Source organism: Methanobrevibacter sp., from assembly GCF_017539065.1.
Classification (GTDB): domain Archaea; phylum Methanobacteriota; class Methanobacteria; order Methanobacteriales; family Methanobacteriaceae; genus Methanocatella.
Genome location: NZ_JAFYHP010000027.1, coordinates 57,672 through 98,120, shown reverse-complemented (window position 1 = coordinate 98,120; position 40,449 = coordinate 57,672). Strand labels below are relative to the sequence as shown.

51 protein-coding genes are annotated in these 40,449 nt (G+C 33.8%); 39 read left to right on the top strand and 12 right to left on the bottom strand.

What is annotated here, in order from left to right:
- Window positions 1-965: 965 nt before the first annotated feature.
- The 8 genes from IKS50_RS09140 to IKS50_RS07545 all read right to left on the bottom strand — a co-directional run bounded on the left by IKS50_RS09140 (window position 966) and on the right by IKS50_RS07545 (window position 9,843).
- Window positions 966-1,022, bottom strand: a complete 57-nt coding sequence (locus IKS50_RS09140; RefSeq protein WP_366664951.1) for a lipoprotein — start codon at window positions 1,020-1,022, stop codon at window positions 966-968.
- A gap of 515 nt (window positions 1,023-1,537) precedes the next feature.
- Window positions 1,538-3,403, bottom strand: coding sequence for a Glu-tRNA(Gln) amidotransferase subunit GatE (gene gatE, locus IKS50_RS07575; protein WP_292847848.1), 1,866 nt, complete (start codon window positions 3,401-3,403; stop codon window positions 1,538-1,540).
- 10 nt (window positions 3,404-3,413) lie between these two features.
- Complete coding sequence (gatD, locus tag IKS50_RS07570; protein WP_292847845.1) at window positions 3,414-4,724, bottom strand: Glu-tRNA(Gln) amidotransferase subunit GatD; 1,311 nt, start codon at window positions 4,722-4,724, stop codon at window positions 3,414-3,416.
- 9 nt (window positions 4,725-4,733) lie between these two features.
- Window positions 4,734-6,179, bottom strand: a complete 1,446-nt coding sequence (locus IKS50_RS07565; RefSeq protein ID WP_292847842.1) for a 2-oxoacid:acceptor oxidoreductase family protein — start codon at window positions 6,177-6,179, stop codon at window positions 4,734-4,736.
- 12 nt (window positions 6,180-6,191) lie between these two features.
- A complete protein-coding gene (locus IKS50_RS07560) occupies window positions 6,192-7,307 on the bottom strand; it encodes a 3-methyl-2-oxobutanoate dehydrogenase subunit VorB (RefSeq protein WP_292847839.1) in 1,116 nt (371 codons plus the stop codon).
- On the bottom strand, window positions 7,308-7,592 hold the full coding sequence (locus IKS50_RS07555; RefSeq protein ID WP_292847836.1) for a 4Fe-4S dicluster domain-containing protein: 285 nt from the start codon (window positions 7,590-7,592) through the stop codon (window positions 7,308-7,310). It abuts the gene before it with no gap.
- A 12-nt stretch (window positions 7,593-7,604) separates the two neighbouring features.
- Window positions 7,605-9,272: an AMP-binding protein gene (locus tag IKS50_RS07550; RefSeq protein WP_292847833.1), complete on the bottom strand. Its 1,668-nt coding sequence runs from the start codon at window positions 9,270-9,272 to the stop codon at window positions 7,605-7,607.
- Window positions 9,273-9,291: 19 nt separating this feature from the next.
- Window positions 9,292-9,843, bottom strand: coding sequence for a helix-turn-helix domain-containing protein (locus IKS50_RS07545; RefSeq protein ID WP_292847830.1), 552 nt, complete (start codon window positions 9,841-9,843; stop codon window positions 9,292-9,294).
- 224 nt (window positions 9,844-10,067) lie between these two features.
- Between IKS50_RS07545 and IKS50_RS07540 the strand changes: the two genes are divergently transcribed.
- Entirely contained in the window at window positions 10,068-10,439 is a 372-nt protein-coding gene (locus IKS50_RS07540; RefSeq protein WP_292847827.1) for a hypothetical protein, read from the top strand.
- A gap of 14 nt (window positions 10,440-10,453) precedes the next feature.
- On the opposite strand, the gene IKS50_RS07535 is transcribed toward IKS50_RS07540, so the two are convergent.
- The gene (locus IKS50_RS07535) at window positions 10,454-11,263 is read right to left on the bottom strand and encodes a CPBP family intramembrane glutamic endopeptidase (RefSeq protein ID WP_292847825.1); all 810 of its coding nucleotides are present in this window, start codon (window positions 11,261-11,263) and stop codon (window positions 10,454-10,456) included.
- Window positions 11,264-11,274: 11 nt separating this feature from the next.
- On the bottom strand, window positions 11,275-12,207 hold the full coding sequence (locus IKS50_RS07530; RefSeq protein WP_292847823.1) for an NAD-dependent epimerase/dehydratase family protein: 933 nt from the start codon (window positions 12,205-12,207) through the stop codon (window positions 11,275-11,277).
- Between the two features lie 113 nt (window positions 12,208-12,320).
- Between IKS50_RS07530 and IKS50_RS07525 the strand changes: the two genes are divergently transcribed.
- The 34 genes from IKS50_RS07525 (at window position 12,321) to IKS50_RS07360 (ending at window position 36,283) form a co-directional block, all read left to right on the top strand.
- Window positions 12,321-12,710, top strand: coding sequence for an energy-converting hydrogenase A subunit A EhaA (locus IKS50_RS07525; protein ID WP_292847821.1), 390 nt, complete (start codon window positions 12,321-12,323; stop codon window positions 12,708-12,710).
- Entirely contained in the window at window positions 12,703-13,200 is a 498-nt protein-coding gene (locus IKS50_RS07520; RefSeq protein WP_292847818.1) for a hypothetical protein, read from the top strand. The genes IKS50_RS07525 and IKS50_RS07520 overlap by 8 nt, the downstream gene beginning before the upstream one ends.
- A gap of 4 nt (window positions 13,201-13,204) precedes the next feature.
- On the top strand, window positions 13,205-13,453 hold the full coding sequence (locus IKS50_RS07515; RefSeq protein ID WP_292847815.1) for a DUF2109 domain-containing protein: 249 nt from the start codon (window positions 13,205-13,207) through the stop codon (window positions 13,451-13,453).
- Between the two features lie 6 nt (window positions 13,454-13,459).
- A complete protein-coding gene (locus tag IKS50_RS07510; RefSeq protein WP_292847812.1) occupies window positions 13,460-13,729 on the top strand; it encodes an EhaD family protein in 270 nt (89 codons plus the stop codon).
- Complete coding sequence (locus tag IKS50_RS07505) at window positions 13,722-13,982, top strand: DUF2107 family protein (protein WP_292847810.1); 261 nt, start codon at window positions 13,722-13,724, stop codon at window positions 13,980-13,982. The genes IKS50_RS07510 and IKS50_RS07505 overlap by 8 nt, the downstream gene beginning before the upstream one ends.
- Window positions 13,979-14,572 carry an EhaF family protein gene (locus IKS50_RS07500; RefSeq protein WP_292847807.1) on the top strand — a complete coding sequence of 198 codons (594 nt, stop codon included), beginning with the start codon at window positions 13,979-13,981 and terminating at the stop codon, window positions 14,570-14,572. The genes IKS50_RS07505 and IKS50_RS07500 overlap by 4 nt, the downstream gene beginning before the upstream one ends.
- Window positions 14,572-15,255 (top strand): EhaG family protein, encoded by a 684-nt coding sequence (locus IKS50_RS07495; protein WP_292847804.1) that lies wholly within the window; start codon window positions 14,572-14,574, stop codon window positions 15,253-15,255. The genes IKS50_RS07500 and IKS50_RS07495 overlap by 1 nt, the downstream gene beginning before the upstream one ends.
- An 8-nt stretch (window positions 15,256-15,263) precedes the next feature.
- Window positions 15,264-15,935, top strand: coding sequence for a hypothetical protein (locus tag IKS50_RS07490; protein WP_292847801.1), 672 nt, complete (start codon window positions 15,264-15,266; stop codon window positions 15,933-15,935).
- Window positions 15,936-15,942: 7 nt separating this feature from the next.
- Window positions 15,943-16,158 (top strand): DUF788 domain-containing protein, encoded by a 216-nt coding sequence (locus IKS50_RS07485; protein WP_292847798.1) that lies wholly within the window; start codon window positions 15,943-15,945, stop codon window positions 16,156-16,158.
- Between the two features lie 9 nt (window positions 16,159-16,167).
- Entirely contained in the window at window positions 16,168-17,040 is an 873-nt protein-coding gene (locus IKS50_RS07480) for a respiratory chain complex I subunit 1 family protein (protein ID WP_292847795.1), read from the top strand.
- The gene (locus IKS50_RS07475; protein WP_292847792.1) at window positions 17,037-17,291 is read left to right on the top strand and encodes a hypothetical protein; all 255 of its coding nucleotides are present in this window, start codon (window positions 17,037-17,039) and stop codon (window positions 17,289-17,291) included. Before IKS50_RS07480 ends, IKS50_RS07475 begins: the two co-directional genes overlap by 4 nt.
- Before the next feature lie 9 nt (window positions 17,292-17,300).
- Window positions 17,301-17,603, top strand: a complete 303-nt coding sequence (locus IKS50_RS07470) for an energy-converting hydrogenase subunit EhaL family protein (protein WP_292847789.1) — start codon at window positions 17,301-17,303, stop codon at window positions 17,601-17,603.
- 10 nt (window positions 17,604-17,613) lie between these two features.
- Window positions 17,614-18,006, top strand: coding sequence for a DUF1959 family protein (locus IKS50_RS07465; protein WP_292847786.1), 393 nt, complete (start codon window positions 17,614-17,616; stop codon window positions 18,004-18,006).
- A 34-nt stretch (window positions 18,007-18,040) separates the two neighbouring features.
- Complete coding sequence (locus IKS50_RS07460; protein ID WP_292792156.1) at window positions 18,041-18,490, top strand: NADH-quinone oxidoreductase subunit B family protein; 450 nt, start codon at window positions 18,041-18,043, stop codon at window positions 18,488-18,490.
- The gene (locus IKS50_RS07455; RefSeq protein WP_292847783.1) at window positions 18,487-19,611 is read left to right on the top strand and encodes a nickel-dependent hydrogenase large subunit; all 1,125 of its coding nucleotides are present in this window, start codon (window positions 18,487-18,489) and stop codon (window positions 19,609-19,611) included. Before IKS50_RS07460 ends, IKS50_RS07455 begins: the two co-directional genes overlap by 4 nt.
- Window position 19,612: 1 nt before the next feature.
- Window positions 19,613-20,641: a 4Fe-4S binding protein gene (locus IKS50_RS07450; protein ID WP_292847780.1), complete on the top strand. Its 1,029-nt coding sequence runs from the start codon at window positions 19,613-19,615 to the stop codon at window positions 20,639-20,641.
- Window positions 20,638-22,008, top strand: coding sequence for a 4Fe-4S binding protein (locus tag IKS50_RS07445; RefSeq protein ID WP_366664949.1), 1,371 nt, complete (start codon window positions 20,638-20,640; stop codon window positions 22,006-22,008). Before IKS50_RS07450 ends, IKS50_RS07445 begins: the two co-directional genes overlap by 4 nt.
- Window positions 22,009-22,011: 3 nt before the next feature.
- The gene (locus tag IKS50_RS07440) at window positions 22,012-23,055 is read left to right on the top strand and encodes a hypothetical protein (RefSeq protein WP_292847774.1); all 1,044 of its coding nucleotides are present in this window, start codon (window positions 22,012-22,014) and stop codon (window positions 23,053-23,055) included.
- Window positions 23,056-23,063: 8 nt separating this feature from the next.
- Window positions 23,064-23,954: a formylmethanofuran--tetrahydromethanopterin N-formyltransferase gene (locus IKS50_RS07435; protein ID WP_292847771.1), complete on the top strand. Its 891-nt coding sequence runs from the start codon at window positions 23,064-23,066 to the stop codon at window positions 23,952-23,954.
- Between the two features lie 9 nt (window positions 23,955-23,963).
- Window positions 23,964-24,896, top strand: a complete 933-nt coding sequence (locus IKS50_RS07430) for a carbohydrate kinase family protein (RefSeq protein WP_292847768.1) — start codon at window positions 23,964-23,966, stop codon at window positions 24,894-24,896.
- A gap of 51 nt (window positions 24,897-24,947) precedes the next feature.
- Window positions 24,948-25,778 (top strand): 4Fe-4S binding protein, encoded by an 831-nt coding sequence (locus IKS50_RS07425; RefSeq protein WP_292847765.1) that lies wholly within the window; start codon window positions 24,948-24,950, stop codon window positions 25,776-25,778.
- 15 nt (window positions 25,779-25,793) lie between these two features.
- Window positions 25,794-26,429: an HPP family protein gene (locus IKS50_RS07420; RefSeq protein WP_292847762.1), complete on the top strand. Its 636-nt coding sequence runs from the start codon at window positions 25,794-25,796 to the stop codon at window positions 26,427-26,429.
- Between the two features lie 15 nt (window positions 26,430-26,444).
- A complete protein-coding gene (locus IKS50_RS07415; RefSeq protein ID WP_292847759.1) occupies window positions 26,445-27,440 on the top strand; it encodes an NAD-dependent epimerase/dehydratase family protein in 996 nt (331 codons plus the stop codon).
- A gap of 65 nt (window positions 27,441-27,505) precedes the next feature.
- Window positions 27,506-29,323, top strand: a complete 1,818-nt coding sequence (locus IKS50_RS07410) for a cysteine peptidase family C39 domain-containing protein (RefSeq protein WP_292847756.1) — start codon at window positions 27,506-27,508, stop codon at window positions 29,321-29,323.
- A 102-nt stretch (window positions 29,324-29,425) separates the two neighbouring features.
- Entirely contained in the window at window positions 29,426-30,067 is a 642-nt protein-coding gene (locus IKS50_RS07405) for a queuosine precursor transporter (RefSeq protein ID WP_292847753.1), read from the top strand.
- Window positions 30,068-30,304: 237 nt separating this feature from the next.
- The gene (locus tag IKS50_RS07400) at window positions 30,305-31,594 is read left to right on the top strand and encodes a uracil-xanthine permease family protein (protein WP_292847750.1); all 1,290 of its coding nucleotides are present in this window, start codon (window positions 30,305-30,307) and stop codon (window positions 31,592-31,594) included.
- Entirely contained in the window at window positions 31,587-32,213 is a 627-nt protein-coding gene (gene upp, locus IKS50_RS07395; RefSeq protein WP_292847746.1) for a uracil phosphoribosyltransferase, read from the top strand. The genes IKS50_RS07400 and upp overlap by 8 nt, the downstream gene beginning before the upstream one ends.
- 40 nt (window positions 32,214-32,253) lie before the next feature.
- Window positions 32,254-32,679 carry an EamA family transporter gene (locus IKS50_RS07390; RefSeq protein ID WP_292847743.1) on the top strand — a complete coding sequence of 142 codons (426 nt, stop codon included), beginning with the start codon at window positions 32,254-32,256 and terminating at the stop codon, window positions 32,677-32,679.
- Between the two features lie 256 nt (window positions 32,680-32,935).
- Entirely contained in the window at window positions 32,936-34,054 is a 1,119-nt protein-coding gene (locus IKS50_RS07385) for a tocopherol cyclase family protein (protein ID WP_292847740.1), read from the top strand.
- Entirely contained in the window at window positions 34,054-34,752 is a 699-nt protein-coding gene (locus IKS50_RS07380) for a diacylglycerol/polyprenol kinase family protein (RefSeq protein ID WP_292847737.1), read from the top strand. Before IKS50_RS07385 ends, IKS50_RS07380 begins: the two co-directional genes overlap by 1 nt.
- 128 nt (window positions 34,753-34,880) lie before the next feature.
- Window positions 34,881-35,132, top strand: a complete 252-nt coding sequence (locus tag IKS50_RS07375) for a 2TM domain-containing protein (RefSeq protein WP_292847734.1) — start codon at window positions 34,881-34,883, stop codon at window positions 35,130-35,132.
- Window positions 35,133-35,408, top strand: a complete 276-nt coding sequence (locus tag IKS50_RS07370) for a 2TM domain-containing protein (RefSeq protein ID WP_292847731.1) — start codon at window positions 35,133-35,135, stop codon at window positions 35,406-35,408. It begins immediately after the preceding gene.
- A gap of 3 nt (window positions 35,409-35,411) precedes the next feature.
- Window positions 35,412-35,852 carry a LytTR family DNA-binding domain-containing protein gene (locus IKS50_RS07365; protein ID WP_292847728.1) on the top strand — a complete coding sequence of 147 codons (441 nt, stop codon included), beginning with the start codon at window positions 35,412-35,414 and terminating at the stop codon, window positions 35,850-35,852.
- Window positions 35,853-35,860: 8 nt separating this feature from the next.
- Window positions 35,861-36,283, top strand: a complete 423-nt coding sequence (locus IKS50_RS07360) for a DUF3021 domain-containing protein (protein ID WP_292847725.1) — start codon at window positions 35,861-35,863, stop codon at window positions 36,281-36,283.
- Between the two features lie 9 nt (window positions 36,284-36,292).
- Here the strand turns inward: IKS50_RS07360 and IKS50_RS07355 are convergent, their stop codons facing one another.
- The gene (locus IKS50_RS07355; RefSeq protein ID WP_292847722.1) at window positions 36,293-36,691 is read right to left on the bottom strand and encodes a DUF3795 domain-containing protein; all 399 of its coding nucleotides are present in this window, start codon (window positions 36,689-36,691) and stop codon (window positions 36,293-36,295) included.
- A gap of 40 nt (window positions 36,692-36,731) precedes the next feature.
- On the opposite strand from IKS50_RS07355, the gene IKS50_RS07350 reads away from it, so the two are divergent.
- The 4 genes from IKS50_RS07350 (at window position 36,732) to IKS50_RS07335 (ending at window position 39,484) form a co-directional block, all read left to right on the top strand.
- Window positions 36,732-37,922 carry a glycosyltransferase gene (locus IKS50_RS07350; RefSeq protein ID WP_292847719.1) on the top strand — a complete coding sequence of 397 codons (1,191 nt, stop codon included), beginning with the start codon at window positions 36,732-36,734 and terminating at the stop codon, window positions 37,920-37,922.
- 160 nt (window positions 37,923-38,082) lie between these two features.
- Complete coding sequence (locus IKS50_RS07345; RefSeq protein ID WP_292847716.1) at window positions 38,083-38,640, top strand: 50S ribosomal protein L15e; 558 nt, start codon at window positions 38,083-38,085, stop codon at window positions 38,638-38,640.
- A gap of 31 nt (window positions 38,641-38,671) precedes the next feature.
- Complete coding sequence (locus IKS50_RS07340; RefSeq protein WP_292847713.1) at window positions 38,672-39,094, top strand: RNA-binding protein; 423 nt, start codon at window positions 38,672-38,674, stop codon at window positions 39,092-39,094.
- The gene (locus tag IKS50_RS07335) at window positions 39,095-39,484 is read left to right on the top strand and encodes a hypothetical protein (protein WP_292847710.1); all 390 of its coding nucleotides are present in this window, start codon (window positions 39,095-39,097) and stop codon (window positions 39,482-39,484) included.
- Window positions 39,485-39,552: 68 nt separating this feature from the next.
- Here the strand turns inward: IKS50_RS07335 and IKS50_RS07330 are convergent, their stop codons facing one another.
- Window positions 39,553-40,092, bottom strand: a complete 540-nt coding sequence (locus IKS50_RS07330; protein ID WP_292847707.1) for a zinc ribbon domain-containing protein — start codon at window positions 40,090-40,092, stop codon at window positions 39,553-39,555.
- Between the last annotated feature and the right edge of the window lie 357 nt (window positions 40,093-40,449).

Here is a 40,449-nt window from a genome sequence, read left to right as displayed (position 1 = left end):
CTTGTTGCTGGCGAGCTTAAGTCTGTTGAGTTTGAGTTGGCCGCTAGTGATGTTGCTTATGGTATTAATGTGACTTATGAGTGTAAAGAGAATTACACTGGTGCTTATAATGATACTGTTAGTGTTAAGGTGTCTAAGGGAGTTCCTGTTATTAATGTGTCTGGCTCTGATGTTACTTATCCTGATAAGGTTGTTGTTAATGTTGTTGCTAGTGTTAGTGGGGTTTATGTTGTAAGTGTTGGTGGTAAGTCTGTTCCTGTTAGTCTTGTTGCTGGCGAGCTTAATTCTGTTGAGTTTGAGTTGGCCACTAATGAGGCAGGTTATGGTATTAATGTGACTTATGAGGGTAATGAGAATTATACTGCCGCTTACAATGATGCTGTCACTGTTAAGGTTAAAAAAGGTACCATTAAATTAACTGCACCTAAAGTAACTACAACTTACAAAGTCAACAAAAACCTGGTAATTACATTGAAGGATAGCAAAGGCAAGGCATTAAGTGGTGTTAAAGTGACCGTGAAATTGAAAGGCACCAAAACCTACACTACAGATAAGAACGGTCAGATTAAAATTAATGTAGCCAATTTGGTTCCTAAAACCTATACTGCAAAAGTTACATTTGAAGGAAACGCCAATTACGTCAAATCATTTGCTGATGTCAAAGTGACTGTCAAAAAGGCCAAACCAAAAATAATTGCCAAAAAGAAAACCTACAAAGCAAAAGTAAAAACCAAAAAGTTCAAAATAACACTAAAGGACAACAAGGGAAAACCAATCAAAAAGGCAAAAGTAAGACTCATTGTCAAAAAAATAAAGAAAAACGCCAAAAAGAAAACAGCAGAATCCAAAAAGAAATACAAGAAAAACATAGCAAAAACAAACAAAAAAGGAAAAGCAACCTTTAAAGTACAAAGAAACAAAAAAGGCAAATACCAAGCCACAGTCAAGTTCTATGGAAACAAGTATTATACTAAAGCTGTCAAAAAAGTTAAAATTAAAATGAAGTAGATGATTTTTTTCATCTACTATTTTTTCTATTTTTCACAACCGAAATAAGTGCACGTTTAATTGAAAACAGCTCCAACAATTAGGCACTATTCTTAATTTAAAATTATTTTTCTTAATGGACATTTCATTTTAATCATATTTCAAAATCAGGCAGATGTGATGCTTCGAGTTCCTATACTTGGCAATCAAAAAGTGAAGTTTTGTCATTGTTAATGTTAAAAAATAATTAAAAAAGAGAGATTAGGTGTTTAAGGTGTGATTTAAACACCGCCTTTTTTTAAGGAAAATTATATATTGGCAGATTTTCTATTTTCCTAACGACTTGTATCAAACTAGAAAAATTGTGAAAAATCTAATTTAACACATTTTTTGGAGAGTATTATTAGGTGACTAATAATGTAGAGCCTTTAGGTTTACCTAAATTTTAGCTCTATAAATTACTTGAGCATTATAATATATAAGGGTTTCTATTTTTTAGGTTTACCTAAAATTTAAAAAAAGAGTATTTTGGAAACTCAAATGAGCTTCCTTAAATTAATTTTTGAATTTCTTCGCGAACAATTTTGTTGACAAGTCCACCATCGGCTTTTCCTTTAAGCTGCTTCATGCACATTCCCATTAAAGGACCCATGGCTCCCATTTGGCGTTCTTTAACCATGCCTTCATTTTGAGCCACGATGTCTGAGATGATGTTATGGACATCCTCTTCGCTCATCATGGTCAGATTGCTTTTCTCTGCAATTTCAGCTATGTCAGCATCAGGTGTTTTGATTGTTTCAACCGCCAATTTGCGCACGCTGTCTTTTGCGATTTTGCCGTCAGCCAGTAATGTGAATATTCCTTTGAAGTGATCAAGTGTCAACACGTTGGTGTCATAGCCTTCCCTTTTGATTTCACGCAAATCGTATGCAAGTAGTGAAGCGACAGGAGTTGCATCCACATCAACACTTGCCAAAATGTCTTCAAACATGTCGGCTTCTTGCCTTTTGACAAGTTGTGTTGCCAAATCTTCACTCAATTTATATTCTTCAATTATTCTGGCCTGTTTCACGTCAGGCAGTTCAGGCAAATCATTGGCAATCGGTTCAATTCTGTCAGGTGTGATTTTGAATAATGGAATATCGGTTTCAAGATACATCCTGTTTGCAGTAGGAAGTGGCCTCATATATTCGGTATTTCCATCATCAAGCGCCTTACGAGTCTCTTCAACAACACCGTCAAGACCTAGTTCAGCCCTTCTTTTGACCTCTTCTAAAGCGGATACCGCAATGTCCTCATCGTGAGCCACAATGATGAACGCATCTTCCTCGCCAATGTTCAGGAAGTCATTTACCCTGTCAACCTCTTCCTGGGTAATTCCATAAGCAGGCAATTCATCAGAGTGGAAAATGCCTGATACGCCACGTTTTTTGGCATAACTTGCAATCTCAGTACCGAACCTTCTTCCAGGCTGAACTTCACGGCCAATCAAACCGTCATAACCTTTAAGAACAACCGCTTTGATGGTTTCGGCAGACTTTAAGATTTTGGATTCAGTATCTTCAAACAATTCATCTAAAGTATGGATTTCATCCAATACTTCGGCGTTTCTGCTTTGAAGTTCCTTTTTGATGTCAATCAAAACTAATTGCCTTTCAACTTCACGGTTTACGATTTCACCCATCAAATCCAAGTCCTGCACACCCTTGATTTCGACACGTGCACCTTCAGCGATGGAAATGTTCAGGTCCTGTCTGATTGTTCCAAGACCCCTTTTGACATTTGTGCTTCTTAGAATCTGACCGAGCATGTATGCAACTTCCCTTACCTGATCGGGATGATGCATTGAAGGGTCTGTTGTAATTTCAGCCAAAGGAATACCCAAACGGTCCAATCTGAATTCGGTAAATCCGTCTTTGGTTTCAACTCTTCTTGCGGCGTCTTCTTCAAGTCCGAGACTTTCGATTACCACTTTGCCGTAAGGGGTTTCAAGGTAACCGTCGGTTGCAACCATACCTGTTCGTTGGAATCCTCCTGTGTTACTTCCGTCAATGACCTGTTTACGCATTGTATGGAATTCATCAACAATATGCATATTCATCAAACATGCAATGGTGATGCATATGTCAAGAGCTTCCTCATTTAAGCTGTGAGGAGGTTCGTCATCGTTTTCAACAAGGCAGGTATGTTTTTCAAAGTTTTCATATTTGAAATTGAGGCCCCTTAAGGATTCCTGCAAAGCAGCCCTGTCGATTTCACCAAGCTCGGATTGTGTAGGCCTTAACTTTCTTTGAATGAGTTCATCAAAATCATCGTCAACGAGTTCTGTTTTACAAGGACAGAATAGCTTATGCTCACTGTTCAATTGCTGGTGAATTTCAAGTCCCATTTTTAATCCTAATTTTTCGTAATCCATATCTAACCACCTAATTTAAAAAGTCCTTAATTGAGGATTTTTCACCAAATTCGCCTGCAATATTGGTTTGCATAATCTCTTTTACTTCATTGTAGTCATCACTTTGACCCAATGCCCAACATAACTTAACATATGTTGTCTCAGGAGTCATGTCTAATCCGGATATTACTCCGGCATCAAGAATATTGCGTCCTGTAGAGTAAACGTTCATGTTGACTCTTCCATAAAGGCACTGTGAAGTCATAACTACTGGAATATTCTCGTCTTGCGCTCTTTTAAATGAGTCAATTAAGTCATTAGGGACATGTCCAAGCCCTGTTCCTTCAATAACAAGGCCTTTATATCCTTTATCAATATGATATTCAACAAAGTCTTTTGAAATGCCAGGGAAACTTTTAATAAATCCTACTTTTTCTTCCACCGCATTATTTAATTCTAACTCGTTATCTCCACGTTTGACATAATCATATTCGGGATTAATGTCAATTGTTTTATTCTGGATTTTAGCTATTGGCTGAGCATTGATGCTTCTAAAAGTATCTCTTCTTGAAGTATGCATTTTTCTAACCTTTGTACCTTTGTGCAAGTAAGTATATTCGTCATTTAAACTTCCATGCATACAAACGCACACTTCCGCAATGTCTGACTTTGCGGCAATAACAGAATCGATTAGATTAATGTTGGCATCACTTGAAGGCCTGTCTGAACTCCTTTGAGCTCCAGTAATAATGATTGGAACTGGTGTTTTTAACATGAAACTTAATGCAGATGAGGTGTAATGCATTGTATCAGTACCATGGGCTATTACAACACCATCAGCACCATTTGAAATATCATTGGCAACTTCTTCTGCAGCTTTAACCCAGTATTCGGGTTTCATATCTTCACTCAAAATATTATATAATGCTTTAACATTGTAGTTGGCATAATCTAATAATTCGGGATTGGCCTTAACAAGATCTGATGCGGTAAATTTAGGATGCACTGCGCCAGTTCTGTAATCAATTACGGAAGATACAGTACCTCCAGTTGACACAATGGATATATTCTGTTTAGATGGGTCATGTGGTATTTCAGTTTCATCATAACCTATTCTTGGTTTGTCTCCTTTTTCGATAAGCTCAGCAGTAGTATTCTCAATAGCTACTCCGATATTATAACCACTGGATAATTTTAAAACCAAATATCCATCCTCAGCATCTTCAGGACGATCAAGTAAAATACCTGTATAAGAGATATCTTCTTTATGTACTTTAATGGTATCTCCTATACTTAAATCGTAGTTTTCTATATATTTTTCACTATTTTCTTTATATGTCATCAAATCACACTATGAATTGTTTTTAATCCATTCTGCGCCTGCTTTTAAAACATCAATATTTACATCAATGACTTTTGGTTTGGATGCAAACATTTCACGAATTGCATTTTCATAAGATTCAGCTTTTAAAACATCACTTAATTCAGTTAATGCACCTAAAAGTGCTGTGTTTGCAGTTCTTGCATTTCCGTGTTCTTCTGCAATATCAACACAAGGCATTGCAATAACTTTAATGTCTCTATCAGTTTCAAATTCACCGATATGCGCATCATAAAGTATAACTCCACCTTCTTTTAAGTCTTGTGAGAATTGTGCAAGGGAAGGTTTATTTAAAGCAATAAGAATGTCAATATCATCTACTACAGGGGTTCCAATGGTTTCATTGGATATTACAACTGAACAATTGGATTTTCCTCCCCTTTGTTCAGGTCCATAGCTCGGATACCATGAAACATGTTTTCCTTCAGCACAGGCTGCTTGAGCTATTGTAAGGCCTGCACTTAAAACTCCTTGGCCTCCAAATCCGGAAACTTTAATGCTTAATGGTTCGATGTCTTCATCAACATAACCTGAATCATCATTTCTATTGACATTAAATATTTTATCTAATGATTCAGTTGAAAAGTCACTGGCGGGCCTTTCAACAGGTTCTTTGTTGTACAGATTATTTCTGAAGTTTTTGACTGGGAATTCTTTTTCCATTTGTTCTTCAATAAATTTCTGAGCACTGACAACATCTTGTTTTAAGTTAGTAGGACAAGGTGATAATACCTCTACAAAGGAGTATCCTTTTCCTTCTTTCTGAACGGTTAATGCTTGTTTAATTGCATATTTTGCAAGTCTGATTTTTAATGGGTTTGCAAGAGATACCCTTTCAATGAATACCGGAGCCTTTAAAGTATTAATTAACTCACACATATGTGTAGGGTGTCCGGCGTAATTAGGATCTCTTCCGGTTTGACAGGTGACTGTCTTTTCACCAATTAATGTAGTTGGAGCCATTTGTCCTCCGGTCATTCCATAAACGGTATTGTTCACGAAAAACACAGCAATTTTTTCTCCACGGTTTGCAGCTTGCAAGGTCTCATTCAAACCGATGGATGCTAAATCTCCGTCTCCTTGATAACTCATTACAATTGCATTATCTTCAGCTCTTGAAATACCAGTAGCTACTGCTGGTGCTCTTCCGTGTGCAGTTTGGAAGTTTCCACAGTTAAAGTAGAAATATGCATATACGGAACATCCGACTGGGGAAATCATAACACAACGTTCTTGGATTCCAAGCTCATCCATACACTCAGCAATTAGTTTATGTAAAATTCCATGTCCACAACCAGCACAGTAGTGAGTAGATTGAATATTAGTTCCTTTTCTCGGATACTCTTCTAAAAGGGATTGTGGATTTCTACGTACTTGTAATTCATAATCTTTATCATTAAATTCTTGTTCACTCATTTTTCCACATCCTCAGTCTATAATATTAGGACTAGCTTTCTCCTCACTTCTTTTTGATAAATCTATATCTTCACCTTCAAAGCCGGCTATTTCATAAATTTTTGCAAGAATTTGTTTCAATTCAATTAAATTTCCACCCATCCTATTGACAAGGTGTGTATCTTCTTTTCTAAGTGCCGCAAACTGGACATCTGCTAATAATTGGCCGTTACTCATTTCAACTGATATGAAACTAACTCCCTTGTCGGATAATTCTTTTATCCTATCAACTGGGAAAGGATTTAATGTAATTGGTCTTAATAATCCAACTTTCAATCCGTTTTCTCGGCTTTTGTCAACTGCAGACCTTGCGATACGGCTGCTGATTCCGAATGATACCAAAACAATTTCTGCATCTTCAACTTGGTATTCTTCATAAATTACTTCTTCAGCATCGATTTTTGCATATTTTTCCTGAAGTTTGAAGTTGAAATCTTCCAAATCATTAAAATCATTAAAAATTGAAGTAATGAGGTTTTCCATAGTTTCCTTATTTCCTTTCACTGCCCAATCCTTATCATTTTTTGGTTCAATAGCTTTTTCAGGGAATACTAATGGTTCTGCCATTTGGCCTAAGGTACCATCGGCTAAAACTACAACTGGATTTCTCCATTTGTCTGCAAGTTCAAATGCTTTCATTGTTAAATCACACATTTCCTGAACGCTGTTTGGAGCTAAAACTATATTTTTATAGTTTCCATGCCCTCCTCCTTTAACGACTTGATTGTAATCTCCTTGTTCAGGTCCGATATTTCCAAGTCCTGGGCCGGCTCTCATAATGTCAACGATAACTGCAGGCAATTCTGCACCAGCGAGGAAGGTAAATCCTTCTTGCATTAAACTGATTCCAGGTCCGGATGATGAGGTCATTACTCTGTGCCCGGTACCTGATGCACCATAAACCATATTAATTGATGCTTCTTCACTTTCAGCTTGAACAAAGTTTCTTCCAACCATTGGGAAGTATTTTGATGCTTCGTGTAAAATTTCACTTGCAGGAGTAATTGGGTATCCAAAGAAACAATCACAGCCCGCATACATTGCACCAATGACAACTGCAGTATTTCCTTTTACCATTTGATTACTCATTTATTTTCCCCCTTGACTAGCTACTTTTGCCTTAATCATTTTTGCAACGTTATCATTTTTAATATTTTTTAATTGATGTACTTCTAGTGCTAACGGTTCAGGACATGTAAAGTAACAATCTTTACATCCAGTACAGCCATTACCACTGTAAATAGCAAATTGGTAACCAGCGTTATTCATTTCATCACTAAGAACAATTGCATTTTGAGGACATCCGACAATGCATCTTTGACATCCTTTGCAAATTTCCTTATTTATAACTGGATAAGATATTTCTTCTGTCATTATATCATCTAATTAATTTTTATTATCTTTTTCTCTAATTTCAACTCTTCTTATTTTACCGCTGATGGTTTCCGGAAGTTCATCTACATATTCAACCATTCTTGGGTATTTATAAGGAGCTGTAACTCTTTTAACATGATTTTGAATGTCTTTAGTTAAAGAATCTGATGGTTCATAGTCAGGTTGTAAAACTATGCTTGCTTTTACGATTTGACCTCTAACTTCATCAGGATAAGCGGTAATTGCGCAGTGAGCCACTGCTTCGTGAGACAATACTGCACTTTCTACTTCATAAGGTCCAATACGATAACCGGAAGATTTAATGATGTCGTCATTTCTTCCAACAAAATGGACATATCCGTCTTCGTCAACCCATGCAGTATCTCCACAATGGTAATATCCATCATGCCATTGTGCTGCTTGTTTTTCGGGATCTTTATAATATTCTTTAAATAATCCTGGTGGAACGCATTCAGACACATCAAAACAAAGTTCTCCCTCTTCACCAATTTCCACAGGAATATCATTTTCATCTAATAATTTTAACTTGTAAAGTGGGGAAGGCTTACCAATTGAACCTACTTTTGCGTCAATCCATATGAATGTTCCGATGGATAATGTTGTTTCAGTTTGGCCAAATCCTTCTTTAATTCTTAAACCGGATAAATCGTAGAATCTTTCAGATACTTCAGGAGGTAACGGTTCTCCTGCAGTTGCAACATATTTTAGATTTGAAAAGTCATATCCCTCAATTTTTTCCTTAATTAAGAATCTATAAACTGTTGGAGGTGCGCAGAATGTATCCACTTTGTTTTCTATGATTTTTTCAAGTAATTTGATTCCGTTAAATCTTTCATAATCGTAGATAAATATTCCAGTTCCGGCAATCCATTGGCCATAAATGTTTCCCCAAACGGCTTTTCCCCAACCGGTATCGGATGCAGTATGGTGGACTCCATCCTCCACGACATTTTGCCAATATTTGGCAGTTGGGATATGGCCTAACGCATAAGTGTGTCTGTGTGCAACCATTTTAGGAAGTCCACTGGTTCCTGATGTAAAGTAGATTAGGAATATTTCATCTGCCATAGGGTTATCTTCACCGGTTGGCCTTTCATAAACTGGGCTTTCTTCCTCAATTGCCTTGTTAAAGTTAATCCAACCGTCTCTATCGGTTTCAATCACAAGTTTCTCTAAATCCCAATCAAGTTCTTTTTCAGCTTCTTCATAATCAGGCAGTAATGTGTCTTCTTTAACGGTAATAATTGCTTTTACTTCAGCTTGTTTTAATCTGAAGTCAATATCATGAAGTTTTAACATGTGTGTTGCAGGAATAGCTATTGCACCAATCTTGTGTAATGCAACCATACAGAACCACCATTCATATCTGCTTTTTAGGGTAAGCATTACTTTATCGCCTTTTTTGATACCTAATCTTTTAAGTAAATTAGCTGTTTTATTTGAATATTCTTTCATGTCTTTAAATGTGAAGGTATGCTTTTCATCATTGTCATTTGTCCAGATTAAAGCGATTTTATCAGGATCAATTTCCGCATACTTATCAACCACATCAAATCCAAAATTGAATGTGTCTTCAAATTTAAGTTTGAAATTTTCAAAAAAATCTTCATAAGAGTCATATTCAACTCTTTCTACAAAATCTCCTATTACTGATGTCATTTAATTAACTCCATAAATATTATATGATGACTGCTAAAAATTTAGCGGGTTTATCATTAAGTGCTACCATTGCATGCCTGTGTGTTGAATCGAAGAAGATGCAATCTCCTTCGTTTAGCACGATTTCATTATTATGTATATAAATTTTCAGGGAACCTTCCAGGACATAGTTGAATTCTTGTCCAGGGTGTGAGTTTAGGGAAGGTGCAGGGTTCTTTTTCGGGTCTACAACAACAAGGAATGTTTCAGCTTTTTTGTGAATGAATTTAGAACATAGGTTTTCATGGGTATATTCTTTGCTTCTGTCAACTGAGATTCCTTTGTTTGCACGAGTAACATCAAATATGTTCATCCTACTTTCTTCACCTGTTAACAATAATCCTAAATCAACTTTAAAAATGTGTGCAAGTTCGTATAAAAAACTTGCTGGAATGTCTATTTCAGCGTTTTCATATTGGATATAAGTTTCTTCTTCAATATTTAATTCTTCAGCAATTTCTTTAATAGTAATATCTGATAATTCTCTTAATTCTCTAATTCTATTTCCAATATCTCTGTTGTATTCATTCATTCATAAACACCTATTTTTCTCATTGATTTATTATATTATAATATAATATTATAACATATCTTTATTTTTGAATTTGAAATTATATAAACCTTATTAAAAAACATGATAATTCGTTATAAATGAGATAAAAATAAAATTTTATTTGGATTTTTTGGAAGTGATTTTGGAAAGTTTTATATACTTCGATTAATTAACTTTAATTTGATATTTAAGGAGATTATAAAATGACATCTAATGAGATAGGGACTAACATAATTTTCAAAAAACAGTTAGGTTTAAACTATGAGATTGATCAGAAATATGTTGGTTTAAAAATGAAAGAAAATAACATTTTATCTTTTAATTTTAGGGTGCCTGGAGCTTTAAAAGATGAAGTTGAAGCATACTTTAAAAGATTTAAATTAGGCGAACCAATTTTGGTTGATATTGGCGGAACTGGCGATATAAGATGTGATTTTAAAGGAATTTCTCCAGTTTTAAAAAATAAAGATGAATTCGACCAGTATTTCTTGTCAGCCACTTTACAAGAAGATAAAAAATATGATCCTTTTGAAGAAGAAAAATGTGAAACTTGCAGCGGATGCGGATTTCACTGATTTATCCTTTTTTTTTAACCATATTGTGTTTTAATCACTTTATATTCTTTTATAATATATTTTACTAAGTAAACTGTTCCAATAATTGAAACTATTAAACATGGGATAAGCCAAGGCAATTGGGATATTGCCACGTCTAAACCACTAATATTAAGAATTGTTGCAACAACATTGTTAATGAAATGAACACTCATCGGAATTAGAATATTGTCTGTTTTTAAGTATAGCATACACATACAAATTCCAAATAAAAATGCGCTTGTCATTCCACCAAATTCATGTCCGATTGCAAAAATAAACGATGAGATTATCATTGCAGGAATAATTCCAATTCTAATTTTCATCCGATTAAAGAGTATTCCTCTAAATATTAATTCTTCCATAATCGGGGCAAAAATTATTGCGCCGATGGCATCAAGAATAACAACGCTTGAATCAATGTTTACGGTATCCACTTCCCAGATTGAAATCCATGTCGGATCAGCCAATCCCATTAGGATATCCAAGGAGGATATAAGAAATGTGAATAGGAATGCAAAAAGTATGTTAATTGCAAAGACATAGATTATTTCTTTTTGATTCTTATTTTCAAAAAGATTCTCGATATTTCTGTCAAGGCCTTGTGTACCTTTAAACGCCCAAACAAAAAATAACATGCCAATTAATAGGAAAACTATAAAAAATAATTCATCAGATTCAGAAATCTCTGGAAAGATGCCCATCAAAACTCCAGAAATAATAACAGTCAAGATTATCCCAATAATCAATTCTTTTATTCCGATTGTTCTTAAACGCACATTAAAATCGGTGACACTTCTATCCATAGTTTTACATCCTATAAAATATCTTTAAACCAGTTGATGGTTTCTATAAGTTGGTCTTCAAAGTTGTTTGAATCAATTTTCAGATTTATCTTTTCCATATTGCTGGTGTCGGCCAATGAGTGTTTAATGTCTCCGGGTCTTTCAGGCAGGTATTTTGGTTCCAAATCGCTTCCCAATGTGTCCTTAACGATTTCATATAATCTGTTTATTGTCATTTTTTTACCGGATGCAATATTGACAATACCGTTAAAATCGGATTTACAGGCATTGATGTTGGCTTTTGCAATGTCTCCGATGTAGACAAAATCTCTGGTCTGTTCTCCATCTCCGTAAATTTCAGCCTGCTTGCCTTCAAGAAGTGCGCTTATGAAATTAGGAATTACGGCGGCATATTGGGAATTTTTATCTTGTCTTGGTCCAAATACATTAAAATATCTAAGCGCAGTATAATTTAAGCCATAACTTTCATAAAATGTTTTTAAATATAACTCACAACTAGCTTTTGATGCCGCATAAGGGGATGTAGGCATAGGTTGTTCTGTTTCTTTTAGAGGCATATTTTTGTTTTCTCCATAAACTGAAGAGGATGATGAAAATACAATCTTTTCAACATCGTTGTCAACCGCCGATTTCAGAAGTCTTACAGTTGAGTTGACATTTACGTCATTGCATTCTTTTGGTTTTTCAACACTTAAGGGAACGCTTGCCATAGCTGCAAGATGGAAAATATAATCTGTTCTCGGAGTTAATTCGTCAAAATTAATTTCGCGAATATCTCCTTCGATGAAATTTAGATTATCGTGCTCTGGATATTTTAAATTTTTAATGCTCCCAGTGGTGAGATTATCAATAATAGTTATTTCATTATCGTTTATTAATTCATCGACAATGTGAGAACCAATAAAACCTGCTCCACCAGTAATTAAAATCTTTTTATTTTTCATTCAGCCACCAATTGACAATTTAAGTTATATTTAAGCAATTATGTATTATTTTTAAGTAACAATATTTATATATTTTTATATTTATATTAATTAAGTAAGAGGAGTCTAATAGTATGTTTGATTTTGTGTTTGATACCATATATTTTGCTTCGTACAGTAATTTTTATGGGCTAAGCAATATAAGTCTGTCCTTAGGCGACGTATTATTAGCTTATATTGTAGCTATCCTTTGTTCCATTGTTGTAGCTTTGCTTTTAAAGTTACCCTTGTTTCCTAGCAAACCATATAGGTATTCTTTTGATGTAAGTGCGATTTATCCTACTCCAATAATTGCTATTGGTATTCTTTCAATATTTTTGGTTTTAAATTATACTTTCATGTTTAATGGTTTAGTTTTAGCAGTCATTATTGGTGTTTTATCCGCATTATTTGTGAAATATTTATTTGATTTTATATTTCCAACACCTCTAGACGATAATATGGGGGAGGATATAAATGAATGAGGTAATTGGAATTATAATTGCCGCAATTCTTTGTTGGTTGAATTTTGTTATTGTAGATACATATTTCGGACTTCCCGAACAGCCTGGTGTTAAAGGGGCCAGGATAATTGGTAAAGATGTCGAAAAGAGAGGAGGAGATATTGCTGGCGGATTTTTCCAAGGAAACATTTTATGTTCTCCTGATGCATCTGCTGGTACATTAATGGCTTCTATTGGATCTATGCTTTTAGGAATCCCTGGAGGAATACTTGCAGCATTTTTAGTCTTTATTGGAAATAGATTATGTGCTGATCCGGGGTATGCTGGAACTACTGGATGTTTAACTGCAACTGCAATAATATTTTTAGCATCATTCATTGGGTTAACCCCTGAAATGTTTATTGCGGGAATGGTCATTGCCATATTTACTATAATGGGTATTGACCAGGCAAGAGTTTCAGTAGTTTTAGGAAAAATTGCAAGAAAATTCAATAGGCATGCTAGAGAGTGATTATATGTATGTTGAAATTATTGGGATTATAGTCTTATTTGTAGCATTAAGAGCTCTGATAACAAGAAATAGGGCTGAAAGATTATTATATTTAAATGTTATCGGTTTTGGAGTTTCTGCCCTTATTGCATTAATAATTAATACTCCATTTGCTCTTGTTGTTGCAGCAGCATTCTTTATTTGTTCAACAATTAGTGCTAACGCTATTGCCTATACATTAAATAGACTAGATGATGAGATAGTACTGGAGTGAGTGAAAATGGAATTTCTCGTATCAATGATTGCAATAGCTTTGATGGTTATAGGAGCATTTGGCATCATATTTCTAAAAAAACCTTTGGATAAGGTTATAATGTTTTCAATACTTGATGCAGGATTTGTTTTAGCCATTGCTTTATTTAAATATTTAGATGTTGCATTATTTGCGGCTCTGGCAGGTCCATTATCTACTTTAGTATTTATTTTATCAATTGTTAAAATCAAAGAAATCAGGACTAATAAAATTGCAAGTGGTGAGGCTAATGATTAACGTTTCATTGTTTTTCTATTTTGGAATCTTTTTAGCTATTGTAGGAAGTATTGCTACTGCTTGGGGTCCGGGAGTTAATGACCCAGTTATTAGGACATTCAATACTGAAGTTGCTTCGATTGGAGTTTGTTTAGTTTTATTATGTTATAATCATGTGTTGGCTTTATTAACATTATTGGCGACAACTGTTATTATTACATTAATTTTATTTAGAGCTATTATTCGTTTAGAAGAAATGGGGGCAGATGTATGAAGATTGGGGTTTTATGGAATAAATTGGCAGAACCAAAAAATATTCCACGTCTTTTTGCATTTGGCCTTGGAATTATTTTAATTGTGGGTTTAATTGTACCTTTGGCATTAAATCCCGATCAATTATATGTTAGGCCTGCTCCTCAAGAGCAGATAGATGACGGTTTAGCTATTGCACCTTATGATAGGGGAGGCGAACCTTTAAAAGAACCTGGCGATATTAGTCCTCAATATCCCGATAATGCTGAGAGTTTAGGGATGATTACGGGATATATGTCACCGCTGGCGGAATGGGTATCCTCAGTATCACCTTACTTTGGTACATCCATATATTCATCTCCGGGTGGACTTATAGATGAAATATTGTACTATACAAGAGGTTTTGATACAATACTCGAATCCAGCATTCTGATGATGGCATTCATCATCGCTTCATGGTTATCTATTAATTATACAATGAATAGGAAAAATGATGAAGGCGAAATTAAAAAAGATGTGAAAAAAGCTATTGATGATTCAGCAAAATTAGCCAGCCAAATCAAGGCTAATGATGCTAAAGCAAGAGCTAAACAATTGAGGAGGGATAATTAATGGTTTATGTTCCTCAAGAGTTTATTAGCATGTATCTGCCTGCAATTTACGCAGGTTTGATTGTAGGTTTCATTGGAACTATGGCAATAGCGATGAAAAGAGAAGAATTGCACATTCTCATCTTAACAGATATTGTTGGCTTGGCCATGATATTTGTTGTTTCTGCAGTCGGAACCGATTTAGCGGAAGCATTGATTTTGCCGGGTTTGGTAGTGGAACTGGCTGAAACTTTGGCCATTTCTGAAATTTTGATTACAAGAGAAATGCGCAAGATTGAACAAGACCCAAGAGCTAATTTGACTAGATCTTCTTCAATGTTCCCACAGGCATTCTCTATAGACATGGAAATCATGACTACTGCACCTAATTTTATAGCATTAGTCCTGATAGGATATGGAATTTTCTTAACTGGTTTTACTGGTGGAGCAGTAGCTGGTGGAGGAATTGTATTATATGCATTATCTAAAAAGGCAAGAGGACTTCCAGTATTAATTTTAGATGGTATTGCTGGCGTTTCTGGTATTGCATGGTGTTTATGGATAATAGGTTTCTTATTATTCTTTGTAACTCCTCAATACTGGTTATTAAGTTTATTCTTGGCAGCATGCGGATTATTACTAAAAGTAGCTTCCAAAGTAGGTTTAATTGGCCTGCTTATGAGAGAGGACATTGATAATGAGTAGGTGAGAAAATGGATTTCGTTACACTTGGAGGAAATTTACTTGGAACAATCCCACTTGGGGACATTGTATTATACTTAACTCCATTCAATTTGTTCCTATTCGCAGTTTTACTCGGTTTTACATTGTTGATTGCATTAAGTAAACCTGAAACTCAAGTTGAAGCTACAATGCATTATTTATATAATACTGAAGTTAAAGTTGGCCCAAAAGAACTTAAACAAAGAAGATTTTTATCAATAATCTGCGGCATTGCATCTGCTGGGGCAATGATTACTGGAGATTTATTTAACTTTACATTATTCATGGCTTTAGTAGGTATTTTAAACATAGGTATTGTATCAGCTGTTAAACAAACTAGCGTATTAAATTCAGCATTTAATTATGGTTTAATAGCTATGATGTGTAGCTTACCATTATTTGGAGGCGCGGCTATTATTCTTGCAGCAACCGGTACATTATCACTTGCAGTTTTATCTCAAATGCCTGCCAGTCCGATGGTGGTATTTGGTGCAGTGCTCATGTTAATTGGTATTTTAGGTGAAAGCGGTGTTGCGCCATTCTTTGCAAGTAAAGCAGAAATGTTTAGGACTGCAGGGTCTCCATATATTGTTATTATTCACTTAAGTTCATTATTTATTATTGTTAGAGCTGTTGAAATATTATTATTGGTATTGTGGTAGTGAGAGTATGGTTAATCAAAAGATTGCATGTTTAATATTATTGGTTTTATCAACAATAGCTATTCTCGCATGCTTAGTGGTAGATTTTGAAGCATGGATAGTTTATGCAGTAGCTATATTCGGTATTCCATCATGGGTTTTAGCCCTAGGCCTATTAACAATGGCCAAACCAAAACCTGAAGATGCAGAAGAAAGAGTGAGGGAACCATTTACTGGATATTGAAGTGGTATTATGAATTTGATGGTAGATATTTTAATTAATGTTGTTATTGCTTTTCTAGCAGGAAGCTTACTGCTGGGTTTGCATAGGAAAGTAATGGCGCGTGTACAAAAACGTCCGGGGCCACCTATTGTCCAGCATTTGATACACTCTTTAAAATTCTTCTTTAAAGAAACAGCAATTCCAAGAACAGTATCTAAAGTATTTTACATAGGTATTGTTTTCATATTAGCTTTAATTTGGGTTGTTGGGGTTATTGTCGGTCCTGTGGCTCATGATTCTTTATTGATATTATTTGGTGTTTATGCAGTTTATAAAATTGTTGAGCATAACTCTGGATCAAGTTCCGGTTCACCATATGGTAAATTAAGCTGTGTAAGGGCAGTACTTTCAGCGGCATCTGAACTTCCTTTATTTGCAGCAATCGTATTTGTTTACTTGGTGACTGGCTCAATGAATATTGGAGAAATTATCTCATACCAATCAGTTCATGGTCCATTAGTGTTTTCAATTCCTCTTGCAGCTTTAATGTTCTTTATGTTAATTATTACAAAATCCCCATACTCTCCGTTTGCAATTACTAAAGACAAAGTTTTAATTTCTGGATTTGAAACTGAACACTTTGGATTTTTAAGAGGATTCATGTTATTTTCAGAATCAATAGCATGGTATGTTATGCTTTGGGTATTCTTAACAATATTCTTCGGTCCGTTAACTGCTGTGGGATATTTAATTGGAATGATTGTCATTTCCTTTATCACTGGATTTATTAATGCAGCAACTCCACTATTAAGTCCAAATCATTCAGTTATGACTCAAATCACCATTGGAGCAATTTGCTTCTTTGGAACAATTTTAATGATATTTACAGGGGTGGTAGCATGAATAGTGAAGATGTAATTGTTTACTTTACTGCTTTAGTGGCAATTGGAATAATAGTTGTTGGTTTATTAACAACTGCTTTGCATTCATATCTTATTGCTCCGATAGTTATTATTGGAATTACCTTGGCAATATTTGTATTGCTTGCAAAAGGCAATTTTTCACATAAAATAGAAAGTATAGAGAAAGTATGTTTTGTAATAACATTTATAGCAATAATCTGTTCATTCATATTGCTTTATAAACCAATGTAGGAGATTATTATGTTAGATTATATGATTTATATACTCACATTTGCTGTTGGATCCATTTTAGGTTTAGTTTATAGTTACAAACAACATGGGGAACCATTTGTTGCAGTAACTAAATTTAATGTTCCATTTGCTATAATTTCAATTATCGGATGGGTTTTAGGATTTTGTTCAGGCAATATTATTTTATCAGCAATCGGTTTTCTCCTTGCAGGATTCGTAATGGGCGAAAGACCTGGATACGGCAGAAAAGAAACTGCAGTAGGTTTAATTATTGCTATTATTGTATATTTCGTATTAAAATATTCAGTATGATGTGATGGAAATGGATGATGATGCTAAATTAAGATTAATGCAAAAAAGAATAATAAAAAGTTATGCTTGGCAGAGAGACATTATAGTTCCACTTTCCAAGGATTTCGATTGTACTGTTGAAGAATTAGAGGAAGTTTTATTCAATTCCTTAGACATGTCATCTCTTGAAGCATTGCATGCTACATTTGAATCAGCACAGGATATTTGTTTATACCAAAAATTAAATGCTGATTTAAGATTATGCTGGTTTACTGATACTTTAGAATTAATTTCAAGAGAGGATGGCAAAAATCTTAAAATGAAAATAGTTAATGAAGTTAAAAATGGCAAATCTTATGAAGAAGCCTTAAAAGAAGGACAATTAGAATTATTTGAATTGTTAAAAAAAGAGGCAATATATTAAGTTTATTTGATTATCAAAATAAAGAGGGAGTACAATGTTAGACGCTATTAAGGATGTTGTGAGAAAAAGCTCAATTCATGTCTGTATCGTCAATTGTGGCGGATGCAATGGCTGCGACGTTGAATGTGTTGCACTATTGTCCCCAAGATACGACTTAGAGCAATATGGTATTTATGTTCACAATAATCCTCGTGAAGCTGATGTTCTATTGTTGACAGGAGCAGTCACTGAACAATGGAAGGACAACTTAAAGAGAATTTATGATAAAGCTCCTGAACCAAAAATAGCCGTAGCTGTTGGAAACTGTCCAATTTCTGGCGACGTATTTAATCAGGAAGGAGGCCATGTAAATGCCCCTGCTTCTAATTTCATCCCCGTTGCAGCAGAAATTCCAGGATGTCCGCCAAGGCCTAATGAAATATTGGAAGCTATTTTGGCGGTCGGACCACAAGCTATTGCTGATCGTGGGAGGGAGCAAAAATGATAGTACCTATTGGTCCAATTCACCCAGCTTTAAAGGAACCTGTCAGATTGAAATTGCAAACTGAAGGTGAAAGAGTAGTTAAAGCGGAAATTGAATATGGTTATGTTCATAGGGGAATTGAGAAAATAATGGAAGGAAAAACCTGGCAGAAAGCAATATACTTATCTGAAAGAGTATGTGGAATCTGTTCATATGAACATACACAAACCTTTGCAGAGACTATTGAGCAAATTTCCGGTGTTGACGTACCGCCAAGAGCTCAATTTTTAAGAGTTATTACTAACGAGTTAGATAGAATTCAAAGTCATTTGCTGGCTAATTCCACATTTTTCAAATCAATGGATCATGAAACCCTATTCATGAAAGTTTTAGAGTTAAGAGAATATGCAATGGATTCAATTGAGTTATTAACTGGAAATAGAGTTAATATGGGTTGGAATGTAGTTGGTGGAGTTAGAATGGATGCAGATGAACGCCATTTCAAACCAATACTTGAAAATCTTAAAATAATTGAAGACGAATTCGAAACAACTCGCGCATTATTTGCAGAAGGTCCGGCATTGGCTTTAAGATGTAAAGGAATAGGCTATATGTCTAAAAAAGAAGCAATTAAAGGTCGTGCTGTTGGCCCTATTGGAAGGGCATCTGATGTTAAAGAAGATTATCGTGTAGGACACTATACATATGATGATTATTTTGATTTTAAAGTAATTAGAAGAAAAGAGGGCGACAATTACGCAAGAACATTAACAAGATTCGATGAAATCCCAGAATCCATAAGTTTAATCAGACAAGCAATTGAGAACATACCTGATGGTGAAGTCCGTACTCCTGCTGAAATAAAATCAGGTTATGCGATGTGTAAAAATGAGGCTCCTCGTGGAGAAGTAACTTATATGATTGAAACCAATGGTAACTTAATCAAAAACATATCAATCAGAACTCCAAGTATTCCAAATATAGATTCCTGTGCAAAATATATGATTCGTGATGTTCCAACTGTTGCAGATGCAGTATCCACTTATGCGTCATGCGACCCTTGTATAGCATGTGCTGAAAGAGTGGCCATAACTGATGAAGCTGGAAAAACGGTAATAAAAAATTGGGATGAGGTGAAATAATATGTCATCTCTTATGTGGTATGTTTATAATTTTGCCAGGAGGGCTTGGGCCGATGCATTCGCAAATGCAAAATCTGAACCGGAAATATCTGAAAAGCCAGAACGTTTTAGAGATTTCCCTAAAGTTAATAAAGAATATTGTATAGGATGTGGAGCATGTTTAGCATCTTGTCCTTCACCAAATGCCATTAAATTGGTTCGTGATGAAGACACTGAAGAAGGTGAAGGTATGACATATCCTGTAATTACCTTAGGTGCTTGTATCCGTTGCGGTTTTTGTGCGGAAGTTTGTCCGACTGATCCGAAAACATTGGAATGTGGCTTAAATCATTTAATTTTGCCTGAATTTAATATTATTCCATCAAAAAGACAATATTTAGTTGATGATTATTTATGTATTAAATGTAAGAAATGTTTGAAGCAGTGTCCTGTAGATGCAATTAGCGAAGTTGATGGAAAAGTAGTTGTCGACCAACTTAATTGTATCTCTTGTGGGGATTGTGTTAAAATTTGTCCGGTAAATGGTGCAATGAAAGCAGTGTTTGTTGATAATTTACAAGACCAAAAAGACTTAATTCTTTTATGTGTAACTTATCTGGAAGATTACATTAACTCTAAAGAAGAAGATTTAAGGTCTTTAGAGAAAAATGACCTCCTGCAATATGATGTGCCGTTATCCAACATATGGGATAAAGCATTAAAAATCATTCCTGATGAGGAAATAGCTTTAGAAATCATAACTAATGCAGTTAATAGACTCAAAATTAGAATTATCGATTGGGATGGAGAAAACTGTAAAAAATGCCAATTATGTATCCCTGATTGTCCAACTGGATGCATTTCATTTGATGAAAAAGAAGATACGATAGTAAGAGAGAAGGATAGATGTTTACGTTGCAGTATTTGTTACCAAACTTGTCCGTTTTCAGTAATCAAATACTTCATATCTAAATTTTCACTTGATGACGGTGAAAATATTCATGTTACAGTAAAGGCATCTAATCTAAATGATGATTTATTTATGGAGTGAGTGTTATGATAGATAGCTTTACTAAAACACCAAGACCATTAAGGCATGTTGATGTTGACTATGTTGTTGACCATACCAAGTGTGCTGAGTGCAAAGAAAAACCATGTCTTGAGTCATGTCCAATTGATGCAATTTATTTAGATAAATCAGATAATCTTATTAAATTAAGAACTACTTGCTTTGGTTGTGTATTATGTCGTAATGCTTGTCCATATGATGCATTGTCTTTGGATGTGAAAATGGACCCTCCTATAAAGGAAAATGTTCCAAACATTAACACTAAACTCTGTAAAGCATGCGGGGCTTGTGTTCAAGCATGTAAAAACGGTTCTATTCACATGGTATCTGATGGAATTCACGAACCTCACAGTGAAATAGATAAGGACACATGTGTTAGATGCGGATATTGTTTCAGGGTCTGCCCTACAGATGCAATCAAATATGGCGAATTACTTCCTAAAACAGTTAAAGGAGGTAAGGCAGTTGTCATAAATCAAAAGAATTGTATTGGTTGTATGACTTGTACAAGAGTATGCCCTTCAATGGGAGCTATTAATGTAGGCAGAACTAATAAATTGCCTTATATTAACCCGGGATATTGTGCAAGATGTGAAGAATGTATGCATTCATGTCCTTCAGGTGCAATTAGATACTCTTCACGTAAGAAAGCTTATAAAATGTACAGTGAGATAAAATCATATGATATTGTATCAAGTATTGTGGATCATGATGTAAAAAAATTATCTCTTGATTTAATTAGTTTAAATAAGGTTTTAGAAAAAGTTGGAGCTAAAATAGCTTTGGAATTTGATGACCAAAACTTTGAACATTTCATCGAATGTGAAGTAAATGATATGATGGAGAAGGAACTAAAACTTAGTCTCGACACCGTTATTGAAATAGATAAATTCACGGAATTAGTGGGCTCATATTTGATGGATAGAAACATTGAGGTTTATGATAAAAAATGTGTTGCATGCGGTGAGTGTTTCAATGTTTGTCCGGTAGGAGCAATTGAATTGGATGGTCCAAACCCAATAAAAATCAATAATGATTGTATATTTTGTGGAAAATGTGTTGAAATATGCCAATTTGATGCAATTGGTGCATATGACGATTATTTCTACAGTAAAAATCAAAATCTATATTATGCCAGGTCTTATTTATACAAGCAAAGACTTGGCGACTTTATACTTTCCGATAATAAATGTCAGGCATGCGAGATCTGTGCAAAAAACTGCCCAACTGACGCTTTAAGATTAACAAGTGAAGATAAAATAGAATTTGATAGTGAGAAATGTATTTATTGTAGAAATTGTGAAGCAATTTGTCCTGTAGATGCAATTAGAATAATCAATTTCAGGTGAGTTATGTTTGAAAAATCTTTTATCACAGATTGTGAAGGTCCCCTTACATTAAATGATAATGCTTTTGAACTATCAGCTAATTTCATTGAAAATGGAGGGGAATTATTTAAAATTCTCAGTTTGTATGATGATTATTTAGCAGATATTGTAAAAAAAGAAAATTATAAGGCTGGCAATACCTTAAAGTTAATTTTGCCTTTCTTTGTAGTTGAAAAACTCACAAACGATGATTTAATTGATTTTTCAAAAAACAATATTTATGCAGTTAACGACTCACAATTCCTATTAAAATTCTTAAAAGAAGCTATGAATACTTACATTGTTAGCACTAGTTATGGTCAATATATCGAAGCAGTTTCCAATTATATGGAAGTGCCTTTTGAAAATACATATTACACAAATGTTGATATGGATTGCCTTGAACTAAATAGGGAAGAAATTCAAAAAATCAATGAATTTAAGGATTTGATTTTAAAAAATCCTGAGGATTACGATTTATTCGATGATATTTTCTTTAATCAAATTCCAGAAATGGGAATTTATAATGAAATCAAGGACATTGAAGTTGTCGGAGGCCAAGGTAAAAAATTAGCTATTGACAAAATCCTCGAAAGGGATGACATTAACGTTAATGAAATACTCTACATTGGAGACAGCATAACTGATGTGGAACCGCTGGAATTTGCTCGTGAAAACAATGGGATAAGCATATCGTTTAATGGCAATGAATATCCTCTGAAAGTAGCTGAAATTGCAATTGTTTCACCAAGTGCCGTAACAACTGCGGTAATAGCGGATATTTATGCAAAAAACGATAAAAACAAAGTTTTAGAATTTATTAAAGATTATAATGTTTCAAATGATTTGAAAAAATTGTTCAATGACTACAATATTAATGAAGAAATTAGAAATAAATTTTTCTCAGTATTTACAGGCAATTACCCATTAATTCAAATAATCACTGATGAAAATTACGAAAGCATATTAAACGTTAGTAAAGAAATGAGAAATAATATTCGTGGTCAAGATATAGGTGGATTAGGTTAGGTGTTAAAATGAATTATGATAAAGTTGAAGACACATTCTTTGAAGCTTTCCAAGGAAAATACGTAAGGGCTTTAATTACAGGGCCAACAGAAGCTATTGTAAAAAGAGCGGCTTATGATTCAACTTCAACTCCAAGTGCCGTAATTGGAAGAGTTGAAGGTGGGGTAGAAGGCTTTTTAGATGAATCACAAACTCCCGATAATAGATTTGGAGCTATTGTGCAATACTGGTTAGGCGGAGATGATGTAGAAAAATTTGCATTTGAACTGTCCTACAGATTAAGACAAGATGTATTGGTTAAACCATTCACACGCATTTTTGACTACTCTGATAAGGAAAGTGATGAATATATTGAAATGATGGATATTGTAGGCCATTGTGGCGATGGATACGAATGGATTGTAGAAGAATATGGAAGAAAAATGATAAATGTCCCAATTGCAGTACCAGATTTTCAAATTGAAGAAAAATTCAAAATTAATGATGGGACTATGGGAGGTAACTTCTGGTATTTATGCGAAACTCAAGAAGCAGTACTTGAAGCAGGAGATGCAATAATCGATGCAATAATGAATGTGGAAGGTGCAACTGCACCATTCGATATTTGTTCAGCCGCTTCAAAACCGGAAACAAATTTCCCGGAAATAGGTCCAACAACAAATCATGTTTATTGTCCTTCTCTAAAAGAACGTTTAGGTGATGAATCCAAAGTTCCGGAAGGCGTTAATTATATCCCTGAAGTTGTTATAAATGCAATTGATGAGGAATCTATGAATAAAGCGGTTAAAGCAGGAATTGATGCTGCTTTAGAATTTGAAGGAGTTATTGGAATATCTGCAGGCAACTTTGACGGTAAGCTTGGAGACAAGAATATTAATTTATTAGACATATTAAAGTAAGGTTTTAAAATGGAAATATTTGATAATGATTTAAACGCTGAAGTTATTGGATTTGGAGCATTAAATGTAGATAAGCTCTATTCAGTAGAAAATATTGTCTCAAAAGATGAGGAAAGTTTTATTAAAAGTGAAACTGATACTCCTGGAGGTTCAGCAGCCAATACCATCGTCGGTTTATCTCGCTTAGGCTGTTCAACATCAATAATCGGAAAAATTGCTGAAGATGATGATGGAGATTTAATTGAATATCATTTAGCCGTTAATGGTGTTTATGCTAATAATTTAATTTACTCAGAAACTGGTTCAACAGGAAAATGTTTAGGCTTTGTTGATGAAAATGGAGAAAGATGTCTTTACATTGACCCTGGTGTTAATGATGAAATCCGAATTGGTGAAATAAATCCACTAAACATTATGAGATGTAAAATTATGCACTATACGTCTTTTGTTGGTGATTCATTTAACACACAAATTGAATTATTGGGAAAACTTAATGATCAATGTATATTAAGTTTTGATCCGGGAATGTTATATGTTAAAAAAGGCTTTGAGGAGTTAAGACCTATCCTTGAGAGAACTAATATATTATTGATTAATGAATCTGAATTACGATTATTATGCAATAATAATAAAGATTCATTAAAAGATTTGGCTATTGGATTTTTGGATTTAGGAATTGAAACTATTGTCGTAAAAAAAGGGTCACGGGGAGTATTTGCAATTAATAACTCAACTGAATGTGAGGTTGAAGCATTTGAATGCGATGTTGTAGATACAACCGGTGCGGGAGATAGTTTCAATAGCGGATTTTTATATTCCTTTTTAAGGGGATATGATTTAGAAAAATCCTGTAAAATCGGAAATTGGGTGGCTAGCAAATCTATTGAAGGATTTGGAATGGAAAAATTCCCTACTTTAAAAGAGTTGGAGGAATTTTTTTAAAAAATAAAATTCATATAAATTTATAAAATAAATAATTTAGTTGGTATTAAAATGAAAGTGTCTTTTGTAAAACAGGTAAAGAACTTAGAACGCGAGGTTCTTTTAAAATCTGTTGAATTAGATGATGATGGTGATGATTTCCAATTTGAACTGGATAAATTCAGTACAGATGAGGAGATTTTTGCAGTTTCACCTAGATGTGTAAGATGCAATACCTGTGTTGGGGAATGTCCAGTTAATGCAATCGAACCAGCTAATATTTTTAGAATGGCTAAAATAACTGATAAATGCGTTAAATGTGAAATTTGTGTTCAAACTTGCCCGGTTTCTGCAATTAAACTAATTAACAATACTGTTAGTTATGATCCGGAAGATGAACGTGAAGTCATTGAATATGATTTAGCCAATATCAGTTGTGCTCATCGAGTAGTTCGTATGAATAGTATTTCAATTGATTATACTGTTGACGATAATAATTGGGATGATTGTGCAACATTATGTCCAACAAATGCATTTACTCTTGAATTCAGAGAATTCTTTGAGAATTTGGATATGGATTTAGGAATTGATTTAATAGATGATGAGTTATATCCATATATTAATGAAAAAAAGTGCATTGGATGCGGAGCATGTCGTGAAATTTCACTAAATGACTTTGCAATTAACTTAGATAGGTATATTGGACCGGTTATTCATAGTAGAGTAATCGAAGTTAATCATGAATCTTGTGTAAATTGTTATTTATGTGAAGAAAATTGCCCAACAAGGGCTATAGAATTAGTAGACGGTGAAGTTATCCTAGATAATGATAAATGTATAAGATGTACTGAATGTACACATCATTGTCCTGTGGGGGCATTAAAAAGAGTTGAACTTGAATAAAAATGGGGTCTGTTTATGAAAGCAAAAGAGTTAATGGATAAAGATTTTGTATACTTGAACGCAGATGATAGTGTTGTAGAAGTTTCAAAAGCCATGGAACATGTAAGACGTTTCACTTGTCCGGTTGTAAATGATAATAAACAATTGATTGGATGGGTTACAGCTTTTGATATTACAAAAGGTTTAAGAGAAGGAAGCGAAAAGGTTTCAGAGATTATGAGTAGTTGTAAAGAAGTTGCAACTGTTCATGAAGATGATCCTGCAAGAAAAGCAGTAATTCTAACTGCTAACAATAAGTTCGTTACCGTACCTGTGCTTAATGATGATAATCAGGTAATCGGTATGGTTCGCGCATGTGATATTGTGGAATTGTTATCAAATCTTTATGATATTAAAGTTGAAAATTTATATAAAGCTATGCAAAATCAACTTAGAGGAGTAACCTGGGAAGAGTTGATGTCAGCGTCTGCCTTAGTGTCTACAAAAACCACAGGTAAAAAGATTACTGCTGAAGAATATGAATCCAATATTGTAGATTCTACATTTGGTGAAGCTATTTGGGCAACCGGAGGCCTTGAAAAATTCTTTGCAGGTTTAATTTCCGTTGGAGAAATGGTTGTTGCTCGCAGAGTGGGCAGGGCTAAAAAATAAATTAAAGTGATAATTATGAGTGAATATGGTGAATATCAAGATAAAACAATCCTTGTAACTGGTGGAGCAGGTTGTGTTGGAAGTAATTTGACCCGTAAATTTGCTGATTTAGGAGCTGGAAAAGTAATTATATTAGATAATCTTTCATCAGCGTATGAATGGAACATTCCTCCTAGAGACAATATTGAATTTATCCAGGGAGACATTTTAGATGATGCTGTTTTAAAAAGGGTATTCAAACAAAAACCGGATTACGTATACCATTTGGCAGCACACTTCGCTAATCAAAACAGTGTCGATAACCCTGAGAAAGATTTAATGGTTAATGGAATCGGTATCTTAAAAGTACTTCAATATGCACAACTTTCCGGCGTAGATAGGTTTGTTTACTCTTCATCCGGATGTGGAGTTTATGGACTTGACTCTAAAATGCCATTCGAAGAGCATGATATTTCAATCTCACTTCACACCCCATATCAAGTAACAAAACTCCTAGGGGAACTTTATACTAACTACTTCCACAACTTATATGAAATGAACATTGTAAACGCAAGGTTCTTTAATGTATTTGGTCCGGGCGAGGTGCCTGGAAAATATAGAAATGTAATTCCAAACTTCATGTACTGGTCTAAAAACGGACAAGCACTGCCGATTACAGGAGATGGTTCAGAAACAAGAGACTGGACATTTGTAGATGATATCTGTAATGGTTTAGTCGCTATGGGTATTGAAGAAGAAGCTATTGGCGAGGCTATTAACTTAGGTTCTGGAAAAGATCACAGAGTCATTGACATGGCAAATAAAATCAATGCATTAACTGGAAATGAAGCAGGTATTAACTATGTTGCCCGTCGTGATTGGGATGCTAAAACCAAGTTATTGTCTTCAATTGATAAAGCAAAAGAAATATTAGGATACTCTCCAAAAGTTTCATTCGATGAAGGCCTTGAAAGAACTCATGACTGGTTCTGTGATAATTGGGAAAACATTCAAAAATCAGCCGAATTTTAAATAAAGGTGGAGGAATAATGAAATATATAAAGATTGCACTGATACTATTAATTTTGGTGTTATGTATGGGATTCGTGTCAGCTAATGATGATAATTCCACTACTGAATCTTTATTATTAAGTGATGAATCCTCCCCAATAAGCGATATTCCGGACAATGAAACAAAAGAGATTCCTGAAATCTCTATCAATTCTTCACAAGCATATTTTAATGAATCAATTGATATTTATCTCAAAGATAAGGACAACAATCCATTAGGCAATCAAAATCTGACAATAACTATTGATAATACAATTAAGAATGATACTACAGACTCCGATGGTAAAATCAGTCTAAAACTGAATTTTAAACCAGGAAAATATTTACTCAACGTTGCTTTTATTGGTAATGAAACTGTTGAAAGCGTTAACCAATCTTTTAACATTAAAATTCTAAAATTTGATTCATTTATCACTCCAGTTAACAAAACTGTAATTAGCGGCACTTATTTTCAGGCTCTTCTTAAAGGCCAAAATGGAGAAGAGATAACCGGTGAAAATATCATTTTCAAAATTAATGGCAACTCCTACAATGATGATACGGATAAAAAAGGTAATGCGGGTTTTAAAGTTAAGTTGGCAGTTGGAAAGTATTCCTTGACAATTACTTTCAAAGGAAACGACTATTATAATTCTGTTTCAGAAACTTTGAATTTAATTGTTCCGGCAACCACTACAGTAACTATTGGAAATACCAAACTATTAACCAATGGTTATTTGAGAATTTATCTAAAAAGTTCCACTCCTTCAGCGGTTTCTAAAAAAACAGTCACAATCACTATTGGGGGCAAAACATTCAAAAAAACTTCCAATTCTGAAGGAATAATTATATTCAAGCCTGAAATGGGTACTGGCACACTTAAAATCATCGTAAAATTTGATGGAACTTCAAATGTAATAGGATGCAGTGCTCAAAAGTCAGTTAAAGGCATTAAAGGAAATGTTAAAAATCCTCTTAAAGCCAAAATTAATTTAATCAATGGAGTTCCCGATATTGATTTGATGCCGGGCAATTATGTATTGGCCGACGGAGACAGTACTTATACTCTTACCAAAGCTCAGTATAGGGAAGTAATTAAAAGGGACAGCTATTGTTTGTTTCTAAAGAATAAATTGCCGAAATATACATTTTTCAAATCTAAAGCCGAGCCTAAATTAAATCATATCATTAAACGTGAAAAATGGAATGTAATTGAAAGGGCAGTCAATACAAAGATAGTTTTGAAGAATAATAAAAATTATTGGCCAAGTAAAGTTACAGTATCCTTAAAAGGCAAATCTTATACTTATTGTGAGGTTAGGGATATTCAGAATACTGGATATACATGCGGCCCAACATCTGCAAGCATGTGCACCCAAGTTCTGAAAAATTATTTCAATGAAAAATATTTGAGTCAATTATCAGGCACCAGTTCCTATTGGGGTTCCAGTACTAAAGGGCTTAAAAAAGGTTTAGAAAAGAAGAATTTCAAATGTACCTTATATTACAAAAGCTCTTATAAAAAAGCCCTAAAACAGCTTAAAAAAGGTGGTTGTGCTTTAATATTCCATACTTGGAACCATTACATTTCCATTTTGGATATCAGTAAGGATGGTAAAAAGGTTTTGGTTGGAAATCCTTCAGGTGACTATAATCACGGCAGCCATTCAATTCCGACCAAATGGTTAACTGTGAAATATATGAAAGGAAGATTTAATAATTATGACACTTCCGGATTGATTGTTAAACTTAAATATAACTTGAAGAAATCCACTAAGAATAAACTTAATAATTATTATTCAAGTATGGGTGCTAAATGGCCGCGCAAGAATGTTTCTGAAAGGATACCTGACATAGGGATGTAGTTTTTTTCTATTATTCTTGTTTTTTTAATCATTTTTATTTTATTTAATTCAAATAAGCTTTATAATTACTTTTAAATACTTTAAAACTTAATATTATTTTGTATGGATTTAAATTTTGACTTTACTGAAAAAAGAGTAATAATTACTGCATTTTTCTGTATGGCGTTTACCATAGCAAACTTAATCACTGTTAAAATTATTAACATCGGATTTTTAGGAATGGAAACTCCAGCAGGAGTTTTAATCTATCCTTTGGTATATATTTTAACAAACGTAATAGCAGATGTTTACGGTGAGAGAACCGCACAGAGGACCCTTATATTGGGTATTGCTGTTGACGTATTATTTGTGTTCATGACAACTTTAATATTGTTCTTACCTTCTCCATCATTCTTTACCGGAGATTCAAGCCTAGCATTTGTATTTACCCAAACCCCAAGAATTCTTGTAGCATCTTACATTAGTTACTTAATCGGTAACTTCGTAAATGCAAGATTGACTGTTATTGTTAACAGAGGAAGGGACTACTCTTCCATCATAAACTTCGGTGTTATCGGATTCAGTCAATTGATCGATAACTTTGTATTCCTTGGTTTAGCATTCGCTGGTGTTTACGCACCTATCGAAATCTTAATCATGGTATTCTCACATTGGGTTTTAAGTTTAATTTGGACTGTAATCGCTCAACCATTTACAACTATGACTGTAAAATGGGCTGAAAAAGGAAAACCTGCAGAAGCTTAAATTTTAATGGGAAATTTTTCCCAACTTTTTTTTATTTTTTTAAAATAACTTTTCAAATAGAAAGTATTTTATTATTTTATTCAGATATATATTAATAATCAGAAATTGTTATAATATATTTAAAATAAGTTTTTATATATTTTAAATATTTTTATATTAATTATTAAATTATTCAATAGAATTTTTTAAAATTATTAATCAATTTATGATAAAATATAGGAAAATTTTGTGATATATATGGTGGAAGAAAATAGTAATATGCTACTTGGCACTGGTGATAAACCAACCACACTTAGGTGGGTCCTTCTTGCTATTCAGCATGTATGCGCAATGTTCGGGGCGACAATTTTAGTTCCTATCGTTGTAAACACCACAGCTGGTGCAGATATTTTATCAATTCCAGTGGCATTAGTTTCATCTGGTTTAGGTACAATAATTTATTTAATTTGTACTCGTAATAGAAGCCCAGTATATCTGGGAAGTTCCTTTGCATTCATTGCTCCTATGATTGCAGGTTATGCAATTGGGGGTACTGGAAGCGTATTTACAGCATTGATGATGGTAGGTATTGTTTACGTAATTATTTCCTTGATAATTCGTATGACCGGTCCTGGATGGATTAACAAATTACTGCCTCCAGTTGTAGTTGGTCCGATGATTATGGTAATAGGTTTATCTCTTGCTCCAACAGCTATTCAAGAAATTGGTTTGGATTTGGCTGTTGTTCCATGGACTAATTTGCTTGTTGCTTTCATATCATTTTTAGTAACAGCATTAGTGGCAATTCGTGGAAAAGGAATCCTGCAAGTTATTCCATTTTTAATCGGTATTATTGTAGGTTATATTGTAGCAGCTGCTCTTGGTATGGTTGATTTCACACAAGCATTAACCGCCAATGTAATTGAGATACCTAGATTTTACTTGCCATTTATGAATTATGATTTGAACTTCGCTGCAATCTTGACAATTGTTCCAATCGCACTTGTAACAATGGTAGAACACGTTGGAGACCACAAAGTATTAAGTGAAATCATTGGTCGTGATTTAATCGAAGATCCAGGTCTTCAAAGAACATTGCTCGGTGATGGTCTTGCAACATTCTTAGCAGCATTTTTAGGAGGTCCTGCTAACACTACCTACGGTGAAAATACTTCTGTTGTTGGTATGACTCGTGTTGCATCTACTTATGTTATTGGTCTTGCAGCAGTTATTGCAATAATATTTGCATTTTCAGGTCATTTAACTGCACTTTTAACTGCAATTCCACAGCCTGTTTTAGGTGGTATTTCAGTATTATTATATGGATTCATCTGTGTAAATGGTTTAAAAATCTTAATCCACAACCAAGTTGACTTCAACAATACTAAAAATGTTGTTGTGGCTGCAACCATGCTTGTTTTAGGTTTAGGTGGAGCAACATTATCTATTGTAAATGGAGATTTATCTATTGCAATATCTGGAATGTCTCTTGCAGCTATTGTTGGTGTATTATTAAACCTTTGCATTCCGGAGGAAAAACATGAATGAATTTGTCCTAAATCATCCATTAATAACTCATAAACTAGCAATATTAAGAGATATAAACACAGGAACAAAAGAATTCAGAGAATTAGTAACAGAAATTTCAACAATCCTTGTTTATGAAGCTATGAGGGATGCAAAACTTGAAGAAGCAACAATTGAAACTCCTCTTGAAAAAATGGATACTGGAATGTTAAATGAAGACAATTATGCCATCGTACCAATTTTAAGAGCAGGTATGGGGATGGTTGATGGAATTTTAAATGTTATTCCAAATGCAAAAATAGGCCACATTGGTCTTTATCGTGATGAAGAAACATTCCAACCAATTGAATACTACTATAAAATGCCGGATGGAATTGGCGATAGGGAAGTTTTAGTGGTTGATCCTATGCTTGCAACAGGTGGAAGCGCATCCGCAACAATTTCAAGACTTAAGCAGGATGGCGTGTCCAAAGTTAAATTGCTATGCATTGTGGCAGCTCCTCAAGGTATCAAATGCATTGAAGAAGACCATCCTGATGTCCAAATCTTCTGTGCAGTTGTTGACAGGGAATTAAACGAAAATGCATATATCCTACCGGGTCTTGGAGATGCAGGTGACAGAGTATATGGAACAAAATAGTGAAGTTTAACTTCACTTACTTTTTCTTTTTTTGATTTTTATGTGGAATTTAATCTGGCCGATTCTAATAGTTATTCTTTCTAATACTTTTTATAACGTGTGTATGAAGGCAATGCCTTCAGATGTCAATCCATTTGGTGCATTAATGGTTACCTATTTAGTTGCAACGATTATTTCTGCCATAATTTTCATATTCATGGTGGGACCATCAAATGTAGGTGAGGAGATGTCTAAAATCAATTGGACATCTGTTATTTTAGCATTGGCTATTGTAGGTCTTGAAGTAGGATATGTATTCGTATATCGTGCGGGATGGGCTGTCAGTACAGCCAGTGTAGTTGCAAATATCGGTCTTGCTTGTGTTCTTTTATTTGTGGGTTATTTTTTGTACAGAGAAAATGTTTCCATCAACCAGATTATAGGCGTAATTGTCTGCATGTTTGGATTAGTCTTAATTAATATTTAGTTGCAATGGTCTGATGCCCACTTTATGGGAAATGGGATGAAAAAAGGGGAAGAGACTGTCCGGATTGGAGACATGATGCTTTTGGCGATGATGATGAAAATTTTTAATTTTTTTAAAATTTATTTAAACTTTTTTTGCTAAAACTCTTTTTTTTAAATTAATTTGATAAAAATCATGTTTTTCATTGGAAATTTTAGAATAAATTATTTAAAAGGATTTAAACAAATATTATATTATCTTACCTTGGAGGATTAAAATGAATAAAAGTGATTTGAAAAGAGATTATTTTATGCTCAAAGGACCACTTGCCAAGAAAGGTTATGATTGGTGGTGGCATTCTTTAACTGCATATAATAAGAAAACTGGCGAACCAAGACCTTTTTTTATTGAATACTTTGTCTGTAACCCTGCTTTAGCTGAAGAAGAACCTACACTTGGACAATTACCTGAAAACAAAGCTGCGGGCAAAAAACCATCTTATTGTATGGTTAAAGCAGGAACTTGGGGTAAAAATCCAAAACAAATTCATAATTTTTACTCAATGAAATACTTTGAATGCCCAGATGATGAATTGAATATTCGTGTAGGAGATTGCAGTCTAACTGAAACTCACATGAGTGGATTTTCAAGAGTATCTGAAGAAGATGCTAAAAATCACCCGGAATACATGTGTGATGCCGGAGACATGATGTGGGATTTAGATATTGACAAACAAATCACTTTCAATGTTGGTTATGGTGCAAGCTCTTTATTTAGAAAATTAAACTCATTTGAAATGTTTTGGCATGCGGAAGGAATCAAAACCCAATACAGCGGAACAATATGGTTAGATGGGGAAGAATATGAGGTCATTCCAGAAAAATCATATGGTTATGCAGATAAAAACTGGGGAGGAGACTTTACCTCACCATGGTTATGGATTTCTTCATGTAACTTAACAAGCCTTATTACAGGTAAAAAATTAAATAATTCTGCATTTGAAGCCGGAGGAGGAAAACCAAAAGCATTTGGTATTTCAATTCCTCGTAAATTACTAATTGGATTTTACTATGAAGGTACCATGTATGAATACAATTTTGCAAGATTCTGGAACATGGTAAAAATCGATTTTGACTTTGAAGAAGGGGAAGATGTACATACCTGGCATGTAAATGCAAGTAATAAAAATTCCAAAATGGAAATGGTGCTCTACTGTAAACGTGATGAGATGTTATTTATTAATTATGAGGCTCCGGATGGCCAAAAAAGACACAACCGTTTATGGAATGGTGGAAATGGTTGGGGCGAAATAAAACTATACAAAAAAGACGGAACCCTAATTGATCATGTTAAAATGGAAAATGCCGGCTGTGAATATGGGGAGTATGATAAATAATGATATTCACAGACATCCTTGCATTAATTATTGTATATGTTTATGTAGCCGTCATTTTCGTTGTAGCTGAAATGGTTTTAAAGACACGGCCTGAGGTTTCACGTAAATTTTTACATATTATGGTAGGTAACATGATATTTGCCATGCCATTTTTCTCAGATCCTTGGGTAATGGTCTGGTTTTTAACACTGCCGATTACAATTGCATTGTTCTTCTTGACTGAATATTCACCAATTAAGATAGAAAACAGTGTAACTGAATCCGGTCATGCATTGGGATTATTCTTCTATGCATTAATTTGGACCATTTTAATTGCAGTATTTGCAATGATTGCTCCTGCAAACGATCCAAAATTCTACATTTGGATTGTAGCATTAGCTATTGTACCTATGGTATATGGTGACGGATTTGCAGCATTAATTGGTCAAAAATTCGGAAAAGTCAAATACACAGTATTCGGAGGTACAAAATCTCTTGAAGGATCACTTACAATGTTTGTTATTACCTCTGTAATGAGCGTATTTGTATGGATGGTCTTCAGTTCAATCGGATGCACAATGCCTGAATTCAATATTGTAAACATAATAATGATTTCAGCAGTTGCAACATTATGTGAAGCATTTAGTTATGGTGGAATTGACAACTTAACAGTTCCTGCTGTAACTTCAATTTTATATTTCTTAGTAGCTGTATTATAGCTACTACTTTTAATTCTTATTTTTTGCATTTCAGTAATCAAATTCTGCATCTTGGAAACATTGCCAAATAGCCATTTATATAGTCTTTTACTTAGTTATATTAACGAATAGTTAAAAGGTGTAAAAAAATGGATTTAAGATATATTGCAGAGAAAAGAGTAGATGCGAAAATTAAGTTTCAAGAAAATCTATATAAATATTTGATTGTAAATACAATAATAGCAATTATTTGTTTTGTATTTTTACAAAGCTTTTGGTTATTAGCATTTGTAATGTTTTTTTGGGGAATTGGTGTTTTAGATGACTTCTTCAATGCATATTCCCTAGGGGATTATAGAGAAAAAATGGTTCAAAAAGAACTCCAAAGGATGGGTGATTAGATGAGTGATAGTTTAAGAGCATTAGCGGAAGAAAGAGCTGATCGTAAAATTAAATTTTATAAGAATTTCAAGGCTTATGTTATTGTCAATGCATTTTTAGCCATTATTAATGCAATATTCACTCCAGACTTCTGGTGGGTATTGTTCCCGGTATTCTTCTGGGGGATTGGAGTTTTTGTTGACTTTTTAAAAGCATTTGTATTTACTGATAAATTTGAAACTGAAGAATACAGAGAACGTAAAATTCAAGAGGAAATGGAAAAATTAAGGAAATAAACTATGAAGGTAAATTTATTTGTTTCAAGAGATATTGAAGAGCCTTATGCGGATATTCACACTAATGAACTTACGGATAATGTTACAAAAGCAATGTCTATTTTAGAAAGTGATGAATCATCTGATATGGTTGCCGTTAAGAAAGGGGCTGACATTGCGCTTTTGCAATTGGATGAAATTTTCATGTTCAGAGTTGAAGACAAGCAGGTAAAGGTGTATACGGAAAGTAGTGAATATCTAATTAAAAAACCATTATATCAAGTTGAAGATACTTTAAGTAGTGATTTTGTCCGTATTTCAAAAACCACTATTGTCAATCTGAAAAGAATCGAAAGAGTGGCTCCATCACTTAAGGGAATGATGTTTATACAACTTAAAAATGGTCTGAAAGACAATATCTCAAGGAAATATTTGCCTGATTTTAAAAATGCTTTAGATTTATAGGTGAGAATATGAAAACTGATTTAATTAAAAGATTGGCAATGGGTGCCTTTGTCGGCTGTTTTATTGTAATGTTCATCATGGTTTTAATTTCCTTACAGGGAGGTCCTCAGAATGTTCAGTTTACAGGAAGGACAATCATAAATGCATTTCTTGGATCAATTGTCGTTGGTTGGGGATTTTCATTGACCGGACTGATTTATGAAAGGGAAGACATTGCATTCCCGCTTCAAGTGGCATTCCAAATGGGTATTGGAATGATAATATTATTTGCCGTTGCAATCTATCTTCAATGGATGCCGATTAACTTAGGAATAGGCATAATTATTGAATGGATTATCATAGCTTGCATATTTGCAGCCATTTCATGGTGTGGTTTTTATATCTATTACTATTTGGTTGCCCGTGACTTGAACAATAAGTTAAAAAATTAATATGGATAATTATTTTTTAAATCCGCATTCGCTGCAAGCTTTAGTTTGGAATTTTATGATTCCCCCACATTCGGGACATAACCATTTTTCACGGTCTTGGGCCATCATTCGCCCAATACCTGTTGTTTTTATTCTTTTAGCACTATCAAGGGTATTTAAATCATGCCTTTTGACATATTTTTTGGAGTGCTTTTTAATTAAGGGACAAGGGAATTCACTGCAACGTCCACAGTAACTGAAATTCTTTGAATCAAAACAAGCTTTAATCTTGCATTTTAAACTGGCCTTACTTTTACCATCATCACTTATTAAACAGCCCGCACACGGATTTTGATATTTTTCACAGCTAATACAGTTAATCCCGCATGGGGCAAGTAATTTTGAATCAATTGTTTCAGGCATTTTCATAAAGAAAGTTATATATTTAATTTTTAATAAATATTACTCTATGAAAATATTAGTTGTTCAGGAATCTGATTGGTTAGAGAGAAATCCCCACCAACAACATCATTTAATGGAGAGAATGGCGGAAAGGGGCCATCAAATAAAGGTTATTGATTACCCGATAGATTGGCCGAATGATGATGACAGCGGTTTGATTTATCACAAGGAAGTCCATGAAAATGTTTCAAAAATTAAAGAAGGGGCAAATATTGAGGTCATAAGGCCAGGGTTTATTAAAATCAAAGGTCTGAACTATGCAACCTTATTTTTCACACATAAAAGCGAAATCAATCATCAGATTGAAGAATTCAAACCCGATATTATTCTCGCATTGGGAATCTTGAACTCTTATAATGCATCCAGATTGGCAAAGAAATATAATATTCCATTCGTTTATTATTTCATTGATGTCATATATGCGCTGATTCCTGAAAAGGCATTTCAAAAGCTTGGGCAGATGTTTACGGAAAAAACTATTCGCAACGCGGATTTGGTAATTACAATCAATAAAAAATTATCCGAATTTGCTTATAGTGTCGGTGCAAAACCGGATTCAACAATACTTATCGATGCAGGAATTGATTTGAATAGTTATAATCCGGATTTAGACGATTCAGGAATTCGTGCCGAATATGGAATTGATAAAGATGACATTGTACTTTTCTTTATGGGATGGATTTATGAATTTGCAGGCATGAAAGAACTTGCACGCGAATTTGGTGAAAACAAAGATAAATATCCGAATTATAAGATTTTAGTCGTTGGTGATGGAGATGCCTATGATGAGATGTGCCGAATCAGAGATGAATACGATATGGCAGATCAGCTGATATTAACAGGGAAACAACCATTCGAAAAAATACCTGAATTTTTAGCTTCAGCCGATTTTTGCTTACTTCCAGCACATATCGACGAACCGATTATGCAGGATATTGTTCCAATTAAAATTTATGAATATCTGGCAATGAAAAAAGTAGTTATTGCAACAGAACTTCCTGGAATATCAAAAGAATTTGGCTATGGAAACGGTATTGTGTATATTCAAGAAGCATCAGAGGTTTTAGAGACTGCCGAAACAATTTTGGCCAATAATCAATATGATGAAATTGCAAGCAATGCCCGTGAATATGTAAAATCAAATGATTGGGAAGCCATTACGGATAAGTTTGAAGAAGCAATGAAAAAATTATTATAGTCCTTGAAAACTAGAAAAATTTTCTATTTTTACGATACCTTTATAAATAGATAAAACAAATATTTGATTACTGTTATTTTTAACAGTGATAAATTACTTTTTTTGGGATAAGTTCCCATATGGATGTGGCCCTAGTGGCTGAACAAAAAGGTGTTAATTTATGTATAAATATATTAGAGACGCATGGAAAAACCCAGATGAGTCTTACGTACGTGAGCTCATGTGGCAAAGAGCTCCAAAATGGAGCAAACAAAAAGCAGTTCAAAGAATTGAAAGACCAACCAGGCTCGACAGAGCTAGAAGTTTAGGTTACAGAGCTAAAAAAGGTTTCATTGTAGTAAGAACCAGAGTAAGACGTGGTGGAAGAAGAAAAACTCGTCGCTTCAACGGTCGTAAACCTAAAAGAATGGGTGTAAACAAAATTACCCAAGCTAAATCACTTCAAAGAATTGCTGAAGAACGTGTAGGTAAAAAATACCCTAACTTAGAAGTATTAAACTCTTATTGGGTATGGTCTACAGGAAAACATAAATATTATGAAGTAATTTTAGTAGATCCACAAAGTCCTTCTATCATTAACGATAAAAAAATCAATTGGATTTGCTCCAAAAAACACACTAACAGAGCTCTCAGAGGCTTAACTAGTGCTGGTAACAAAGGACGTGGAATCAAATCTAAAGGAAAAGGCTCTGAACAAGCCAGAAGAAGAAAAATCTAATTTTTCTTCAATCCTTTTTATTTTGATTTAAATGATTCATAATATCAAATTCAGAGCTTTCGTTTATGAAAATGAAAGCATTGACGAAATTAGTCAAGCTATTTTAAATATTTTGCCTGATGCGGAAATAGAAGCAGAAGAGGCTGAAGGATTACTTGAAGATAAAATAATAATTCTATCAGGTACTGTATCTAAAAAAAAATACACAAAAACTTTTTTTAACACACTTTTAGAAAGTGTAGATTTAGATAAATTAAATAATGATTTAGAGCGAAAAATGGATGAAAAAGGTAACTTGTTTTTAAGATTTGATAAGACTGACGCTCTAGATGAAAAATTAACTATCCTAGATAAAGGAGATGCAATTCATCTTAAAATTAAAATTGCCGCTTATCCTGCAAAAAAAGAAATTGCAGTTGATAAAGTACGTGAAGCTATTTTAGGTAGTGATTAAATGGAAAAAGAAAGCTATTATTTAATAATCTTATTAGTTGCATTTGTAATTTGTATTGGGGTATTTTGGTTCCAATTTAACAATGATGTAGCTACTTTTATAATCCTAAATGAAACTGAAGTTCAAGAAAATGCTTCCTTTTCAGGAATGCTAATGGACGCATACAGTCAAGGGGTTCCAAATCAAACAATATCTTTCCATAAACCCGGTTATCAGATGGGAACAATTGTAGTTGCTCAAACAGACGAAAATGGTGAGTTTACAATTGAAAACGCTGAATATCTGCCTGATGCAGGTAAAGATAATTACTATGGAGATTTTACATTTGCCGGCCACGATAAATATCAGGGCTGTACCTATGAAGGAAATGTAACTGTAATTCCTAATTAATTTAATTATACTTTGGAGAGAGTTCTATGAAAACTCATGATAGAGTTGTGCTACTTATGTTCTCTCTATCATTCATAATCTTCACAAAAGCGTCCCTCAACTAAGGAATGGTCTAAATTACAATAATAGAAAACACCACACATATCCTCCTCATAATCAGCAGTTACCCCTCCGTCCCCATCTATAATTTCTTCGTAGTAATGTTTGCAATTAAAACCGCAATAGCCTCCATAAGTCCTTTCATTCGCTTCTATTTTTTTACTTATCTTTTCTTTTTCTCTAATGGGTCTGACTTTTGGGGCAATATTGTTTTTTCTTATTTCTGGTTTTATTTCTTCTGATTTGAATATTTCATCATCTATTTTTGATTTTTTCTTTTCTTCTTTTTCTATACTGTCTGGCGCTGATCTTGATGAATGGTTATTCTGTGTTACATCAGATTGAGTTATTTTATTTCCACAGTTTGTACAGAAATTATCTTCTTTTCTTATTTTATTTCCACACTTAGTGCAATAATTCCCATCTGTTATTATTTTAGTTCCACAGTTTGTACAGAATTTATCTTCTTTTCTTAATTTGGTTCCGCAGTTAGTACAAAAATTGGTCATATTATACCCCTCTCAAATTGTCCTCTTAAACAAATTTCAGTCAAAAAACTTATTTATATATTGTGTATATTTTTCTAATTTCCACTATGTTTGTCGAATATGTAATTGATAAATCATTAAGAATAAGTTTCATTGCAGAAGTATTTTTCACTAAAACTAGATTAATTTTATATAACTTAAAAATGAAATTATAAATTAATTATTATTTGGAGAGAGTTATATGAAAACTTATGCGATAGTTGTACTACTTACCTCTCTACACTACTTTTTTTAAGACTTATGCTAATTAAGTTGCTACAAAAAATTTCGCTGATTTAAACTTTTTATTTTTATGTTATTAATATGTATATATTTTGT

Excerpts from the sequence above, each read along its gene's own strand:
- gatE (WP_292847848.1), bottom strand. The coding sequence starts at position 3,403 with ATGGATTACGAAAAATTAGGATTAAAAATGGGACTTGAAATTCACCAG.
- gatD (WP_292847845.1), bottom strand. The coding sequence starts at position 4,724 with ATGACATATAAAGAAAATAGTGAAAAATATATAGAAAACTACGATTTA.
- IKS50_RS07565 (WP_292847842.1), bottom strand. The coding sequence starts at position 6,179 with ATGAGTGAACAAGAATTTAATGATAAAGATTATGAATTACAAGTACGT.
- IKS50_RS07560 (WP_292847839.1), bottom strand. The coding sequence starts at position 7,307 with ATGAGTAATCAAATGGTAAAAGGAAATACTGCAGTTGTCATTGGTGCA.
- IKS50_RS07555 (WP_292847836.1), bottom strand. The coding sequence starts at position 7,592 with ATGACAGAAGAAATATCTTATCCAGTTATAAATAAGGAAATTTGCAAA.
- IKS50_RS07550 (WP_292847833.1), bottom strand. The coding sequence starts at position 9,272 with ATGACATCAGTAATAGGAGATTTTGTAGAAAGAGTTGAATATGACTCT.
- IKS50_RS07545 (WP_292847830.1), bottom strand. The coding sequence starts at position 9,843 with ATGAATGAATACAACAGAGATATTGGAAATAGAATTAGAGAATTAAGA.
- IKS50_RS07540 (WP_292847827.1), top strand. The coding sequence starts at position 10,068 with ATGACATCTAATGAGATAGGGACTAACATAATTTTCAAAAAACAGTTA.
- IKS50_RS07535 (WP_292847825.1), bottom strand. The coding sequence starts at position 11,263 with ATGGATAGAAGTGTCACCGATTTTAATGTGCGTTTAAGAACAATCGGA.
- IKS50_RS07530 (WP_292847823.1), bottom strand. The coding sequence starts at position 12,207 with ATGAAAAATAAAAAGATTTTAATTACTGGTGGAGCAGGTTTTATTGGT.
- IKS50_RS07525 (WP_292847821.1), top strand. The coding sequence starts at position 12,321 with ATGTTTGATTTTGTGTTTGATACCATATATTTTGCTTCGTACAGTAAT.
- IKS50_RS07520 (WP_292847818.1), top strand. The coding sequence starts at position 12,703 with ATGAATGAGGTAATTGGAATTATAATTGCCGCAATTCTTTGTTGGTTG.
- IKS50_RS07515 (WP_292847815.1), top strand. The coding sequence starts at position 13,205 with ATGTATGTTGAAATTATTGGGATTATAGTCTTATTTGTAGCATTAAGA.
- IKS50_RS07510 (WP_292847812.1), top strand. The coding sequence starts at position 13,460 with ATGGAATTTCTCGTATCAATGATTGCAATAGCTTTGATGGTTATAGGA.
- IKS50_RS07505 (WP_292847810.1), top strand. The coding sequence starts at position 13,722 with ATGATTAACGTTTCATTGTTTTTCTATTTTGGAATCTTTTTAGCTATT.
- IKS50_RS07500 (WP_292847807.1), top strand. The coding sequence starts at position 13,979 with ATGAAGATTGGGGTTTTATGGAATAAATTGGCAGAACCAAAAAATATT.
- IKS50_RS07495 (WP_292847804.1), top strand. The coding sequence starts at position 14,572 with ATGGTTTATGTTCCTCAAGAGTTTATTAGCATGTATCTGCCTGCAATT.
- IKS50_RS07490 (WP_292847801.1), top strand. The coding sequence starts at position 15,264 with ATGGATTTCGTTACACTTGGAGGAAATTTACTTGGAACAATCCCACTT.
- IKS50_RS07485 (WP_292847798.1), top strand. The coding sequence starts at position 15,943 with ATGGTTAATCAAAAGATTGCATGTTTAATATTATTGGTTTTATCAACA.
- IKS50_RS07480 (WP_292847795.1), top strand. The coding sequence starts at position 16,168 with ATGAATTTGATGGTAGATATTTTAATTAATGTTGTTATTGCTTTTCTA.
- IKS50_RS07475 (WP_292847792.1), top strand. The coding sequence starts at position 17,037 with ATGAATAGTGAAGATGTAATTGTTTACTTTACTGCTTTAGTGGCAATT.
- IKS50_RS07470 (WP_292847789.1), top strand. The coding sequence starts at position 17,301 with ATGTTAGATTATATGATTTATATACTCACATTTGCTGTTGGATCCATT.
- IKS50_RS07465 (WP_292847786.1), top strand. The coding sequence starts at position 17,614 with ATGGATGATGATGCTAAATTAAGATTAATGCAAAAAAGAATAATAAAA.
- IKS50_RS07460 (WP_292792156.1), top strand. The coding sequence starts at position 18,041 with ATGTTAGACGCTATTAAGGATGTTGTGAGAAAAAGCTCAATTCATGTC.
- IKS50_RS07455 (WP_292847783.1), top strand. The coding sequence starts at position 18,487 with ATGATAGTACCTATTGGTCCAATTCACCCAGCTTTAAAGGAACCTGTC.
- IKS50_RS07450 (WP_292847780.1), top strand. The coding sequence starts at position 19,613 with ATGTCATCTCTTATGTGGTATGTTTATAATTTTGCCAGGAGGGCTTGG.
- IKS50_RS07440 (WP_292847774.1), top strand. The coding sequence starts at position 22,012 with ATGTTTGAAAAATCTTTTATCACAGATTGTGAAGGTCCCCTTACATTA.
- IKS50_RS07435 (WP_292847771.1), top strand. The coding sequence starts at position 23,064 with ATGAATTATGATAAAGTTGAAGACACATTCTTTGAAGCTTTCCAAGGA.
- IKS50_RS07430 (WP_292847768.1), top strand. The coding sequence starts at position 23,964 with ATGGAAATATTTGATAATGATTTAAACGCTGAAGTTATTGGATTTGGA.
- IKS50_RS07425 (WP_292847765.1), top strand. The coding sequence starts at position 24,948 with ATGAAAGTGTCTTTTGTAAAACAGGTAAAGAACTTAGAACGCGAGGTT.
- IKS50_RS07420 (WP_292847762.1), top strand. The coding sequence starts at position 25,794 with ATGAAAGCAAAAGAGTTAATGGATAAAGATTTTGTATACTTGAACGCA.
- IKS50_RS07415 (WP_292847759.1), top strand. The coding sequence starts at position 26,445 with ATGAGTGAATATGGTGAATATCAAGATAAAACAATCCTTGTAACTGGT.
- IKS50_RS07410 (WP_292847756.1), top strand. The coding sequence starts at position 27,506 with ATGGGATTCGTGTCAGCTAATGATGATAATTCCACTACTGAATCTTTA.
- IKS50_RS07405 (WP_292847753.1), top strand. The coding sequence starts at position 29,426 with ATGGATTTAAATTTTGACTTTACTGAAAAAAGAGTAATAATTACTGCA.
- IKS50_RS07400 (WP_292847750.1), top strand. The coding sequence starts at position 30,305 with ATGGTGGAAGAAAATAGTAATATGCTACTTGGCACTGGTGATAAACCA.
- upp (WP_292847746.1), top strand. The coding sequence starts at position 31,587 with ATGAATGAATTTGTCCTAAATCATCCATTAATAACTCATAAACTAGCA.
- IKS50_RS07390 (WP_292847743.1), top strand. The coding sequence starts at position 32,254 with ATGTGGAATTTAATCTGGCCGATTCTAATAGTTATTCTTTCTAATACT.
- IKS50_RS07385 (WP_292847740.1), top strand. The coding sequence starts at position 32,936 with ATGAATAAAAGTGATTTGAAAAGAGATTATTTTATGCTCAAAGGACCA.
- IKS50_RS07380 (WP_292847737.1), top strand. The coding sequence starts at position 34,054 with ATGATATTCACAGACATCCTTGCATTAATTATTGTATATGTTTATGTA.
- IKS50_RS07375 (WP_292847734.1), top strand. The coding sequence starts at position 34,881 with ATGGATTTAAGATATATTGCAGAGAAAAGAGTAGATGCGAAAATTAAG.
- IKS50_RS07370 (WP_292847731.1), top strand. The coding sequence starts at position 35,133 with ATGAGTGATAGTTTAAGAGCATTAGCGGAAGAAAGAGCTGATCGTAAA.
- IKS50_RS07365 (WP_292847728.1), top strand. The coding sequence starts at position 35,412 with ATGAAGGTAAATTTATTTGTTTCAAGAGATATTGAAGAGCCTTATGCG.
- IKS50_RS07360 (WP_292847725.1), top strand. The coding sequence starts at position 35,861 with ATGAAAACTGATTTAATTAAAAGATTGGCAATGGGTGCCTTTGTCGGC.
- IKS50_RS07355 (WP_292847722.1), bottom strand. The coding sequence starts at position 36,691 with ATGAAAATGCCTGAAACAATTGATTCAAAATTACTTGCCCCATGCGGG.
- IKS50_RS07350 (WP_292847719.1), top strand. The coding sequence starts at position 36,732 with ATGAAAATATTAGTTGTTCAGGAATCTGATTGGTTAGAGAGAAATCCC.
- IKS50_RS07345 (WP_292847716.1), top strand. The coding sequence starts at position 38,083 with ATGTATAAATATATTAGAGACGCATGGAAAAACCCAGATGAGTCTTAC.
- IKS50_RS07340 (WP_292847713.1), top strand. The coding sequence starts at position 38,672 with ATGATTCATAATATCAAATTCAGAGCTTTCGTTTATGAAAATGAAAGC.
- IKS50_RS07335 (WP_292847710.1), top strand. The coding sequence starts at position 39,095 with ATGGAAAAAGAAAGCTATTATTTAATAATCTTATTAGTTGCATTTGTA.
- IKS50_RS07330 (WP_292847707.1), bottom strand. The coding sequence starts at position 40,092 with ATGACCAATTTTTGTACTAACTGCGGAACCAAATTAAGAAAAGAAGAT.